This window comes from Rhodococcus sp. NyZ502 (genome assembly GCF_041464245.1).
In the GTDB taxonomy this organism is placed as follows: Bacteria; Actinomycetota; Actinomycetes; order Mycobacteriales; family Mycobacteriaceae; genus Rhodococcus_F; species Rhodococcus_F qingshengii.
In genome coordinates, this window is the sequence record NZ_CP167155.1 from 2305973 (window position 1) to 2363202 (window position 57230).

55 protein-coding genes (2 of these 55 running past the window's edge) are annotated in these 57230 nt (G+C 63.9%); 32 read left to right on the plus strand and 23 right to left on the minus strand.

Going from position 1 to position 57230, the window contains the following annotated elements; all coding sequences use genetic code 11:
* From ACBG85_RS10775 to ACBG85_RS10785, 3 genes are all read left to right on the plus strand, one after another.
* Window positions 1-1103, plus strand: partial view of a ferredoxin reductase gene (locus ACBG85_RS10775; RefSeq protein ID WP_003940928.1) — the 3' portion only. 16 nt of this gene lie to the left of the window's left edge; only the last 1103 of its 1119 coding nucleotides appear in the window; its start codon lies beyond the left edge, outside the window; the stop codon is at window positions 1101-1103.
* 24 nt (window positions 1104-1127) lie between these two features.
* Complete coding sequence (locus tag ACBG85_RS10780) at window positions 1128-2390, plus strand: acyl-CoA desaturase (RefSeq protein WP_003940901.1); 1263 nt, start codon at window positions 1128-1130, stop codon at window positions 2388-2390.
* A 138-nt stretch (window positions 2391-2528) separates the two neighbouring features.
* Window positions 2529-3770, plus strand: coding sequence for a fatty acid desaturase (locus ACBG85_RS10785; RefSeq protein WP_003940700.1), 1242 nt, complete (start codon window positions 2529-2531; stop codon window positions 3768-3770).
* Window positions 3771-3868: 98 nt separating this feature from the next.
* Here ACBG85_RS10785 and rsgA read toward each other — a convergent pair whose 3' ends face one another.
* Both rsgA and aroA read right to left on the minus strand, forming a co-directional pair.
* Entirely contained in the window at window positions 3869-4906 is a 1038-nt protein-coding gene (gene rsgA, locus ACBG85_RS10790) for a ribosome small subunit-dependent GTPase A (RefSeq protein WP_007731200.1), read from the minus strand.
* Entirely contained in the window at window positions 4855-6168 is a 1314-nt protein-coding gene (gene aroA, locus ACBG85_RS10795; protein ID WP_372027456.1) for a 3-phosphoshikimate 1-carboxyvinyltransferase, read from the minus strand. Before aroA ends, rsgA begins: the two co-directional genes overlap by 52 nt.
* Before the next feature lie 49 nt (window positions 6169-6217).
* On the opposite strand from aroA, the gene ACBG85_RS10800 reads away from it, so the two are divergent.
* Window positions 6218-6970: an SOS response-associated peptidase gene (locus ACBG85_RS10800; RefSeq protein WP_037129051.1), complete on the plus strand. Its 753-nt coding sequence runs from the start codon at window positions 6218-6220 to the stop codon at window positions 6968-6970.
* 3 nt (window positions 6971-6973) lie between these two features.
* Here the strand turns inward: ACBG85_RS10800 and ACBG85_RS10805 are convergent, their stop codons facing one another.
* Window positions 6974-7687, minus strand: coding sequence for an SIMPL domain-containing protein (locus tag ACBG85_RS10805; protein WP_372027458.1), 714 nt, complete (start codon window positions 7685-7687; stop codon window positions 6974-6976).
* A gap of 24 nt (window positions 7688-7711) precedes the next feature.
* Window positions 7712-8206, minus strand: coding sequence for a Cys-tRNA(Pro) deacylase (gene ybaK, locus ACBG85_RS10810; protein WP_058039127.1), 495 nt, complete (start codon window positions 8204-8206; stop codon window positions 7712-7714).
* Window positions 8207-8413: 207 nt separating this feature from the next.
* Here ybaK and ACBG85_RS10815 point away from each other — a divergent pair, with 207 nt between their 5' ends.
* A complete protein-coding gene (locus ACBG85_RS10815) occupies window positions 8414-9112 on the plus strand; it encodes a sigma-70 family RNA polymerase sigma factor (RefSeq protein ID WP_042922166.1) in 699 nt (232 codons plus the stop codon).
* A complete protein-coding gene (rsrA, locus tag ACBG85_RS10820) occupies window positions 9109-9390 on the plus strand; it encodes a mycothiol system anti-sigma-R factor (RefSeq protein WP_003940722.1) in 282 nt (93 codons plus the stop codon). The genes ACBG85_RS10815 and rsrA overlap by 4 nt, the downstream gene beginning before the upstream one ends.
* Window positions 9391-9492: 102 nt before the next feature.
* On the opposite strand, the gene ACBG85_RS10825 is transcribed toward rsrA, so the two are convergent.
* Entirely contained in the window at window positions 9493-9567 is a 75-nt protein-coding gene (locus tag ACBG85_RS10825) for a 50S ribosomal protein bL37 (RefSeq protein WP_022597109.1), read from the minus strand.
* Window positions 9568-9703: 136 nt separating this feature from the next.
* Between ACBG85_RS10825 and ACBG85_RS10830 the strand changes: the two genes are divergently transcribed.
* The gene (locus ACBG85_RS10830; protein ID WP_007731208.1) at window positions 9704-9919 is read left to right on the plus strand and encodes a biotin/lipoyl-binding carrier protein; all 216 of its coding nucleotides are present in this window, start codon (window positions 9704-9706) and stop codon (window positions 9917-9919) included.
* Between the two features lie 8 nt (window positions 9920-9927).
* A complete protein-coding gene (locus ACBG85_RS10835; protein ID WP_003940890.1) occupies window positions 9928-11430 on the plus strand; it encodes a sensor histidine kinase in 1503 nt (500 codons plus the stop codon).
* A gap of 119 nt (window positions 11431-11549) precedes the next feature.
* On the opposite strand, the gene ACBG85_RS10840 is transcribed toward ACBG85_RS10835, so the two are convergent.
* Together ACBG85_RS10840 and ACBG85_RS10845 are read right to left on the minus strand one after the other, a co-directional pair.
* The gene (locus ACBG85_RS10840; protein ID WP_003940950.1) at window positions 11550-11804 is read right to left on the minus strand and encodes a WhiB family transcriptional regulator; all 255 of its coding nucleotides are present in this window, start codon (window positions 11802-11804) and stop codon (window positions 11550-11552) included.
* A 255-nt stretch (window positions 11805-12059) separates the two neighbouring features.
* Complete coding sequence (locus tag ACBG85_RS10845; protein WP_007731209.1) at window positions 12060-13016, minus strand: diacylglycerol kinase family protein; 957 nt, start codon at window positions 13014-13016, stop codon at window positions 12060-12062.
* A 41-nt stretch (window positions 13017-13057) separates the two neighbouring features.
* Between ACBG85_RS10845 and ACBG85_RS10850 the strand changes: the two genes are divergently transcribed.
* Complete coding sequence (locus tag ACBG85_RS10850; RefSeq protein WP_007731217.1) at window positions 13058-13528, plus strand: hypothetical protein; 471 nt, start codon at window positions 13058-13060, stop codon at window positions 13526-13528.
* Between the two features lie 42 nt (window positions 13529-13570).
* On the opposite strand, the gene ACBG85_RS10855 is transcribed toward ACBG85_RS10850, so the two are convergent.
* Both ACBG85_RS10855 and ACBG85_RS10860 read right to left on the minus strand, forming a co-directional pair.
* The gene (locus tag ACBG85_RS10855) at window positions 13571-14050 is read right to left on the minus strand and encodes a GNAT family N-acetyltransferase (RefSeq protein WP_003940724.1); all 480 of its coding nucleotides are present in this window, start codon (window positions 14048-14050) and stop codon (window positions 13571-13573) included.
* A gap of 17 nt (window positions 14051-14067) precedes the next feature.
* Window positions 14068-14691, minus strand: coding sequence for an acid phosphatase (locus ACBG85_RS10860; RefSeq protein WP_372027463.1), 624 nt, complete (start codon window positions 14689-14691; stop codon window positions 14068-14070).
* Between the two features lie 71 nt (window positions 14692-14762).
* Here ACBG85_RS10860 and ACBG85_RS10865 point away from each other — a divergent pair, with 71 nt between their 5' ends.
* Window positions 14763-15560: a ParA family protein gene (locus ACBG85_RS10865; protein ID WP_003940948.1), complete on the plus strand. Its 798-nt coding sequence runs from the start codon at window positions 14763-14765 to the stop codon at window positions 15558-15560.
* A 15-nt stretch (window positions 15561-15575) separates the two neighbouring features.
* Here ACBG85_RS10865 and ACBG85_RS10870 read toward each other — a convergent pair whose 3' ends face one another.
* The gene (locus ACBG85_RS10870; RefSeq protein WP_372027465.1) at window positions 15576-16778 is read right to left on the minus strand and encodes a hypothetical protein; all 1203 of its coding nucleotides are present in this window, start codon (window positions 16776-16778) and stop codon (window positions 15576-15578) included.
* Between the two features lie 9 nt (window positions 16779-16787).
* Window positions 16788-18392 carry a DEAD/DEAH box helicase gene (locus ACBG85_RS10875; protein ID WP_030534998.1) on the minus strand — a complete coding sequence of 535 codons (1605 nt, stop codon included), beginning with the start codon at window positions 18390-18392 and terminating at the stop codon, window positions 16788-16790.
* A 377-nt stretch (window positions 18393-18769) separates the two neighbouring features.
* Between ACBG85_RS10875 and ACBG85_RS10880 the strand changes: the two genes are divergently transcribed.
* On the plus strand, window positions 18770-19465 hold the full coding sequence (locus ACBG85_RS10880; RefSeq protein ID WP_029255047.1) for a ferritin-like fold-containing protein: 696 nt from the start codon (window positions 18770-18772) through the stop codon (window positions 19463-19465).
* A 107-nt stretch (window positions 19466-19572) separates the two neighbouring features.
* The gene (locus ACBG85_RS10885) at window positions 19573-19803 is read left to right on the plus strand and encodes a DUF3107 domain-containing protein (RefSeq protein WP_003942312.1); all 231 of its coding nucleotides are present in this window, start codon (window positions 19573-19575) and stop codon (window positions 19801-19803) included.
* 69 nt (window positions 19804-19872) lie between these two features.
* On the opposite strand, the gene ACBG85_RS10890 is transcribed toward ACBG85_RS10885, so the two are convergent.
* On the minus strand, window positions 19873-20544 hold the full coding sequence (locus ACBG85_RS10890) for a TetR/AcrR family transcriptional regulator (protein ID WP_003942309.1): 672 nt from the start codon (window positions 20542-20544) through the stop codon (window positions 19873-19875).
* A gap of 328 nt (window positions 20545-20872) precedes the next feature.
* Here ACBG85_RS10890 and ACBG85_RS10895 point away from each other — a divergent pair, with 328 nt between their 5' ends.
* From ACBG85_RS10895 to ACBG85_RS10905, 3 genes are read left to right on the plus strand one after another with little or no spacing between them, the layout of a single operon-like run.
* A complete protein-coding gene (locus tag ACBG85_RS10895) occupies window positions 20873-21919 on the plus strand; it encodes a DUF3152 domain-containing protein (RefSeq protein ID WP_372027839.1) in 1047 nt (348 codons plus the stop codon).
* A 47-nt stretch (window positions 21920-21966) separates the two neighbouring features.
* Entirely contained in the window at window positions 21967-23154 is a 1188-nt protein-coding gene (gene moeZ / locus ACBG85_RS10900; protein WP_003942292.1) for an adenylyltransferase/sulfurtransferase MoeZ, read from the plus strand.
* A gap of 45 nt (window positions 23155-23199) precedes the next feature.
* Window positions 23200-24054, plus strand: a complete 855-nt coding sequence (locus ACBG85_RS10905) for a TIGR02569 family protein (protein ID WP_007731227.1) — start codon at window positions 23200-23202, stop codon at window positions 24052-24054.
* On the opposite strand, the gene ACBG85_RS10910 is transcribed toward ACBG85_RS10905, so the two are convergent.
* Window positions 24051-24731 (minus strand): FadR/GntR family transcriptional regulator, encoded by a 681-nt coding sequence (locus tag ACBG85_RS10910; protein WP_003942319.1) that lies wholly within the window; start codon window positions 24729-24731, stop codon window positions 24051-24053. The genes ACBG85_RS10905 and ACBG85_RS10910 overlap by 4 nt on opposite strands.
* Window positions 24732-24824: 93 nt before the next feature.
* Between ACBG85_RS10910 and ACBG85_RS10915 the strand changes: the two genes are divergently transcribed.
* The 7 genes from ACBG85_RS10915 to ACBG85_RS10945 all read left to right on the plus strand — a co-directional run bounded on the left by ACBG85_RS10915 (window position 24825) and on the right by ACBG85_RS10945 (window position 33141).
* Window positions 24825-26087 (plus strand): MFS transporter, encoded by a 1263-nt coding sequence (locus ACBG85_RS10915; RefSeq protein ID WP_065455522.1) that lies wholly within the window; start codon window positions 24825-24827, stop codon window positions 26085-26087.
* A gap of 113 nt (window positions 26088-26200) precedes the next feature.
* Window positions 26201-27601, plus strand: coding sequence for a nitrate/nitrite transporter (locus tag ACBG85_RS10920; RefSeq protein ID WP_085989607.1), 1401 nt, complete (start codon window positions 26201-26203; stop codon window positions 27599-27601).
* Window positions 27602-27650: 49 nt separating this feature from the next.
* A complete protein-coding gene (nirB, locus tag ACBG85_RS10925; RefSeq protein WP_372027467.1) occupies window positions 27651-30152 on the plus strand; it encodes a nitrite reductase large subunit NirB in 2502 nt (833 codons plus the stop codon).
* 90 nt (window positions 30153-30242) lie between these two features.
* Window positions 30243-30656, plus strand: a complete 414-nt coding sequence (gene nirD / locus ACBG85_RS10930) for a nitrite reductase small subunit NirD (protein WP_003942316.1) — start codon at window positions 30243-30245, stop codon at window positions 30654-30656.
* Window positions 30653-31813: a uroporphyrinogen-III synthase gene (locus tag ACBG85_RS10935; protein WP_003942336.1), complete on the plus strand. Its 1161-nt coding sequence runs from the start codon at window positions 30653-30655 to the stop codon at window positions 31811-31813. The genes nirD and ACBG85_RS10935 overlap by 4 nt, the downstream gene beginning before the upstream one ends.
* The gene (locus ACBG85_RS10940) at window positions 31800-32549 is read left to right on the plus strand and encodes a sirohydrochlorin chelatase (protein ID WP_336872353.1); all 750 of its coding nucleotides are present in this window, start codon (window positions 31800-31802) and stop codon (window positions 32547-32549) included. The genes ACBG85_RS10935 and ACBG85_RS10940 overlap by 14 nt, the downstream gene beginning before the upstream one ends.
* Window positions 32494-33141: a maleylpyruvate isomerase family mycothiol-dependent enzyme gene (locus tag ACBG85_RS10945; RefSeq protein WP_007731241.1), complete on the plus strand. Its 648-nt coding sequence runs from the start codon at window positions 32494-32496 to the stop codon at window positions 33139-33141. Before ACBG85_RS10940 ends, ACBG85_RS10945 begins: the two co-directional genes overlap by 56 nt.
* A gap of 35 nt (window positions 33142-33176) precedes the next feature.
* Here ACBG85_RS10945 and ACBG85_RS10950 read toward each other — a convergent pair whose 3' ends face one another.
* Window positions 33177-33944: a hypothetical protein gene (locus ACBG85_RS10950; RefSeq protein WP_003942311.1), complete on the minus strand. Its 768-nt coding sequence runs from the start codon at window positions 33942-33944 to the stop codon at window positions 33177-33179.
* An 89-nt stretch (window positions 33945-34033) separates the two neighbouring features.
* On the opposite strand from ACBG85_RS10950, the gene ACBG85_RS10955 reads away from it, so the two are divergent.
* Window positions 34034-34612, plus strand: a complete 579-nt coding sequence (locus ACBG85_RS10955) for a hypothetical protein (protein WP_042922177.1) — start codon at window positions 34034-34036, stop codon at window positions 34610-34612.
* On the plus strand, window positions 34609-34953 hold the full coding sequence (locus tag ACBG85_RS10960) for a hypothetical protein (RefSeq protein ID WP_003942308.1): 345 nt from the start codon (window positions 34609-34611) through the stop codon (window positions 34951-34953). Before ACBG85_RS10955 ends, ACBG85_RS10960 begins: the two co-directional genes overlap by 4 nt.
* Before the next feature lie 5 nt (window positions 34954-34958).
* Here ACBG85_RS10960 and ACBG85_RS10965 read toward each other — a convergent pair whose 3' ends face one another.
* Genes ACBG85_RS10965 through ACBG85_RS10975 form a run of 3 tightly spaced genes read right to left on the minus strand, consistent with a single transcriptional unit; the run spans window position 34959 to window position 37850 of the window.
* Window positions 34959-36704 carry an NTP transferase domain-containing protein gene (locus ACBG85_RS10965; protein ID WP_372027470.1) on the minus strand — a complete coding sequence of 582 codons (1746 nt, stop codon included), beginning with the start codon at window positions 36702-36704 and terminating at the stop codon, window positions 34959-34961.
* A gap of 50 nt (window positions 36705-36754) precedes the next feature.
* Window positions 36755-37051 carry an MGMT family protein gene (locus ACBG85_RS10970; protein ID WP_003942322.1) on the minus strand — a complete coding sequence of 99 codons (297 nt, stop codon included), beginning with the start codon at window positions 37049-37051 and terminating at the stop codon, window positions 36755-36757.
* A gap of 10 nt (window positions 37052-37061) precedes the next feature.
* On the minus strand, window positions 37062-37850 hold the full coding sequence (locus ACBG85_RS10975; protein ID WP_063316624.1) for an alpha/beta hydrolase: 789 nt from the start codon (window positions 37848-37850) through the stop codon (window positions 37062-37064).
* A 52-nt stretch (window positions 37851-37902) separates the two neighbouring features.
* Between ACBG85_RS10975 and ACBG85_RS10980 the strand changes: the two genes are divergently transcribed.
* Both ACBG85_RS10980 and ACBG85_RS10985 read left to right on the plus strand, forming a co-directional pair.
* Entirely contained in the window at window positions 37903-41265 is a 3363-nt protein-coding gene (locus ACBG85_RS10980; RefSeq protein WP_372027472.1) for an ATP-dependent helicase, read from the plus strand.
* Window positions 41266-44658 (plus strand): ATP-dependent helicase, encoded by a 3393-nt coding sequence (locus ACBG85_RS10985; protein ID WP_372027474.1) that lies wholly within the window; start codon window positions 41266-41268, stop codon window positions 44656-44658. It begins immediately after the preceding gene.
* On the opposite strand, the gene ACBG85_RS10990 is transcribed toward ACBG85_RS10985, so the two are convergent.
* Entirely contained in the window at window positions 44655-45056 is a 402-nt protein-coding gene (locus ACBG85_RS10990) for a hypothetical protein (RefSeq protein WP_003942341.1), read from the minus strand. The two genes, ACBG85_RS10985 and ACBG85_RS10990, sit on opposite strands and share 4 nt — an antisense overlap.
* A gap of 156 nt (window positions 45057-45212) precedes the next feature.
* Between ACBG85_RS10990 and ACBG85_RS10995 the strand changes: the two genes are divergently transcribed.
* Window positions 45213-46280 carry a TrkA family potassium uptake protein gene (locus tag ACBG85_RS10995; RefSeq protein WP_003942296.1) on the plus strand — a complete coding sequence of 356 codons (1068 nt, stop codon included), beginning with the start codon at window positions 45213-45215 and terminating at the stop codon, window positions 46278-46280.
* A gap of 38 nt (window positions 46281-46318) precedes the next feature.
* A complete protein-coding gene (gene nudC, locus ACBG85_RS11000) occupies window positions 46319-47218 on the plus strand; it encodes an NAD(+) diphosphatase (protein ID WP_372027476.1) in 900 nt (299 codons plus the stop codon).
* 14 nt (window positions 47219-47232) lie between these two features.
* Here the strand turns inward: nudC and ACBG85_RS11005 are convergent, their stop codons facing one another.
* On the minus strand, window positions 47233-47490 hold the full coding sequence (locus ACBG85_RS11005; RefSeq protein ID WP_003942350.1) for a mycoredoxin: 258 nt from the start codon (window positions 47488-47490) through the stop codon (window positions 47233-47235).
* A gap of 103 nt (window positions 47491-47593) precedes the next feature.
* Here ACBG85_RS11005 and ACBG85_RS11010 point away from each other — a divergent pair, with 103 nt between their 5' ends.
* Together ACBG85_RS11010 and ACBG85_RS11015 are read left to right on the plus strand one after the other, a co-directional pair.
* A complete protein-coding gene (locus ACBG85_RS11010) occupies window positions 47594-49732 on the plus strand; it encodes an ATP-dependent DNA helicase UvrD2 (RefSeq protein WP_003942300.1) in 2139 nt (712 codons plus the stop codon).
* Window positions 49733-50245: 513 nt separating this feature from the next.
* On the plus strand, window positions 50246-50569 hold the full coding sequence (locus tag ACBG85_RS11015; protein WP_003942321.1) for a WhiB family transcriptional regulator: 324 nt from the start codon (window positions 50246-50248) through the stop codon (window positions 50567-50569).
* A 26-nt stretch (window positions 50570-50595) separates the two neighbouring features.
* Here the strand turns inward: ACBG85_RS11015 and ACBG85_RS11020 are convergent, their stop codons facing one another.
* The 3 genes from ACBG85_RS11020 to ACBG85_RS11030 all read right to left on the minus strand — a co-directional run bounded on the left by ACBG85_RS11020 (window position 50596) and on the right by ACBG85_RS11030 (window position 54357).
* Complete coding sequence (locus ACBG85_RS11020) at window positions 50596-51939, minus strand: AarF/ABC1/UbiB kinase family protein (protein ID WP_172403528.1); 1344 nt, start codon at window positions 51937-51939, stop codon at window positions 50596-50598.
* Window positions 51940-51943: 4 nt separating this feature from the next.
* A complete protein-coding gene (locus ACBG85_RS11025) occupies window positions 51944-52858 on the minus strand; it encodes a hypothetical protein (protein ID WP_372027478.1) in 915 nt (304 codons plus the stop codon).
* A 98-nt stretch (window positions 52859-52956) separates the two neighbouring features.
* Window positions 52957-54357, minus strand: a complete 1401-nt coding sequence (locus ACBG85_RS11030) for a zinc-dependent metalloprotease (protein WP_003942352.1) — start codon at window positions 54355-54357, stop codon at window positions 52957-52959.
* A 123-nt stretch (window positions 54358-54480) separates the two neighbouring features.
* Here ACBG85_RS11030 and ACBG85_RS11035 point away from each other — a divergent pair, with 123 nt between their 5' ends.
* Window positions 54481-55503, plus strand: a complete 1023-nt coding sequence (locus ACBG85_RS11035) for a PDZ domain-containing protein (RefSeq protein WP_037130086.1) — start codon at window positions 54481-54483, stop codon at window positions 55501-55503.
* 26 nt (window positions 55504-55529) lie between these two features.
* On the opposite strand, the gene ACBG85_RS11040 is transcribed toward ACBG85_RS11035, so the two are convergent.
* Window positions 55530-56132 (minus strand): PPA1309 family protein, encoded by a 603-nt coding sequence (locus ACBG85_RS11040; RefSeq protein ID WP_003942343.1) that lies wholly within the window; start codon window positions 56130-56132, stop codon window positions 55530-55532.
* Window positions 56133-56306: 174 nt separating this feature from the next.
* Here ACBG85_RS11040 and ACBG85_RS11045 point away from each other — a divergent pair, with 174 nt between their 5' ends.
* Window positions 56307-57230, plus strand: partial view of a UPF0182 family protein gene (locus ACBG85_RS11045; RefSeq protein WP_372027842.1) — the 5' portion only. Its footprint extends 1992 nt past the window's final position; the window shows 924 of its 2916 coding nt (coding positions 1-924); its start codon is at window positions 56307-56309; its stop codon lies beyond the right edge, outside the window.

A 57230-nucleotide genomic window follows, 5' to 3' on the forward strand; every position in this document is an offset into this window, starting at 1 on the left:
GGATCGAGGCACCGGCAGCGTCGGTAGTTCCGGCAGCGCGGTCGAAGCTCAATCTGCTTCGCGGTGCGGCGGCTCGGCTGACCACACCATTGCTTCCCGACGACTATCTGCACCTCGCGAATCCGTTGTGGTCCGCCCGCGAGCTGCGCGGCCAGATCGTCGAAGTCCGGCCCGAGACCACGGACTCGGCGACCATCGTCATCAAGCCGGGTTGGGGATTCGACTTCAACTACCAGCCAGGGCAGTACATCGGCATCGGTCTGCATATCGACGGCCGTTGGCATTGGCGGTCGTACTCACTTACCTCGCCTCCCAACTGGGAGAACAAGCGCATTTCCATCGCGGTCAAGGCCATGCCCGAGGGCTTTCTCTCGAGCCACCTCGTCAGCGGGGCCGTGCCGTCGGGAACCATCGTTCGACTGGCCACGCCTTCGGGCAACTTCGCGTTGCCGGATCCGCCACCGGAGAAGATCCTGTTCATCACTGCCGGCAGTGGCATCACTCCGGTCATGGGCATGTTGCGGACGATGAACCGGCGCGGTCAATTGCCCGACGTCATGCACATCCACTCGGCTCCGACGGAATCCGACGTGATGTTCGCCGACGAACTCACAGCACTGCACGCCGAGCACGAGGACTTCGTGAGCCACGTTCAACTCACGCGACGTGACGGAAAGTTCAAACTCAGTTCTCTCGACACGGTCTGCCCCGACTGGCGCGAGCGCCACACCTGGGCGTGCGGACCCCTCCCGTTGCTCGATGAGCTCGAAGACGTCTGGAAGGCGGAAGGCATCGAGGATCGACTCCACATGGAGCGGTTCGCCGTATCGCGCATCGACGCTTCGGCCGACGGTGGCACGGTCACGTTCGAGAAGTCGGGTAAGACGATCACCGTCGACGGTGCGACGACGCTTCTGGAGGCAGGCGAGCAGTCCGGTGCCTTGATGCCGTTCGGTTGCCGCATGGGCATCTGCCAGACGTGTGTCGTACCTCTCGTTGCCGGCCACGCGATCGATCTACGCTCGGGGAAACAGCACGCGGAGGGCGAGCGCATCCAGACGTGCATCTCCGCCGCCGCCGGCGACTGTACGCTGGACGCATAGCTTCTAGGCACACGGAGGACCACGGTGGCCATCACCGATATCAAAGAGTTTTCGCACCTCACCGAGGCCGATGTCGAAGCTCTCGGACGTGAACTCGATCAGATTCGACTCGACATCGAAGACTCTCGTGGGATCCGGGACGCCCGCTACATTCGTCGCGTCATTCGCGTCCAGCGGGCGTTGGAGCTCGGCGGGCGTATCGCATTGTTCGGCAGTCGGTACCGACCGGCATGGTTGGTCGGCACGACCCTGCTGAGCCTGTCGAAGATCATCGAGAACATGGAGCTCGGGCATAACGTCATGCACGGGCAATGGGACTGGATGAACGATCCCGAGATTCACTCCGTCTCGTGGGAGTGGGATCAGACCGGTCCTTCCGAGCATTGGAAGCGCGCCCACAACTACCAGCACCACACGTACACCAACGTCGTCGGTATGGACGAGGATCTCGGTTTCGGGATTCTGCGTATGACTCGTGACGAGCCGTGGAAGCCGATCAACCTCTTCCAGCCGATCGCCAACGTGATCTTGGCGGCCACGTTCGAGTGGGGCATCGCGCTGCACGACCTCACGGCGGCAGCCGAGTTGGAGGGCGCGGAAAAGGGGCAGCTGAACTCGCAGGCGAACAAAGACTTCGCGCGCAAGATCTTTCGTCAGGTGGGCAAGGACTTCATCTTGTTCCCGGCGCTGACGGGGCCGGCGTGGAAGTCGACCATGTCGGCCAATGCGACCGCGAACCTCGTGCGCAACCTGTGGGCGTACGTCGTCATCTTCTGTGGCCACTTCCCGGACGGTGCCGAGAAGTTCACTGTTGCCGAATTCGAGCAGGAGACTCGTCACGAGTGGTACCTGCGCCAGATGCTCGGTAGTGCAAACTTCAATTCCGGCAAGCTCATGGGACTCATGAGCGGCAATCTGAGCTACCAGATCGAGCACCACGTGTTTCCTGATCTGCCGAGTAACCGCTATCCCGAAATCGCTGTGAAGATGCGTGCATTGTGCGAGAAGTTCGATCTCCCGTACACCACCGGCTCGCTCTTCAAGCAGTATCTTCTGGCTCTGCGCACCATCCACAAGTTGGCTTTGCCGGACAAGTGGCTGACCGCAACCTCGGACAATGCTCCGGAAACGTCTTCGGAACTGCGGTTCCGCGACTCGGGATTCCGGGACGCAGCCATGGCGATGGTCGAGGACCTTCGTACCGATCCGATCACCGGTAAGCGTCTCGGTTTGCTGACCGCACTCAAGTCGCAGGCCCGTTCCCGCATGCCGAAGCGCCGGAAGTGATATAGGTTACATCGGGAAAAACCTAACCTACGGTGCCGTAAGTTACGCTACAGTAGGTGCAGTTGATCTGAACGATTCGAATCGATGATCGTTCTGCACTTACTACTTTGCGCCTAACTCACTGCTAGGAGGCTTTCCATGGCGATTGCAGATGTCAAGGAATACGCACATCTCACGGACGCCGACATCGAAGCGCTCGGCCGCGAACTCGACGCGATTCGTCGCGACATCGAGGAGTCGCGCGGCGAGAAGGATGCGCGATACGTGCGCAACGTCATTCGTCTGCAGCGTTCGCTCGAAATCGGCGGCCGCGCAGTGCTTTTCGCCAGCCGTCGTCGTCCGGCGTGGCTCGCCGGAGTTGGCCTGCTGACGCTCTCGAAGATCATCGAGAACATGGAACTCGGGCACAACGTGATGCACGGGCAGTGGGACTGGATGAACGACCCGGAGATCCACTCCACCTCGTGGGAGTGGGACGTCACCGGCCCGTCTGCGCACTGGAAGCAGACCCACAACTACCTGCATCACAAGTACACCAACGTCCTCGGAATGGACGACGACGTCGGATACGGACTCCTCCGCGTCACCCGCGATCAGCGCTGGAAGCCCTTCAACGCCGGCAACCTGGTCTACAACACGCTGCTCGCGCTGTTCTTCGAGTACGGCATCGCCGCTCAGCACCTCGAGCTCGGCAAGGTGGCCAAGGGCCGCGCCGACAAGGAAGAGACGCAGCGCAAGCTCCGTGAGGTCGGCGAGAAGATCGGCAAGCAGGTCCTGCGCGACTACGTCATCTACCCGGCCATCACCGGCCCGGCGTGGAAGAGCACATTGTCGGCCAACTTCACCGCCAACACTCTGCGGAACGTGTGGACCAACGCGGTCATCTTCTGCGGCCACTTCCCGGACGGTGCCGAGAAGTTCACCAAGGAAGACATCGACAAGGAAACGCAGGCTCAGTGGTACCTGCGTCAGATGCTCGGCAGCGCCAACATCGAGGGCAGCGCGCTCATGGACTTCATGACGGGCAACCTGAGCTACCAGATCGAGCACCACCTGTTCCCCGATCTGCCCAGCAACCGCTACAAGGACATCGCGGTCACGGTGCGTCAGCTCGCGGACAAGTACGACTTGCCGTACACGACCGGCCCGCTTGCCGTGCAGTACGCCAAGTCCTGGCGAACCATCGCCAAGCTGTCGCTGCCCAACAAGTACCTCAAGGACACCGTCGACAATGCGCCCGAGACGGCGTCGGAGCGGATGTTCGACGGCGAACTGACCTCGACTGTCGATCCCGTGACCGGGCGTCGCAGTGGCCTCAAGAGCGCCATCGCACGTAAGCGCAAGAGCGGAAAGCTGCGCAGCCTCCTCGGCCTGCGCTGATCGTCGACTGCGCTGACCGTAGACAGCAAGCGGCCCGACACCATTCGATGGTGTCGGGCCGCTTTGCTGTTCTCGCCCGGAACGTCGCTCGGGGGCGCTCAGTACTGATCGTTGGACTTGATCGCTTCCAGCAGTTGTCGCACAGCGACGACGCGTCGAGCTGATTTGCCCTCCAACAGGTCGAGCTTGCATTCGGGATCTGCCGGCGGTCCGAGGTGCGTGCATCCGCGCGGGCAATCCTCGATCGCCGCAGCGAGATCCGAGAACGCCGCCACTACGTTCTCGGGCGAGATGTGCGCCAGACCGAACGAACGGATGCCCGGGGTGTCGATCACCCAGCCGCCACCGGCGAGAGGGAGTGCCACCGATTGCGTCGACGTGTGCCGGCCCTTCCCGACTCCGGATACGATGCCGACCGCTCGATTGGCATCGGGGACAAGGCGATTGACCAGTGTCGACTTTCCGACGCCGGAATGTCCGATCAGGGCGGTCAACTTGTGCTCGAGGATCTGCGTCAGTTCGTCCAGGGGATCGTCGCGACCGGCGACGACCACTTGGATGTCGAGGTCGGCGAACGTGCTCGCGAATTCCTCCGGCGGTTCGAGGTCGCTCTTGGTCAGGCAGACGATCGGCGTCAGGCCACCCACGTAGGCGGCGACCAGTGCGCGCTCGACGAAGCCGGTGCGCGGTGGGGGATCGGCGAGTGCCACGACGATGAGAAGCTGCTCCGCGTTCGCGACGACGATACGTTCGAAGGGATCGGTGTCGTCGGCGGTCCGTCGCAGAACCGTCGAACGCTCGGAGACCCGGACGATGCGCGCCAGGGTGTCGGTTTTGCCCGACAGATCGCCGACTATGTCCACCTGATCGCCGACGACGATGGGGGTTCGGCCAAGTTCGCGGGCGCGCATCGTGACGATCAGCCGGTCGGGATCGCCGCCGAGGACGCAACCCCAACGGCCACGATCCTTCGACACCACCATCCCCGATTCGGCCGAGAGATGTTCGGGCCGAGTCTTCGTACGGGGGCGGGATCCGCGCCCGGGGCGTACCCGGACGTCGGACTCGTCGTACTGCCGCGGACTCAGAAGCTTGCCTTCGGTGTCGCCGGCGAACTCTCGAGCATGTCGATCCACATGTTCTCGAAGCCGGGCAGTGTCTTGGCGGTGGTTCCGACATCGTCGACCTCGACACCGTCGACGACCAGGCCGATGATGGCGCCGGCTGTTGCCATGCGGTGGTCGGCATACGAGAGCCATTGTCCGCCATGGAGTTCCGCGGGAACGATCGTCAGGCCGTCATCGGTTTCGGTGACGGAGCCGCCGAGTTTGTTGAGCTCGTCGGCGAGGGCGGCGAGACGGTCTGTCTCGTGCCCGCGCAGGTGCGCGATTCCTCGTAGATGCGAGGTGCCCTCGGCGAGAGCGGCCAGGGCCGCCACGGTGGGGGTCAGCTCTCCCACGTCGTGGAGGTCGATGTCGATGCCGCGCAGTTTCTCCGGGCCGCGGACAGTCAGGACACCATCGGCGAGAGTGACGTCGGCCCCCATCGAGGCGAGGATCCCGCGGATCGCGTCGCCGGGTTGCGTCGTCGACGACGGCCACATCGGGACGCTGACGGTTCCGCCGGTCACTGCGGCAGCGGCCAGGAACGGTGTGGCGTTGGAGAGATCGGGTTCGATCGCCCAGTCCACGGCGCGCACCGGCCCCGGTGCCACACGCCAGGTGTCCGCGTCACCGCCCGTGGCTGGCGTCGTCACGGAAACTCCGGCCTCGCGGAGCATCTCGACGGTCATGTCGATGTGTGGCATGGACGGGACGGGCTTGCCGTCGTGATGGACGGTGACACCCTCTTCGAACGCAGCAGCCGAGAGCAGGAGACCGGAGACGAACTGCGACGAACCGGATGCATCGATGGTGACCGTCCCGCCGCGTAGGGATCCGGTTCCGGTGACGGTGAACGGGAGTGCGTCACCCTCGATCCGAGCGCCGAGACCGCGCAGTGCTTCCAAGATGGTGCCGAGCGGTCGTGTGCGTGCTTGCTCGTCGCCGTCGAAGTGGACGATGCCGTCGGCCATCGCGGCGAGTGGCGGCAGGAAGCGCATCACGGTGCCGGCCAGGCCGCAGTCGACCTCGCCGCCGCGCAGGGGTCCAGGGGTGACGCGAAGCGTGGTCGCATCACCGGCTTCCTCGACGCCGATGCCGAGGTCACGCAGAGCTGCGATCATCAGGTCGGCGTCACGGCTGCGGAGTGCACCGGTGATCGTGGACGGGCCATCCGCAAGTGCGGCCAGAATCAGAGCTCGATTGGTGATGGACTTGGATCCGGGCAGCGTCACCACTGCATCGACGGGTGCTTGGGCCCTCGGGGCGCTCCACAGACTCAGACTCACATGGTCCATCTTCTCTCATCGGTGGGGGAATGGTCGAAACCGTGCCACCCTGGGTGTCATGTGCGGAAGGTATGCGACCACAGCGGACCCGGCCACCCTGGCGGTGGAACTCGATGCGCTCGACGAGACCGACCACTCGGCGCCCGTCGAAGCCGATTACAACGTGGCCCCCACGACCGAGGTGTTGACCGTCGTCGAACGCCACGATCGGGAGAACCCCGACAGCGATCCGACCAAGAGGATTCGGCGGATGCGGTGGGGATTGGTGCCGTCGTGGACCAAGGAACTGGGCAAAGGTCCGGTCCTGTTCAACGCCCGCGCCGACTCGCTGGCGGAGAAGCCGGCGTTTCGGACCGCCTTCAAGTTCAAGCGTTGCCTGGTCCCCATGGACGGGTGGTACGAGTGGCAGACCGAGGCCACCGGCGGGAAAAAGGCAGCGAAGATTCCTTACTACATGCACCCCGACGACGGATCACGGCTGTTCATGGCGGGCGTGTGGTCTGCCTGGCGGGACCCGAGGGTCGAGAACGCGAGCCCCGTCCTGAGCTGCTCGATCGTCACGGTCGACTCTCTCGGTCACCTCGAGCAGGTTCACGACCGCATGCCCCTCGCCCTGCCTCGTGACCGCTGGGAGGCGTGGCTCGATCCCGACAACACCGTCGATTCGGCTCTGCTCGAACCGGTAACGGACCTCTTCGAGCGGATCGACGTCGATCGAGTCCGGCCGCTGGTCAACAGTGTCAAGAACAACGGACACGAGTTGATCGAGCCGGACGTCGACCGTGCCGGCGAGCAGATCAGCCTGCTCTAGTGGTCAGCCGAGAGCCCAGGTGACGGTCACTTCGAACGAGACCTGCTGGGTTCCCGGGGCGAGAACCATGTCGGACATCGAGGCGTCGGGAGCGCGCATGGTCTGACCGCCACTCGTGTCGTGTGCCTCGGTGATGGTCACGACGTTCTCGAGCGACGTACCGGACAGATCCGCGTACTGCTCGGCACGGTTCTTCGCGTCCTCGAAGGCCCGGGTGCGAGCGTCGGCCAGAAGCTGAGAATCGTCGTCGATGGCGAAGGCGACGTTACCGAGCCGTGCCGCGTTTCCGCCCGCCGCGATGCCGGCGTCCAGGACAGAAGAGGCCTTGTCGAGATCGCGGACGACGATTCGAACCGAGTTGGTTGCCCGGTAGCCGGTCACGTTGCCGCCGATGAACGGTCCGCCGCTGGCGTCGTACTGCGGCTGGACGGACAGATCGCTTGTCTGCACGTCCTCGGGGGCCACACCGGCGGCGACTATCGCGTCGATCATCTGACGGGCCTTGTCATTCGCCTCCGAGACTGCTCCCGATACATCCGGGGCAACCACCTCGATGCCGATGTCGGCATTGAGGATGTCCGGCGCCCCGCGGACCTGCCCTGATCCGACTACCGTGACTTCCTTGGCGGCATTGTCCGAACTCCCGCAGGCCGTCAGCGAGACGGTGAGAGCTGCCGTCGCAGCGGTCAGTGCAAGAGTTTTCAGGTGTGGTCGCATGGTGAGACCGTAGCGACCGGATACTCAGCCCGCCGTGATTTGCGCCGTGACCGCGCCACTGAGCTGCGCGAGGTCCGTCGGAGCCAGCTCGATTTCGAGGCCGCGTCGGCCGGCGCTGCAGAGAACGCGGTCCCAGTCGAGCGCCGACGCATCGATCACGGTCGGCAGTTTCTTGCGCTGGCCGAGCGGTGAGATACCGCCGAAGACGTAGCCGCTCGAGCGCTCGGCTTCGGCGCGATCGGCCATGACGGCTTTGCTCGCACCGAGGGCAGCGGCTGCAGCCTTGAGGGAGAGCTTGTCCGGGACCGGCAGAACCGCGACGGCGAGCTTGCCGGTGTCGAGTTTGACGACCAAGGTCTTGAAGATCTGGGCAGCCACGACACCTGTCGACTCTGCCAGTGCAGTGACCGCCTCGTCGCCGAAAGATTCGGCGCGAGGATCGTGGTCGTAGCTGTGGACGCGGTGCGGTGTCTTCGACTTGTCGAGAAGTACGGTCGCAGGGGTCGCTGTTCCGGCCATGAGGAACACCCTATGTGGATCGCCGACAGGTGCATCCGACCAGGCCGGGAACAGAGTCGCTGACTCCCGTGTTGGTACCAGTTGATGAAACTTGTCCCGAGAAGCGAAGGAGCGACCGTGCTGGCTGTGTGTGAGCCACCACCGGCCCGTGGGTCGGATCTTCAGTTGGCGGTAACCTTGATCCCTACGGCTAGTGAAGGGATCAGAGTGCTGGAACACGACCGGCCCAAGGACGAACCGTCAGGGGTAGCTGAACCTATCGACGGCGCAGTGTCCGAAACGCCCGAAACTGCGGATGAGTTGATTGCCCGGTTCGAGCGCGACGCGCTCCCGCTGCTCGACCAGTTGTACGGCGCTGCCCTGCGCATGACGCGGAATCCGGCTGATGCCGAGGATCTCGTGCAGGAGACGTACGTCAAGGCGTACACCGCTTTCCGTTCGTTCCGTGCCGGTACCAACCTGAAAGCCTGGCTGTACCGGATTCTCACGAACACCTACATCAACTCGTACCGAAAGAAGCAGCGCCAACCCGCGCAGTATCCGACGGACGAGATCACCGACTGGCAGTTGGCCGCCACCGCCGAGCACACCTCGACGGGGCTGCGATCGGCCGAGGTGGAGGCGCTCGACGCGTTGCCTGACGACGACATCAAGGCGGCGCTGCAGTCGCTTCCCGAGGAATTCCGTATGGCCGTGTACTACGCCGATGTCGAAGGATTCCCGTACAAGGAGATCGCGGAGATCATGGGCACACCCATCGGAACGGTGATGTCGCGACTGCACCGTGGTCGCAAGCAATTGCGTGGTCTTTTGGCCGATGTCGCAAAAGACCGGGGATTCAATCGGGACGGCGCGGTCGACACAGCCACAGTCGCAGCCACCGAGACGGAAGGTGTCACACGATGAGTGAGCAGGACGAATTCGAAAGGCTCGACTGCTCGGCAGTCATCGCAGACGTCTGGTTGATGCTCGACGGTGAATGCGACGATTCGAGTCGTGCTCGCCTGCAGCGTCATATCGACGATTGTGGATCGTGCCTCGAGGCCTACGGGATCGAAGAGAAGGTCAAGAGCCTGATCAACCGTAAGTGCGGTGGAGACCACGCGCCGGAAAGCCTGCGTCAGAGGCTCACCGTCGAGTTGCGTCGGACCATCGTCATAACGACTACCGAAACCGACAGCTAGCCCGTCAGCGAAGATCTGAGCGGCAGCAGTCGGAAGGCAGTAACGCCGAGGGGCGGGGAAGCAATGCTTCCCCGCCCCTCGGACGTTTTGTTGCGCTACATGTCAGGCGTTTGGACGCTTGCCATGGTTAGCGGCGTTGCCCTTACGGCTGCGCTTCTTACGACCACGCTTACCCATGATTGGTCTCCCTTCTGTTTCTTTCGCGTCATTGTTTCACGCCGATGCCGGTGTGGTTCCATTGGCAGGTCGATCGAGTGATCCGTCGACGTATTTTCGTGGTCAGAGTGCAGTTCCGACAGAAGTGAGGTTCACGATGGCAGAAGACGTGCGCGCCGAGATGGTTTCGACGGTCTACCAGGTCGTCGTGAGCGAGGGAGACGTCGTTGCGGACGGCGACACCCTGGTCATCCTCGAATCCATGAAGATGGAGATTCCCGTCCTGGCCGAGGTTCCGGGAACGGTGACGACGGTGGGCGTCAAGGTCGGCGACGTGATTCAGCAAGGCGATCTGATCGCCGTGATCTCCTAAGCCGGACGATGTCCACTCTCAGTGACCTCCTCGCCGAACACACCGATCTTCCCGGTGCGGCGGTCGACCATCTCCAGCGCGTCGTGGGGGAGTGGCAACTGCTCGCCGACCTCTCCTTTGCCGACGTTCTCTTGTGGGTGGGCACCGAATCGGAGAAGAACCGATCCGAGGGGACGGTCATCTGCGTCGCGCATTGCCGGCCGACAACGGCATCGACGGCTTTTCCGGAGGATGCGGTCGGAACGGTCGTTTCCGAGTCCGAGCACCCGCAGGTTCTTCGCGCTCTCGTGGAGGGCCGCGTCGTGCGCGGGGAAGACGAGACGTGGCGTGAAGGAATGCCGCCGCGTCGGGAAGCCGTTCCGGTGCGTCTGGACGGGCGAGTCATCGCTGTTCTGAGCCGCGACACCAACCTGTCGCACCAGCGAGCGCAGAGTCCGCTCGAACTCGCGTATCTCGATTGCGCCGAAGACCTGTGTCAGATGATCAGCGACGGAACCTTCCCGATCCGAGAATCGCGCTCCGACACGAACTCGAGCCCACGTGCGGGCGACGGCTTCATCCGTCTCGATACCGAAGGCACAGTCGTCTATGCCAGCCCGAACGCGCTCTCGGCCTATCACCGGATGGGTCTGAGTTCGGATCTGGTGGGTCAAGACCTCGCAGCGCTGACCCGTTCGTTGGTCACCGACCCGTTCGAGTCTCAGGAAGCTGCGGGATACATCCGAGATACGTTGGCGGACAAGCCCGGTCGCCGTATGGAGATCGAGGCGCGCGGGGCGACCGTTCTGCTGCGGGCCCTGGTTCTCAAGCCTGGCGGCCGGCATGTCGGTGCTGCGGTCGTCGTCCGCGACGTCACCGAGGTCAAGCGTCGTGATCGCGCTCTGCTGAGCAAGGACGCAACCATCCGCGAGATTCACCATCGAGTGAAGAACAATCTGCAAACCGTCGCGGCGCTTCTGCGTCTACAGGCCAGGCGAACCGGCAACGACGAAGCGCGACAAGCGTTGACAGAGTCGGTGAGACGCGTGACGTCCATCGCCCTCGTTCACGACACCTTGTCGATGTCGGTGGACGAAGAGGTGGATCTCGACGAGGTGATCGACCGGTTGGTTCCCATGCTCTCCGATGTCGCGGGAGTAGGTGTGCCGGTGACGATTCGGCGTGAGGGCAGTTTCGGAGTGTTCTCCGCCGAGCGCGCCACCCCGCTGGTCATGGTGCTGACGGAGTTGGTGCAGAACGCGATCGAGCACGCTTTCGATCCGGGTGTGACCGGCACGGTCACACTCAGTGCCGAGCGTTCTGCACGCTGGTTGGACGTGATCATCCACGACAACGGGCGCGGCCTGCCGGAGAACTTCGACCTCGAGAAATCCGATCGCCTCGGACTCCAGATCGTGCGGACTCTGCTGGGAGCCGAGCTCGGTGGCTCGCTCGGACTGCACCCGGGAAGCGGAGGCGGTACCGACGCGGTTCTGCGTGTGCCGCTCGGTAGACGTTCTGCGCGTTACTGATTCGAGCAGCGTTAGCGATTCGAGCAGACAAAAAGCCCGGCACCATGTGGTGCCGGGCTGTCGTCTTCGACTGTGCAGAGGGGCTGTTCTCCGCCGCGAGTCGAACGTCTCGGTTCTACCTAGACGGAAGTGCGTGCACGGGTACGTGCGTTACGGCGCTTGAGTGCGCGACGCTCGTCTTCGCTCATTCCGCCCCAGACGCCTGCATCCTGGCCGGACTCGAGAGCCCACGACAGGCACTCGGCGGTGACGGGGCAGCGGTTGCAGACAACCTTGGCATCAGCGATCTGAGCGAGGGCCGGTCCGCTGTTTCCCACGGGGAAGAACAGTTCGGGATCCTCGTCGCGACAGATTGCGTTGTGGCGCCAGTCCATCTTTTTTCGCTCCTTAATTGGGTGTGTATTCACACCATTTGGTACCAATGAGTTTGTGTGTGCGTCATCAATGTTTCCGCACTGTTACTTGTGAATGCTTTCACGAACTCGCGGTATGTCAATAGGTTTGAACGGGTTCGTGGGCCAACTCACTAATTTGTGACACACCTGACGGCCACCTGGGCGTCACCGGCATTTTACCCGATTTCGACCTTTTGGCACCAGAGTTTTTGCAGGTCAAACGTGTTGCCTGACTCACGTCGTAATCGGTGCGAACACTTCCAGTGCATCCGGGACCGAGGTGAATTCGACCTTTTCACGAAGTCCGATGTAGTCGCCGTCCATCTGAAGTCCGATCGGTCGCGACGATTCGATGGTGATTGTCGGGACGTCGTCGGTGCGTAAGAGGACCTTCGATTTCGGCTCCGCGCCGCGTGCGAGTAGTTGCCGCACAACCCGCAGGGACGGCAGAACTTTGGTGCTCGTCATGGCGAAGATGCCGAGTCCACTGTCGAAGGTCGTTCCCGGATTGGTGTGGACGGGACGCTCTTCCAGATATGTCCACGGGCTCGAGTTCGAGACGAATGCGTAGTGGACTCCGGAGACGGGATCCTGATCGGGAAGGTGGACGGTCAGCGCTGGTTCGGCTCGCTTGGCACGGAAGAACGCCGCGATCGCGGTTCGGACATACCGGGCGGGTGTGGCGGCGTCACCGTTCTTACGGCTGGCGTCGACGGCCTCGCACACATCGGCGTCGAGGCCCATTCCGGCGTTGAACGTGAACCAACGGTTGTCGCAGTGTGCGAGCCCGATTCGGCGCCTGGTCCGTTCGGAGAGGAGGTCGACGAGTTGGTTCGTGGCGTCGATCGGGTCGGCGGCAATACCGAGTGAGCGCGCGAAAACGTTTGCCGAGCCGCCTGGGACGACAGCGATCGTCGGGATCGGACCGACCGGAACCGATTTCATCGACGCGGGATGCGGTGACCCGAGCAGTCCGTTGACCACTTCGTTGACCGTTCCGTCGCCACCGTGGACGATCACCGAGCCGAAGCCGTCTTCGTGGGCTTCGCGCGCCAGTTCGGCAGCATGACCCCGATGTGTGGTGTGCGCCACAGTAAGTCGCACCCGACTCTCGAGGGCGTGTGCCAACAGGTCACGACCGGCAGCGGTGGTGGAGGTGGCATTGGGGTTGACGATCAGCAGTGCGCGCACGGGGCATGAGCCTATCCGGTGTCGTGTTCTAGGCTGGCCTCGTGCCGAATACCGCCAGTCCGAACGCCCTGCCCAAGACAGTCACATGGGCGGGTGCCCTCGTGACGCTTCAAGGGCTGGTTGCCGCCGGGTTCGCGATCGTCGCAGTGATTCGCGGTGCAACCGGCCACGATCAGAGCGTCACCAACGGATACGGATTTGCCGCCTGGGTCGCGATCCTCGGCGGCGCGGTGTTGGCTGCCGGTATCGCTTTGCTGACGGGCCGCCGGTGGGGCCGGGCAATCGCCGTCGTCGCACAGTTGCTGCTCCTGCCGGTCGCCTGGTCGCTCCTGACCGATTCGCATCAGGTGCCGCTCGGCATCGTTCTGGGTGTCGTCGTTCTCGGCGCTCTGGGCTGCCTGTTCTCGGCTCCGACGTCTCGATGGATGGCAGCGGAGTACGGAGCGTACGCAGACGAGGTGTCGCCGGAAGAGGGACGCCCGGACGAGACCGACGAGCCGCGGGACAAGTAGGACGGAACGCCTACGCTGCTTCAGACCTACTCAGCTTCCGCTCTACTCAGCTTCGGCGGCGAGAGCTCCGAGGTGAGTACCGGTCAGGCGATACGTGGTCCACTCCGTCTTCGCGTCGGCGCCGAGTGACTCGTAGAACTTGATCGAGGGGGTGTTCCAGTTGAGCACCGACCAGGACAGCCGGGTGTAGTCGTTGTCGGTGCACTCCTTGGCGAGTGCGGCCAGAAGAGCCTTCCCGTGGCCTGATCCGCGCTGACTGGGCTTGACGTAGAGGTCTTCTAGGTAGATGCCGTGAGCGCCGTCCCACGTCGAGAAATTGCGAAACCACAATGCCATGCCGACGACGTCGTCGGCCGAATTCACAGCGACGTGCGCGAAGGCCGTCGCGGCCGGCCCGAACAACGCCTCGCCGATCTGTTCCGCCTTCACGGTGCACTCGTCGAGGGCCTTCTGGTAGTCGGCCAACTCGTAGATCATGTCGGTGATCGGCTGGACGTCTGCGGGCGTGGCGCGTCGGATCATAAGGAGAATCGTAGGCCTCAAGCCTCGACGAGCGGCGGCACGTTGTGATGGACGAGGTGGGTGGCGCCGTGCTCGTGACCGAGAACCGAGTATGCGCCGGGGGACAAGGCGAAACGCTTTCCTTCCGTCACCGGGAGCTCGAGCCAGCGGGCGATGAGTGCGCGTGAGAAGTGGCCGTGCCCGATCAGGATCACGTCGCGTTCGGGTAGTTGCGAACGCACCATCGACAGCACCATGTCGGTGCGGGCGTGGATCTGATCGGCCTGCTCGCCGCCGGGGCACGGGTGCGTCCAGACGGTCCAATCGGGCACCGTAGCGCGGATCTCGGGCGTCGTGAGGCCTTCGTAATCGCCGTAGTCCCATTCGGACAGTGCATCCCAGGTTCGCTCTTCCGGCAGGCCGGCGAGATCGCCCGTCAACTGTGCGCGCAGCCGCGGACTCGTCAGAATCATGGGGTTCCGGAGGTCGAGGGTTCGCAAGCGATTTCCGGTCGCGGTTGCCTGCATCTCGCCGAGCGGAGTCAGCGGAACCTCGGTCCGGCCCGTGTGTTTCCCGGTGCGTGCCCACTCGGTTTCACCGTGTCGCATGAGTACGACGCGAGCACCGAGGGGGATCGACGAGGGGGCGGACTGGGACGTCATGTCGACCATCATTGCAGGCTGCCTCGCGTGTGTAGCTCGCCTCCTGGCGCGAAGTGCGCAAGGATCTACGTGTGACGACGGTTCTCGCAGTGGCGAATCAAAAGGGCGGCGTGGCTAAAACCACCACCGTCGCTTCTCTCGGTGCGGCTTTGTCCGCGCTCGGACAACGAGTTCTGGTGGTGGATCTCGACCCGCAGGGCTGCCTGACGTTCTCGCTCGGACACAACCCGGATCGCCTCGAGCGTTCGGTCAACGAGGTCCTGGCGGGTGATCTCGACGCGGTCGACGCCGTGCTGAAGACGGACGACGGTATGGATCTCCTGCCGGCCACGATCGATCTCGCGGGCGCCGAAGCGCTGCTCCTGATGCGACCCGGTCGAGAGTTCGCGCTCAAGCGGGCGCTGTCTCCGCTCCTGGGCTCTTACGACGTCATCATCATCGACTGCCCACCGTCGTTGGGTGTGCTCACACTCAACGGATTGACTGCGGCGCAGTCGGTTCTGGTTCCACTGCAATGCGAAACCCTCGCACACCGCGGCGTCGGACAGCTGCTGCGTACGGTTCGTGAAGTCCAAGCCATCACCAACCCGGATCTTGTTCTGCTCGGCGCACTTCCGACTCTGTACGACGCTCGAACCACGCACAGTCGCGACGTGCTCGCCGACGTCAGCGACCGCTACTCCCTGGCCGTTCTGGCGCCTCCGATCCCACGCACCGTCAAGTTCGCCGAGGCGTCCGCGTCGGGTGCGACGGTCCTCGCCGGACGAAAGAACAAGGGCGCGGATGCCTATCGGGAACTCGCCGACAATCTCGTAAAGCATTGGGCTGGAAATGAAGTCGTGACTTTCGCGCCGGAACTGGCGCTCTGAGGAAGGCGAGAGCTTCTAGCGCAGCGCGAACAAGGTATCGCCGCGCTGTTCCAGAATCGTCTCGCCCGCACTGGCGAGCACGATCGGCGTCGTCGTCTCACCGCGGTCGACTGCGATCATGCGCTGCACCGCTCCGTCCGACGGACTGACGGCTGCAATGCCGCCCGGAACCGGGATGAGCATCTGACCGGCAACCATGCTTCCGGGTCCTGACGTTCCGTTGACGATCCACGTCGGAGCCAGATCGCTCAGGCGCAGGTTGACGGTCTGAGAGCCGGTCCACCACGTGATCGAAGCCTTGTCGGCGTGGGTGCGGGCGCCTTCGGTCACCGTTCCCTCGATCGGATAGTCGACGATCGGATTGCCGGTTCCGTCGAAAATGGTGATGCGAGAAACGGTTCCGTTGGCTGCGGGGAGATAGACCGCCGTCTTTTCGCCGGCCACGGCAAGCAGGCGGGCGCCCTCGGAGTCGAGGAGAATCGCGGATCCGTACTCTTCGGGTTCCTGGGCGTCCTTGGGTGCGGGATTCATCACCGTCAACCTGTTGGAGGCTTCACCGGGGCAGCGTTCGAGTACCGAGACTCGGTTGGCGCTCGACGCAGCGTCGAGCAGCGTGCATCCGGTGCGGGGTTGCTTGTTGGGGTTGACCTTCGCGTCGACCCGGCCGTACTCGAGGGTTCGGACGAGGTCCGAGCGCCACAGCTCCATTCGCTCACTGCCGCGCGAAATCAGGTAGGTGCCGTCCGCTGAAAGGCTGACCGCGGAATCGGCGTCGCTGTTGCGCTGGTCCTTTCGGGCGCCGGTGTCGGCGACCAGTGACGTGACCTGAGAGCAACCGCGATCATCCTGATAGACGCTGACGACGCGATCCCACGAACCGATCGCGCCGCACAGCGGAATGTTGCGCGCGTATCGCCACACTTCTTCGCCCGTTGTCGGATCGCGGCCGATCACCTCGGTGCCGTCGGCGGTGACGACGGCATTTCCGACGGTGATCGGTGCCGTCGAGTCGGCACTCGGAGATTCCCACGTCTGTTTCAGGATGTCGGGTAACAACACCGACGTCGACAGAGGTGGGAGTGGAGATTCAGCGGTGACCGAGGTGGTTCCGCGCGCATCACTGCGCAACCACACAACGGTCACCGCCACGATTACGGCCAGCGCGATTGCCAGCGCACCGATCACATCTGAGCGAGTACGCCTTTCGGGAGCCAGCACATCGGCAGCTTACTCTGCGGCGCCTGCCGTCGCGGAAGCCGCGGGGCGACGACGCCGACGGCGACGCGGCTTGGCCGCTCCGTCTTCGTCCGAGTTCTCGGCAGCGGTTGCCGCGGGTGCCGAAGGGGGAGCTGTGGTGGCGCCGGCGGTGGTGGACGTCGCGGCGTCGGTCGAAGCGCCGGCGCGGGTGCGGCGACGGGTCCGGTTGCGGCGGGGAGCGGCCTTCTCTTCGTTGCCGTCCGAGTCGGTCGACTTCGGCGCGTCCGCTTTGTCCGTTGCTGCTTTGTCCGTTGCTGCCTTCTCAGGGGCGGCCTTGGCCTTGCGAACAGTGCCCTTGGCATCGGCCGGAATGGACAACTCTTCGTAGAGGTGCGGCGAGCTGGAGTAGGTCTCGACCGGGTCGGGGATTCCGAGGCTCAGTGCCTTGTCGATGAGCTGCCAGCGAGGGATGTCGTCCCAGTCGACCAGCGTGACGGCGATGCCGGTGCGTCCGGCGCGGCCGGTACGACCGATGCGGTGGACGTAGGTCTTCTCGTCCTCGGGGCACTGGTAGTTGATGACGTGGGTGACGTCGTCGATGTCGATACCGCGGGCAGCGACGTCGGTGGCGACCAGAACGTCGACCTTGCCGTTACGGAAGCCCTTCAGCGCCTTTTCACGGGCGATCTGGCCGAGGTCACCGTGGACGGCACCGACGGAGAAGCCGCGTTCCGCGAGATCGTCGGCCACCTTCTGGGCTGTGCGCTTGGTGCGGGTGAAGATCATCGTCGCGCCGCGGCCTTCGGCCTGCAGGACGCGGGCGACCATCTCGGCCTTGTCGAGCGCGTGTGCACGGTAGATGTGCTGGCTGGTGCGATCGTGCACCGCGGAGGATTCGGCCTCTTCGGCGCGGATGTGCGTCGGCTGCGTCAGGAAGGTGCGAGCCAGGGTGATGATCGGGCCGGGCATCGTCGCGGAGAAGAGCATCGTCTGACGCTTGTCGGGGACCATGCCCATGAGGCGTTCGATGTCGGGGAGGAATCCCAGGTCGAGCATTTCGTCGGCCTCGTCGAGGACGAGAACGCCCACCTTGCCCAGGATCAGGTGCGACTGGTTGGCGAGGTCGAGCAGGCGACCCGGGGTGCCGACGACAACGTCGACGCCCTTCTGGAGTGCCGAGATCTGCGCCTCGTACGGACGGCCGCCGTAGATGGGCAGAACCTGGAGACCGCGGTCGCCGACCCGGAGGTACTTGCTGGCGTTCTCGAGGTCGCGGGCGACCTGGATGCACAGCTCGCGGGTGGGAACGATGATCAGAGCGCGGGGCGTGCCGTCGAGAACAGCTGTGCCGTTCTCGGCGGTGACGATGCGATGCAGGAGCGGGACGCCGAAACCGAAGGTCTTGCCCATTCCGGTGCGGGCCTGACCGATGAGGTCGTCACCGGCGAGAGCCAACGGAAGGGTGAGTTCCTGGATGGCGAAGGTGCGCTCGATGCCGATCTCGTTCAGTGCGCGGACGATTTCGTCGCGGACACCGAGTTCGGCGAAGCTCGGGGGTACATGGGTGTCGTCGAGCTGGACGGAAACGGTGTTCTCGGTTGCTTCGTCTTCGTGGTCGACAGTGATCTTGCTCAGGGGACTAGCCTTTCCTCGTGGCGGTACGCACGCACAAGGTAAGGGGCCAGGCCGTAAGTCGGCCGATGTCGATGCCCTCTTTTTCTTCGGTCATGCCTACGCCTCAGCACTGAATTCCACTCGGACGAATTCGAACCGTCCGGAGATCTCGGCGAAGCGGGCGACAACCGTCGATGCAGGTGCGCGCACATTATCGGTGGGGTTCGTGTGAATACAGCCGTCCCGGCTAACCAAATGGCCCGGGGGAACTGGCGAACTCCCAAGACCATTGTAGCTGCACGTTGTCCGTCCCTCGCGATGACATGTCGAAGATCACCGAATCGGACATGCGGTCCTTGCCGGTCGCGTCGGCCGTCGAAGCACTACAGTTCGTAGTCATGGGCGCACACGATCTTGATGCTTCGACGGACGCTGGAACCGGAGGCCGAGTCGCTTCCGATCACCCTGGCGTGATCGATTTGTTTGCCGTTCTCGCGTATGGCGAGATTTCGGCGTTCTACCGCTTGGCGGAGGACGCACAAATGGCACCGGACCTGCGAGGCAAGGTGGCGTTCGCCAGCATGGCCGCCGCCGAGATGGACCACTTCGAGACTCTGGAAACGGCGTTGACGGAACGTGGCCACGAGATCTTCGCCGTCATGGACCCGTTCGTTCGAGCTCTCGACAACTACCACGCGTCGACGACACCGTCGACGTGGCTGGAATCGCTCGTGAAGGCGTACGTCGGCGACGGAATCGCTGCCGACTTCTATCGCGAGATCGGGCACTCCCTCCCGGCGGATGTCGCGGAAATCGTCGAGGACGTGCTGTCCCAGACGGGCCACTCGGAGTTCGTGGTGCTCGAGGTGAAGGCAGCAGTGGAGGCCAGTACTCGCGCAAAGGACCGGTTGATGCTGTGGGGACGCCGTCTTCTGGGCGAAGCAATCACGCAGGCACAGTTCGTGCTGGCGCAGCGTGAAGATCTCACCGATCTGGTGATCTCCGCCTCCGGCGACCTCAACGGAGTTGTCGCGTTGTTCGACGGCATGCAGGCAAAGCATGCCGAGCGGATGGCGATTCTCGGACTCGTCTAGGTGCCTGTTCGCTCTGGGCACAGCGTGCAGAGGAGCGTGGGCTGTCGTTGCTGCATTAGCCTTGCGTCGACAACGGATGTAATTCACGAACAGTTCGGAGGTTGACCGTGGAGGTCAAGATCGGTGTAATCGACAGCCCGCGTGAGCTCATCGTCAACAGCGAACAGACCCCTGACGAGGTCGAGACACTGGTCGCGGCTGTCCTCGGTGGCCGCGAGCCGGTTCTGGCTCTCGTCGACGACAAGGGCCGCAAGTTCCTGGTGCAGGCTTCTCGTGTGGCGTACGTGGAGATCGGTCCGTCCGATATCCGCAAGGTCGGATTCGCGCCTACCGTCTGACGCGTAGCTGTAACAGCAGAATGGGCGGGCAGTCGTGAGACTGCCCGCCCATTCTCGTTCGGGTTCCGGTTACTTCGTTTCGGCTTGCAGCGGCACGTGTGAGAGACCGCCCCACGCGAGGGTCACGGTGATTTCCACGGCTTCTTCCTTCGGGATCGGCCGCGCGGCCTCGAGCCAGTACCGCGCAGTGAACTGGCTGGCACCGACAAGACCGACCGCAAGGATGCGCGCGCGGTACGGATCGAGTCCGGAATCCTGACTCACCAGGTCGAACACAGCGTCGACGCAGGCTTCGGTGGCTTGTTCGACGCGTGTCTGGACCTGAGGTTCGCCCATGATGTCGGACTCGAACACCAGGCGGAAGCCCTGGGAGTCGTTGTCGACGAAGTCGAAGAACGCCTGGACCGCGGCGCGGACACGCTGTTTGTTGTCCGTCGTCGATCGCAGGGCCTGGCGTACACCCGAGATGAGGCTGTCGACGTAACTCTGCAGGACTGCGACGTACAGTTCGAGTTTGCCTGGGAAATGTTGGTACAGAACTGGCTTGCTGACACCGGCACATTCGGCGATCTCGTCCATGCCGGCCGAGTGGTACCCGTTCGCAACGAATACCTCACTTGCAGCTGCGAGGAGCTGGAGGCGGCGCGCATCGCGGGGGAGGCGGGTGCTGCGACGTGTTCCGGCAGGCTTGCCAGCCGTTGTACCGCGATCGGAGTCAGTCCGATCCGCGAGTTCTGTCATGTCGCTTCCAATCTGAGCAAAAGTAATTCGGTCGGCGCGCGGATCCGCGAGTCGCGTGTGCGTACCCGCCAGTATCCTCCGTCACACCGGTCGTAGCCGAATGAACGATACCGTGTGTCGCCCGGGCGAGTCGCGCGTGCCTCGGTGAGCGAGACCAGCGGTCTTTCTCGTTACAGGACGGGCTGCCATGACACGCCAGGACCAGCAAGTTTCGGTCAGCCCGGGCGAGCGACTTGCCGTGTGTGAGATTCTGGACGACGTGACTGACCCAGGGGGACCGCGCATGCGTGGACGAACTACGCAGAACCCTGAACGTGAGGAACGTCGAATGCGTAGCGGAATTGGAGCGCCTCGCGACGAACGTCGGCCGGAGGTGCCGGATGATCGTGCCTACGGCGAACGCGACTATCGCGGCATTTCCTCCCATCAGCCTTTGCGCGCCCAATGGGATCCGACCAAACGAGAAGTGGGCCGAACCCCGCGTAATCCGCGACCGGACCGGGCAGCGCGAAAGCAGAGCAAGCTCGGGCGCTTCGTCTCGACCTACGGTTGGCGGGCCTACGCGATTCCGGTTCTCGTGGTGCTCACCATTCTTGTGATCGTCGATGCGGTACGGCCGGACGCCACAGACTCCGCGAGCAAGACGTCGGCCACCGCCGACCTCGCGCACAGCACCGACGGAACCGATGTCATCGGTGCCCCACCGGCCGGAGACGGAACTTTTGCCTCGTCGATACCGTCCGGTGCCCTTCCCGACGGTGGTCCGTTCACCGTCGCGGGGGGTGGAACGTGGCACGTCGTACCAGGTACGACGGGCAAGGTCGGACAGGGAACCGAACGCGAGTTCACGTACACGGTCGAGATCGAGGACGGCGTCGACACGACCGGCTTCGGCGGAGACGAATCGTACGGACGCATGGTCGACCAGACACTGGCCAATCCGAAGAGTTGGACCAACGATCCCAAGGTCGCGTTCCGGCGCGTCGACGCCGGCGAGCCGGACTTCCGGATCTCCTTGACCTCACAGATGACGATCCGCGAAGGCTGTGGATACGAAATCGAACTCGAAGGATCCTGCTACAACCCGAGCATGGACCGAGTCCTGCTCAACGAACCGCGATGGGTGCGAGGCGCCATTTCGTTCCAGGGCGACATCGGCTCGTATCGGCAGTATCAGATCAATCACGAGGTCGGCCATGCCATCGGATACGCCGCTCATCAGCCGTGCGAGACCGAAGGCGGACTCGCACCGATCATGATGCAGCAGACCTTCGGAACCGCGAACAACGACATCGCTAGGCTTGATCCCGAGGGCGTCGTTCCGATGAACGGACTCACGTGCCGCTTCAATCCGTGGCCGTACCCCCGAGCGTGACCGGATCGAGAATCCCTGATCTCGTCTTGAACTAGGAGTGTTTCGCGGTGTCTGCAACACCCGTCGTATTGCCACCACTGGTGGAGCCGGCAGCCGAGTTGAGCCGGGAGGAAGTTGCCCGATACAGCCGGCACCTGATCATCCCGAACGTAGGCATGACCGGTCAGAAGCGGCTCAAGAATGCACGAGTCCTGTTCATCGGCGCCGGTGGATTGGGTTCACCGGCACTGCTCTACCTCGCGGCCGCAGGAGTGGGCACCATCGGGATCGTCGAGTTCGACGAGGTCGACATGTCGAACCTGCAGCGTCAGGTGATTCACGGACGCTCCGACGTCGGACGCCCGAAGGCGCTCAGCGCGAAGGAGTCGATTCTCGAAATCAACGAGCACGTCGACGTCCGGTTGCACGAGTTCCGCCTGGACAACTCCAACGCGGTCGAACTGTTCTCCGAGTACGACCTGATCCTGGACGGTACGGACAACTTCGCGACGCGGTACCTCGTCAACGATGCTGCCGTCATCGCGGGAAAGCCGTACGTGTGGGGCTCGATCTACCGCTTCGAAGGGCAGGTCTCGGTCTTCTGGGAAGACGCCCCGGACGGCGCGGGACTGAACTATCGCGATCTTTACCCGGAGGCGCCGCCGCCAGGCATGGTCCCCTCGTGCGCCGAGGGTGGTGTGCTCGGAGTCCTGCCCGCGACCGTCGGTTCGATCATGGCGACCGAGGCGGTCAAGCTCATCACGGGGATCGGCGAACCGCTTCTCGGACGCCTGATGATCTACGACGCACTTGCGATGACGTTCCGGACGATCCGCCTTCAGCGTGATCCGACCCGCGTGCCGGTCACCGCCTTGATCGACTACGACGCGTTCTGCGGTGTCGTGTCCGAAGAGGCGAGTGCCGCTGCTGTCGGTTCGACGATCACGGCGCCCGAACTGGAGGCCATGATCGGCGAGGGACGGTCGATCGAGCTGGTCGACGTACGAGAACCGGTTGAATGGGACATCATGCATCTGCCGGGGGCCGTGCTGATCCCGAAGGACCGCATCCTGTCCGGTGAAGCTCTGGCGACGTTGCCGCAGAACAAGCAGATAGTGCTGTACTGCAAAACCGGCATTCGTTCCGCCGAGGCATTGGCATTTCTCAAGAACGCCGGTTTCTCCGACGCGGTCCACGTTCAAGGCGGCGCGATCGCCTGGGCGAACCAGGTGGATGCGAGTCTGCCGGTCTACTAGGCGCGCCTCGCGGGAGGCGGCGCCGCGCACCGGTAGCGTTGGGGTGTGAGCACAGGCCAACCTCCCCAGCACGTGTGCTCCACCTTCGGCCTCCGTGAAGTCGATCCCATCCCACTCGGTGCGGATTGGGACGGCGGGTGGCTGTGTGGAGACGTCGTCCTTTCAGCAGTCGCGGATCATGCCCGCGCAGCGTGGTCGGCGAAGGTGCGAGAGAACCTCGAAGTCGACGGCGTTCGGCTGGCTCGACCGGTGCGTTCGACCGACGGTCGTTACGTCGTCTCGGGCTGGCGTGCCGACACCTTCATCGTCGGATCGCCGGAACCACGTCACGACGAAGTGGTCTCGATGTCCTGCCGACTGCATGCGGCGACGGCCTCGCTCGAGCGCCCGCGCTTCCTTGCGCAACCGCCCGTGCCGCCGTGGGCCGAGGTCGACGTATTCGTCGCCGCTGATCGCGCGGCATGGGAAACGGTTCCGCTGAGGATCGCGAAGGGCGTCGAGCAACTCGAGACGCCCACTCCTGACGGTCGCAAGAGTCTGGAACTGATCGCCGGGCTCGCTACTTTGCGTAAGCCGGTGCAGAGCCCGGACCAGCTCGTGCACGGCGATCTGTTCGGGACAGTGCTGTTCTCGGGCAGTATGGCGCCCGGAATCACCGACATCACGCCGTATTGGCGGCCGGCTGCGTGGGCCGCCGCCGTCGCTGTGGTCGACGCGATCTCGTGGGGCGGTGCCGACGAGGCACTGGTCGGCCGGTGGGAAGATCTCCCCGAGTGGCCGCAGATGCTTCTACGTGCGGTGATGTTCCGCTTGGCGGTTCATGTTCTGCATCCTCGCTCGACGGCGGACGCGTTCCCGGGGTTGGCCCGTACGTCCGACATCGTGCGCTTGCTGCTCTAGATCGGGGCGCCGGTACCGAAGTCCGAGACCAGGCCCTCGAACAGCTCGCGTGCGGCGTTCGAGGCGGCCACGGTGTTCCCGTCGACGACAGCGTTGACGAGGTTCGCGTGCTGCGAGTGGAATCCTTCGCCGGTTGCATCGATGTGCTGTTGGATCGTGGTCTCGATGACCGGGAGCAGGGAGTCGTAGAACTCCAGGTAGACCTCGTTGTGGCTGGCCGCGACGATTGCTCGGTGCAGGGCGACGTCCGCGGTGGTGGCAGCGTCGACGTCCTGACCCTCCCATGACGCGGTGCGAAGCTCGAGTAGCCGCGTCAGTTCGGCGATGTCGTCTTCGGTTCGCCGTGCGGCGGCGAGGGTGGCTGCAGTGATGTCGAGTGCGCGCCGAAGTTCGAGTACATCCCGCTGGTGGGCACCGGCAAAGTAGTTGCCGAGAGTGCCACCGAGGTCGGAGACAGCAACGACGTAGGTGCCCGATCCCTGACGACGTTCCAGCATTCCGGCGTGTACGAGCGCCTGGACCGCCTCGCGCACGGTATTGCGACCGGTCCCGGTCAGCTCCGACAGTTCCGGTTCGGTGGGGATTTTGGAACCGATCGGCCAGGTTCCGCTCCGGATCTCGTTGCGGAGTTGTTCGGTGACCTGCGAGATGAGACTTGCGCGTCGAACGGGTTGCACGTGGTTGTTTCCTCGGGTCCGGGTAAGTGGTGTGAATGTGACGTTAGATTACCGCGCTTGTGCGAGTTCGTCCGGTCATCCTATGATTTCCCGGTGACTGCTCAACTGGAGAGAACCGAAACCCGCTCGTTGGTACAAGGCCGTGTGCTCGTCTTCGCAGCGATTGCGATGTCTGCGCTCGTACTTCGACTTGCGGTGACCTCGTTCTCGCCTTTGGCGGCCGAGATTCGCGACGAGATCGGCTTCTCCGCCTCGATCGTCGGTGTCTTCGGCATGGTTCCGACCGCAATGTTCGCCATCTTCGGTCTCATCACTCCCGCCATCGCGAAACGTATCGGGCTCGAGCGAACGGCCCTCGTCGCGATGCTCATGGCCGGCGTCGGAATGTTGTTGCGCGCCATGATGTCTCAGACATGGTCGTTGCTGGCCCTCTCGGCTCTGGCACTGGCAGGCATGGGAATCGGCAATGTCGTGATCCCACCGTTGGTCAAGCGGTACTTCTCGGATCGCCTCGCCACCATGAGTTCGGTCTACATCGTGGCCGTGCAGATCGGCACCATCGTTCCGGCGTTCGTCGCAGTCCCGGTTGCCGACGCCTTCGGGTGGCGGTTCTCGATCGGCTGGTGGTCCGCCTTCGGCTTCGCCGCAGCAGTGCCGTGGTTGATCACCCTCGCTCGCTCGCGCAAGGCTCGCGCGAACGAAGCCGGGTCCGTCGAGAATGCATCGGATTCGGTTGCGGCAGTGGCAGAACAGCCACGCGGTCAGGTCTGGCGTTCTCCCGTGGCCTGGGGGATGGCCGGCATGTTCGGCATGACCTCACTGATCACGTATTCGATGTTCACGTGGATTCCCTCGATCCTTCGTGACGCCGGAGCCAGTGATGCCTTCGGCGGAACGATGGTCGGAATGTTCTCGGTGATCGGGCTCGTCGCAGCTTTCGGTGCACCGACGCTGTGCGCCCGCATGGCCAATCCCTTCCCTGTCGTGATCGCGTGTGCCGTCTGCTACCTGGTCGGCATGGGCGGGCTGTACTTTGCCCCGATGGCGGCGCCGGTCGTGTGGGTTGTCGTCCTGGGCCTCGGTCCGAGCACGTTCCCGATGTCGCTCACACTGATCAACCTGCGTACTCGTTCGCACATCGGTTCCTCGGCACTGTCCGGCTTCACCCAGGGCATCGGCTACTCCGTTGCCTGCCTCGGTCCGCTCCTGTTCGGCGTTTTTCACGACGTGTCCGGTGGATACGCTGCGCCGTTCGGCCTGCTCGTCGTCGCTGTGATCGTGGTGCTCCTGGGCGCCTACCAGGCATGCAAGCCTCGGATGCTCGAGGATTCCTGGCACGCACCTGCGAAAAACTAGCTCACACCCGGTCTTGTTACCGGGTGAGGATCAATTGACTTCGCGGTCATCGCACGCAGCACCGGCGCAATAACCGTTTTCTACCTTTGGGTCTCCAACATATTCAGGAGGCCCTGGTGAGTCATTACATCGAGCATTGGGATGCAGAGGACGTCGACGCCTGGGAATCCGGCGGCAAGGACATCGCGAAGCGGAACCTGATCTGGTCAGTGGTAGCCGAACACGTCGGCTTCTCGATCTGGTCGATCTGGTCCGTGATGGTGTTGTTCATGCCGACGGATATCTACGGCATCGACGCGGCCGGAAAGTTCTTCCTCGTCGCAGTGCCCACACTTGTCGGGTCGGTCCTCCGTATTCCCTACACGGTTGCCACCGCACGGTTCGGCGGTCGTAACTGGACCGTCATGAGTGCGCTGTTCCTCTTCGTGCCAACACTTCTCACGCTCTACCTGATGATGAACCCGGGTGCGTCGTACACCACGTTCATGTTGGTAGCGGCCACTGCAGGTATCGGCGGCGGCAACTTCGCGTCGTCGATGACCAACATCAATGCCTTCTACCCGCAACGCCTCAAGGGGTGGGCGCTCGGTCTCAATGCCGGCGGCGGCAACATCGGTGTGCCGATGATTCAGCTGATCGGTCTGCTGGTGATCGCCACCGTCGGTAACCGCGCTCCGTGGATCGTCTGCGCCGTCTATCTCGTGTTCATTGCGGCCGCTGCCGTCGGTGCCGCGCTGTTCATGGACAACCTGGGCAACCAGAAGTCGGACCTGCGCTCGATGGCCAAGGCACTCAAGTTCTCCGAGTCGTGGGTGATCAGCTTCCTGTACATCGGTACGTTCGGTTCCTTCATCGGATTCAGCTTCGCCTTCGGTCAGGTTCTGCAGATCAACTTCCTCGCCGGCGGTGCCACTCCGGCCGCGGCCGCGCTGCATGCAGCACAGATCGCCTTCATCGGCCCTCTCCTCGGTTCGATCGCTCGCCCCCTCGGCGGCAAACTGGCCGACCGGATCGGCGGCGGCAAGATCACGATGTGGACGTTTGTCGCCATGGCATTCGCGGCATCGATACTCGTGACGGCCGGAACGATGGACGACAACACCGCCGGCGTCGCCAGCGCCGGAATCATGGTGACATTCGTTCTCGGATTCATCGCTCTGTTCCTGCTCTCCGGCATCGGAAACGGATCCGTTTACAAGATGATCCCGGCGATCTTCGAGGCGAAGGCTCAGAGCTTCGACCACATGGATCGAAGCGAGAAGGCGACGTGGTCGCGCAGTATCTCCGGCGCTCTCATCGGATTTGCCGGTGCGGTAGGCGGTTTGGGCGGCGTCGGCATCAACCTGGTGCTGCGCGCGTCGTACAGCAGCCCCGCGAAGTCGGCGACCATGGCCTTCTGGGTGTTCCTGGCCTTCTACATCGCCTGCATCGCAGTCACCTGGTTCGTCTTCCTGCGCAAGCCGTCGACGCTGACCACAGACGTCGACGAGGCGAAGGTCGCAGTCACGGCGTGAGCGGTCCGCAGAATCTCAGAACTATCTCGTACCTCAGGAAGTAGGCGTCATGAGCAAGTCGGTTGTTGTCATCGGACACGGAATGGTCGGACACCGATTCGTCGAGGCACTGCGTTCGCGCGACGAAGCGAACAACTGGTCGGTGACCGTACTCTGCGACGAGCAGTACGCAGCGTACGACCGAGTCGGGCTGTCCTCGTACGTCGGAGCGTGGGACCCCAAGGAACTGGCACTGGCCGGCAACGATTACGTCGGCGACAGCCTGGTCGACCTCCGTGTGGGGGAGGGCGCGCTCGCGATCGACAAAGATGCTCGCACGGTCACGACGACAACCGGCGAGACGATCTCCTACGACGCTCTGGTGATGGCGACCGGTTCGTATCCGTTCGTGCCTCCCGTACCGGGGCACGACGGCGACGGATGTTTTGTCTACCGCACCCTCGACGACCTCGACGGTATCCGGGCCGCCGCCGAGAAGGCTGGTCCTGGCGCTGTCGGCGTCGTGGTGGGCGGAGGTTTGCTTGGACTCGAGGCCGCAAATGCTCTCTCGCTCATGGGGATGACGGCACACGTCGTCGAGCACAATGCGCGATTGATGCCGATGCAGGTCGACGAGGGTGGCGGCGCACTGCTCGCTCGCCTCGTCACCGAACTCGGGCTCACTGTCCACACCGGTGTCGGGACGGCGGGAATTTCGCAGGCCGACAACGGAATCGTGGTCGAACTCTCCGACGGCTCCACCATCGACGCCGCGCTGCTCGTCTTCTCCGCCGGAGTACGTCCGCGTGATCAGCTGGCCCGCGACGCCGGGATCGCAGTGGGGGAGCGCGGTGGCATCCTGACCGACCTCGGCTGCGTGACTTCGGACGAGAACGTCTACGCAGTCGGCGAATGTGCTGCGGTGGAAGGCCGTTGCTACGGTCTGGTCGCTCCCGGTTACACGACGGCCGAGATCGTGGCCGATCGTCTGCTCGGCGGCGCCGCGGATTTCCCGGGCGCGGACATGTCCACCAAGCTCAAGCTCATGGGCGTCGACGTCGCCAGTTTCGGTGACGCGATGGCGACCTCACCGGGCGCCCTCGAAGTCGTCCTCAGCGACGCGTCCAAGGGGACGTACGCAAAGCTCGTGGTCTCCGACGACGCGAAGATCCTGCTCGGCGGCATTCTTGTCGGTGACGCATCGGCCTACGCGTCGCTGCGCCCGCTGGTCGGTCGCGAACTACCCGGTGACCCGGCGACATTGATCTCGCCTGCGGGGGAGAAGCCGGGTGCAGGCTCGCTGCCCGACGACGCCGAGGTGTGCTCGTGCAACGCCGTGACGAAGGGAGCCATCTGCGGTGCAATCGCAGCCGGCGCATGCGACATCGCTTCGGTGAAGGCGTGCACCAGCGCCGGAACCACTTGTGGCGGTTGCCTTCCCACCGTGAAGCAGCTGCTGGCCGATTCCGGCGTCGTGGTGTCGAAGGCACTGTGCGAACATTTCGCGCAGTCGCGGGCCGAGTTGTTCCAGATCGTCCAGTCGACGCAGACCAGAACCTTCTCGGCGCTGATCGCCAAGTACGGCAAGGGCGCCGGTTGCGACATCTGCAAGCCCGTAGTCGCTTCGATTCTGGCATCGACGGACTCCGATCACATCCTGCACCGCCAGCAGGCGTCGTTGCAGGACACCAACGATCACTTCCTCGCGAACATCCAGAAGAACGGTACGTACTCCGTGGTACCTCGGATGCCTGGCGGCGAGGTCACGGGTGAGCAACTCATCGTCATCGGAGAAGTGGCGCGAGACTTCGGCTTGTACACGAAGGTGACCGGCGGTCAGCGCATCGACTTGTTCGGTGCCCGCGTCGAACAGTTGCCCGCGATCTGGAAGCGCCTCGTCGACGCCGGGATGGAATCGGGTCAGGCGTACGGCAAGTCCCTCCGGACGGTCAAGAGTTGCGTCGGTTCGAGTTGGTGCCGCTACGGTGTCCAGGATTCGGTGGGTATGGCCGTCGACCTCGAGAATCGCTACCGCGGTCTGCGTTCGCCGCACAAGATCAAGTTCGGCGTCTCGGGTTGCGCCCGTGAATGTGCCGAAGCGCGAGGCAAGGACGTCGGCGTCATCGCGACGGAGAACGGTTGGAATCTGTATGTGGGCGGTAACGGCGGACAGTCGCCCAAACACGCTCAGTTGCTTGCCGGAGGCCTCGACGACGCGACCTTGGTCAAGTACATCGACCGCTACCTCATGTTCTACATCCGTACTGCCGATCGCCTCCAGCGCACGGCGCCGTGGGTCGAATCACTCGAAGGCGGACTCGATCACCTCAAGGCCGTGATTTGTGAAGACAGCCTGGGTATCGGCGAGGAACTCGAGGCACTGATGGCCAAGCACGTCGAGGGTTACCAGGACGAATGGGCCGGTGTGCTGGGTGATCCGGAGAAATTGTCGAGGTTCGTCTCGTTCGTCAACGCACCGGAAGAAGCCGACCCGACGGTTGTGTTCGACGAGACCGGAGTGCGCAAGGTTCCGGTCCTGATGGGCATGCCGAGCATCCCCACGCGCCGGTAATAGTCGCGTAACCCGTGGGAAACACGGGATCCGTAGAAACGTAGACAAGAACCCGCGCGACGTTGTCGCCGGATCGACAGGAGGACTTCGATGAGTGTCATCGATGCGCAGATCGCCAAGCTGGATTCGGATCGACTCGAATGGACGTCGGCCTGCCCGCTGAGCCATCTGATCCCTGGACGCGGAGTTGCCGTGCTTCTTCGCGGCGGCGAGCAGGTGGCGCTGTTCCTACTCGAGGACGGCACACTCCGGGCTGTCAGCAACTTCGATCCGTACGGCCGCGCCGCGGTGATGTCTCGCGGACTCGTCGGCGACCGGGACGGTGAGCCGATCGTGGTCTCGCCACTGCTCAAGCAGGCGTTCTCGCTGGTCGACGGCCGGGCGCTGGACGACTCGTCGGTTGCGCTGCCGGTGTACGGCGTTCGCGTGTGGGCTGGAGTCGTTCAGGTACACAGCTTGCAGATGCAGGGTGTTCGCTCGACTGTCGCCGATGCAGTCTCGTGAGTGACGACATGCCGTTGGCTGGATTCACGGTAGGTATCACTGCTTCGCGCCGCGCCGAGGAGTTCGCGACCTTGCTGACTCGTCGGGGAGCGGATGTCGTTCACGCTCCGGCGATTCGAATCATTCCGTTGGCCGACGACCGTGAGCTCGAAAGGGTGACACAGCAGATCATCTCGGATCCTCCCGAGGTGGTTGTCGCCACCACCGGGATCGGATTCCGGGGTTGGCTGGAAGCAGCCGACGGGTGGGGTGAGGCGGAAAATCTCGGATCCGCGTTGGGCTCGGCTCGTCTGCTCGCGCGAGGACCGAAGGCCAAGGGAGCAATCCGCGCGGCCGACCTTCGTGAGGAGTGGTCACCGGCATCCGAGTCTTCCGCCGAGGTGCTCGAACATCTTCTGGCAGAAGGTGTCTCGGGAAAGCGGATCGCCGTTCAACTGCATGGTGCGACCACCGAGTGGGAGCCGATTCCCGACTTCTGTCAGGTGTTGCGCGAGGCCGGCGCCGAGGTCATCGCGGTGCCCGTCTATCGATGGGAACCGCCGGAGGATCCGACGCTGCTCGACCGGATGATCGACGCCATAGCGTCAGCCGGAATCGACGCCGTCAGTTTCACCAGTGCACCGGCCGTAGCCTCGATGTTGATGCGCGCCGACAAGACCGGGGATCTCGGAGACATTCTCGACGCGATGCGGGGTCCGGTGGCGGCCATGTGCGTCGGCCCGGTCACCTCGGCGCCGCTCGAAGCGTTGAATGTACCGACCACAGCCCCGGCGCGGGCACGTCTGGGCGCGCTCGCGCGACACATCGTCGACGAACTCCCGCAGCGAGCCAACAAGATTCAAGCCGGCGAACACGAAATCAGCATTCGCGGCGGTTGCGTAGTCGTGGACGGTGAAGTGAAGCAATTGCCGCCGGCTGCGATGTCGTTGATCCGCACTCTCGGTGCGAGTCCCGGTCGAGTCGTCTCCCGCGACGAACTGCTGGCTTCTCTTCCCGGAGGCGGCGGCGACACCCACGCCGTCGAGACCGCCGTCGCCCGATTGCGCGCGTGCCTCGGCGCGCCCAAAGCCGTTCAGACGGTGGTCAAGCGGGGCTATCGACTTGCCCTCGACCCCGGCGACTACGTACAGAATCCAGGTGACTATGCAACGCGATGACGATGTCCTCGTCCTGGTAGCTCATGGCACGCGTAGTGCACGTGGCGTGGAAATGGTTGCCGCACTGGCCGACGCCGTCGGCACGCGCGTCGGACGCACGCGCGTTGCCTTTGTCGATGTGCTCGGTCCGTCACCTTCGGAAGTCCTCCGGGACACTCCGGGGCGAGCGATTCTCGTACCGGCGTTCCTGGCGTCCGGCTACCACGTTCACACCGATGTTCGACGCGAAGTGACGCTCAGTGAGCACTCGGCTGTGAGTGTGACGCCCGCACTCGGACCCGATCCGGCGCTTGCGCGCGTGCTGCTCCGACGCTTGACCGAGGCGGGGTGGAATCCGGGTGACGCGATAGTGCTTGCTGCCGCCGGGTCCTCCGATGCGCGGGCGCTGCGAGACGTCGAGCGTGCTGCGCTGATGCTTGCCGAAGCGGCGGGGACTCGTGTCGACATCGGGTACATCGCGACCGGGGAGCCGAAGGTAGCCGATGTTGTTGCAGCAGCACGCGTTCGCGGCGCGAAGCGAGTTTTTGTCGCCTCGTACCTCCTCGCGCACGGGCTGTTCCACGAAAGGTTGCACGCTGCAGGAGCCGATGGTGTGACCGAACCGCTCGGCGTCGATCCGGGAGTGGTGGACCTTGTCGTGAATCGGTATGAGAGTGCGCGAAGGGAACTAGTATCGCTGCATGACGTCTCACTCCGTAACGCCGACGTATGCCGACCTGGTCGCAGCAGTTCGTGAATCCGACGTCAAGGCACAGGCTCTCATCGGTGCACTGACCGAAGAGCAGGCGCGGGAGCCCTCCGGGCTCCCCGGGTGGAGTCGGGGACACGTCGTGACGCACATGTCGCGCAACGCCGACGCGCTGGGCAGATTTGTTGCCGGCGTGCAGGGCGGCGAATCGGGGGAGATGTATCCAGGGGGGCCGGATGCGCGCAATGCTGCAATCGAAGAGGGCGCAGATCGCCCGGCTGAATTGTTGGCCCTCGACTACCGCTTCTCGGGAACGAGGCTGGTCGACGCGTTGTGCGAGATCCCGACAGATCGACTGGACACACCGGTGCCGTGGCGCAAACCTGTGACGGCATTCGATCTACCGATCCTGCGCTGGAACGAGATCGAGATTCACCTGATGGACCTCGACATCGGTTACACCTGCCACGACTGGCCTGCCGAGTTCGTGGAATTCACTCTCGCCAGTCAGTTGGGCGCACTCGAGACGGCGGTCCCGGGTGTACGAGTGCCGTCACTGTCCGACGCGGAGACCTTGGCCTGGTTGGTCGGGAGGCCGACGAGGGTGGGGCTGCCGACTCTCCCTGCCTGGCCGTTCTGAGATGCAGCCGTTCTGAGATGCAGCCGTTCTGAGAGTTAGAACAGGGTGGGGGCGCTCACGTCGTTGCGTGCTTGGGCCAATCGCGCACTCCACCTTTTCACCAACCACATCTCGACGATCTCGGGTTGGGTGCCGGCGGCATAGGCCCAGCTGTCGAGAAGTTCGCAGTACCGGCGGTAGCGACGCGTCGTGAAGCCGGTGACGGAAGGATCCTCGAGCCAGCCCTCGTGGATGAGCGTCGAGACTCCGTACTGGTCGATCATCTGAGCGCGTCGGCCTTCGTCCTGTACGCCCACTGCCCACATGAAAGCGGCCATCAGCGATACCCCGACACCGGGGGTGAGTGGCCACCCGGACCAGGTGTCGCGCCGGACGACGGGCATCGACTTGTTTTTCGAGCAGTGATCGAGAATGGCTGTGATCTGGGTCAGCGGATCCTCGTCCTCGCGGTGATGGGGATTGAAGACGTTGGGGAACCGCCGTGTGAACCGTCGGCTCTCGTGCGAGCCCTGCCAGGCCGCGCAGAGAAACAGTAGTCCGAGGCCGTCGTGCTGGGCGACAACGAGATCGCTCGACGGGCGAAGGTCGTTGCGTTGAACGATGGCTCGGCCTTCGGTGATCACTTTGCCGTCGAGATCACGCCCGCGCAGGCTGATGGTGTGGCCGGCGTCCTTCAGGTGGGCGTTCCACCAATCCAGGTCGACGGTGGCTTCGTCGTCGAGGACGTGCAGTGGAAAGGTGCGGGAGCGGCACCACTCGACCAATGCGTCCGGCGGTTCGAATCCTTCGTCGACACGATTCATGGCGCGATGATCCCACGAGTCGCCGACAGTAATTCGTGCGACGCGCAGTCCACCGGGATGGAACCGGACACTCGCGGTACGCTCCGCTCATGAAATTCGCGTCCTCGCAGGTGCGGTCGGCGCTGTGGACGGTAGCCATCGCTTTGGCGGCCACGAGTCTGAGCGGATGTATCGGTGCCGTCGATCGGATGGATTTCGACAATCAGATGCGCGAACGTGGCGGTGGGATGACGTCGGAGTTGGTGCGAGGCGGGTTCGACAGCCTCGCACATAGATACGGCGTCGACGCGGTATCGGTGACCAGCATCGACATCAGCCCGATCGAGACGCTCGGAGTCACCGTTCGAGACCCCGGGAAGCCGACCCAGCTCGACAGATTCTCTTTCGACGGAGTCATTCTCGGCGAGCCGAGCCCCGTGCAAGTCAGTGTCACCGACGATCTCGATGCACGATCGTTCACGCTGGATCAAGTGCCGGCATTGACGAACCTCGAGAAGTTGGTCGACGACGCGCTGGAGAACAGCGGTGTCGACGACGGCGAAGTCACCGGGATCTCGGTCAGTCGCACCGAGGCGATTCGCGCATCCGTGATGGTGGAATCTCCACGCTCGCGGGCGCTGGTGGTCTTCGAGCCTGACGGAACTCCCTTCCTGGTGCACCCGCTGTGAGCCGCCGTATCGCTCCGTTGCTGATCTCCGTAGTGGTGATCGTGGTCGTGGGAATCTTTGCTGCACTACTGTCTTCGGTGATCTGGCCAGGACAGGTCGCTCATTTGGCGCCGATTTTCTGTGAAGCTCCCACATCGAGCGCGATGGTCGTCTCGGATACCTTTTCCGACGGCGACGGTACGTCCACCAATTTCACGCTGTACTGCGTCGGACCGCGCGGTCAGACCGTTGATGCCGGGTGGCTGCTGCCGTTCTTGGTGCTGTGGGGCGTGTATTCGCTGGTGCTTGCGACAGTGGTCGGCGTGGTCGGGGTCAACCGGCGTAGGCGCCCAAACGACTGACCCGATCAGCGTGGGAGGACAACCACTTCGGCGACGGCATCGTCTTCCGCGTGTGGCGGAACGAGTGCAAACGCGGAGCGCCCGATCAACCCCGCCAGGTGTGCGGTACGTACAGACGGTTCGGCGCGCCAGCGACCGTCGGCGGATTGTGTGACCGGCAGTAGGCGTACCGCATCGGAAGTCACCGCAGCGGCGTTCTCGATGATGCCGAGCAGTCGCGGTGGTGTGTCGCTTCCCGTCAAGGCGGCCACGACGGTGGGCAGCATCGTCAACAGGGTGGTCACTGCGGCGTACGGGTTGCCGGGGAGGCCGAGAACCACCCGACCACTGGGCAGGACAGCCGTTATCTGAGATCCGCCCGGGCGCGAGGCGACTCGCCCGACAATCGTGCGAGCGCCGAGTCGATCGAGCGCACTGCGCATTTCGTCGGCAGCGCCGCCGCCCGTGGCACCAATGACAACAAGCAGGTCCTGTTCAGTCGCATCCGCCAGTACACGCTCGAAACTGTCGGCCGTGTCCCTCAGGTGCGAATCCGCCACGCACCGTACGCCGTTGCTTTCCAGTAGGTAGGGGAGAATCCCACCGACGGAGTCGCGGGTCTGACCTTCACGCAGTGGACCGGTCCGCCGGATCTCGTCGCCGGTGACTATCACGCGTGCCCGTACCGGACCACGGACGAGGGCGTCGAACACTTCACCGCTGGCAGCTGCGGAGACCACCGCCGGAGTCACCGCGGTACCAGTCGGGGCGATCGTGAATCCGGTGGTCCAATCTTCCCCTCGTGGTCGAGCGTCGTTGCGGTGCGGCGCATCCGGCAGTCTCCGTACCATCCGAGATGGCTCGTCGACGGACAGATGCTCGTCACGAATCACCGAGGTGGCGCCGAGGGGCAGGTGTGCTCCCGTGGCAATGCGAATCGCTTCGCCTTCACCGAGTTCGAGTTGCCCGTCGGCGCCCGCGATACGGATCTCGGTGCGGATTCGCCAGGGACCCTCGCCGGAGACGGCGTACCCGTCCATCGCCGAGACATCAGATCGAGGAAGATCACCCAGGGCGACGAGAGGCTGCGCGAGCGTTGCTCCGAGACTGTCGGCGAGGGCGGCCCGGTGTGGTGACAATGCTGTCAGTGAGTTCCTGACGGCGGCGCGGGCTTGCTCGATCGTCAGGCGCGGATGGTTTCGCGCGCGGTCGATGTCCGCCGGTGTGTCGCAGTCAGTGGTGCCAGTGACACGCAGCGTCGAGAACGGTTCGGTGACAATCGCTTTCATAGGTTGATTCTCCAACCCCGAACTCTCCCGCAATGTGGACAGGCGTTGCCGGAGCTCGCGAAATGTCCACGCGGAGAGCAGGAATTGGGTTCGGTTGTTATCGTCCACGGCACACGTCACCGGACTGTCCGTCGACGTGGCAGCTATCAAAGCGTCAACTGATACGGCCTCGATGTGCGGCAGATCGGACGCCAGGACCACCACCACGGCGTCGTCGGGTAACCGGGTCGCAGACAATCCGGCCCAGATCGCCTCGACAGGGCCGGCTCCGGCCGGAGTTTCCTGAGTTTGAGTGATGCCAGGATCAAGTTCAGGGCGATGTGGACCGACCACGACGACGGCGTCCAGATGCGCCGTCGCTGAAAGCGCGATGTCGAGGAGCCTGCGGCCGTGAACGAGCAGGCCGGGTTTGTCGACACCACCCATTCGGGTCGCGCGACCACCCGCCAGAATGAGGGCGGCGGTCGGCGGCGTGACGGTCATACCTCCATGCTGCCCCATCGCCCGCGTCACGACGACCGGTGACACGTGAATCAGAAGTGATACCGAGCTTTCTTCAGGTCGATCCGACCGTCCTTGATCGGCACGCCTTCGAGTTCGAGCTTGGCGATCTGACGATGAGCCAGGTGCGCCGACGGTTTGCCGGAGGCGCCGAGAACCCGATGCCACGGCAGGTCGGCAGAGTCCGTTCGCATGATCCAACCGACCGTGCGAGCACTGGAAAGTCCTGCAGCATCAGCGATATCGCCGTACGTCGCCACGAAACCGGCCGGAATCGACGCGATGAGGCGCCGTACCTCTTCGATCTGCTCTTCGGTGGTGGCTGCCATGTCTGTTCCTTCAGAGCATGCTGCGAACGAGGGCGGCGACTTCGTCGGCCCGTACGTGCGGGACCATGTGGTCACAGTCGAATTCGACACCGGTCAGATTTTCACCGAGGTGCTCGGTGAGTGCTGCCCGGAGCTCGGCGGTGACGTACGGCGGTTGGACCTTCATCGCCTGAACCAGCACGGTGGGCATCGACGACGGAGGCAGCACGATCGGGCGAGCGAGTTCGCCCCACCCGGTCACGATCGCGGGCGTGGACAGGCGCCAGTTGACGCGTCCGTTGCCCAGTTCGATCAGGTGTTCAGCCATCTCGACGTCGAGGTCCTGGGTGGGAACCTCACCCCACGAGCCGTGAATCTTCTCGGAGTATGCCTCTGCCGCATCGGTGTAATCCGGTGAGCCGATTGTGAGTTCGGCCACTTCCTGCATGAAAGTCGGATCCAACCCGATCGCCGGGTCGAGCAGGACGAGCCCACGAACGCGTTCCGGTGCGGTGGCCGCGAGGTGCAGCGCCAGCATTCCGCCGAAAGAATGCGCGACGATCACCACCGGTCCGGTGGCATGTTCGTCGAGCGTCTCCAGCAGGCTCGCCACGTGGGATTCGATGTTCCACGGAGGAGCCCAGGTGGAACGCCCGTGACCACGTAGATCCGGCGAGATCCAGCGCGCTTCGGGCAGTTGGTTCTCGGCCATCGACTGCCAACGTCGGCCGTGACCGGTCAGACCGTGCAGCGAAAGGATCTCCGGTGCCCCGACGGGTCCGTAGAGATACGTATGGAGTGCAGACACGAGGTCAATCATGCCGGAAGCAGGCGATGTGTGAGTTGTCGGTGCGCTCTGGTGGAATGCCTGGGTGAGTGAGACGGCAACACGCAGCAAGGTCACCATCCCGCGGGCGCGGTTGGTGCACCGAACTGCGCCGTCTCCGATACCCCGAACATGGGACGAAGGGACGGCCCGGCTGTTCGCGCCGCCGTCCGAGGATCCTTTCCAACTCGCGTTCGGCCCTGTTTCATTCGGCTCGGGGGCCGCCTGGAGTCCCTGGCAGGTACTCGGCAGCCCCGGAACGGGCAAGACGTCCCTTCTCGTGGATCTGGCAGTGCAGAAGATCTCCGGTGGCGAAGATCCTGAATCGGTCCTGGTGCTCACCCAGTCGCGCCGGGCAGCGACGCAGGTCCGCGAGCAGATCACGGCCGGGTTGCTCGGGTACGAACAAGAACGCGGACCGCAGGCAACTCGTGAGCCGTTGGTCCGCACCGTTCACTCGTACGCCTTTGCCGTACTCCGGCTTCAAGCCGCAGCGCACGGCAACGCGCCGCCACGCCTGATCACCGGCGCCGAGCAGGACTCGGTGCTCCGAGAGATGTTGCGCGGCGACATCGAAGACGGTGCGCTCCGGTGGCCGGAGCGCCTGCGACCCGCATTGGGTTTGAACGGCTTTGCCGTCGAACTTCGAGATCTGATGCTGCGAGCGAACGAGCGCGGACTCGGTCCCGAAGATCTGGTCAAGCTCGGCAAGAAGCGTGGCCGTCCGGAGTGGGTGGCGGCCGGGCGGTTCGCCGAGGCCTACGAGCAAGGCGTGCTGCTACGCGGCAGTGTCGGTGTCGAGGCTCCGGAGGCGACGGCGCCGGCACTCGACGCGGCCGAGTTGATCGGTGCGGCATTGACCGCGTTCGCCACCGATCCCGAATTGCTTCGCTCCGAGCGCGCTCGGATCCGGCACCTACTCGTCGACGACGCACAACATCTGGATCCGCAGGCGGCGCAGCTGGTTCGGCTGATCGGAACCGCAACTGCGGGCACGGTCATCGCCGGTGATCCCGATCAGTCGGTCTTCGGGTTCCGCGGTGCGGATTCGGCGTTCCTACTCGGACTCGCCGAGCGCGGAGACGAGCGCCAGATCGTCCTGCCCACCACGTTTCGCAACAACGCCGACGTCGCGTCGATCGCGGCCAAGATCGCTGCGCGGCTGCCCGGCAACCTTGCTCATCGCATCGCGGTTCCATCCGATCTCACCGATGAGGACCCGGGGCGGGCGTCGGTGCGGGTTCTCGGTACGACGGCCAAAGAAGCGGCAGTCGTCGCAGATACCTTGCGCCGGGCGCATCTGCTGGACGGGATTGCTTGGTCCGAGATGGCCGTCATCGTGCGGTCGGTGCCGCGTACTCTCGCCCCTCTCCGGCGAGCCCTGCTCGCGGCCGGGGTACCCGTCACGACCGCTGCCACCGAATTGCCGCTGGCCAGGCAACACGGAGTGTCCGGCCTGCTGCTGGTCCTTCGGGCGCTCGGCGGCGATCAGTTCACCGGCGACGACGCGCTTGCCCTGATAGCCGGTCCCATCGGCGGCGCCGAGCCGGTCACCCTGCGCCGGTTGCGTCGTGGCCTGCGCCGGGTCGAGTTGGCATCGGGAAGTGATCGGGACTCCTCGGAGTTGTTGCGGCTCATTCTGATCGACGAGGATCGTGCGCAGTCCAAGCGCCTCATGGGCAAGTTGACAGACGTCGAAGCTGCGGCACTCAATCGCGTGCTGTCGGTCCTTCGCAAGGCCCGAGTGCCTCTCGAGCGAGGTCTCGGGGTCGAAGAAGTTCTGTGGGCAGCATGGCAGGCGACGGGGCTGGAACGACGCTGGGCGGCTGCGTCGGCGCGCGGCGGACCTATCGGCTCACAGGCCGATCGAGACCTCGACGCAGTCGTCGCACTTTTCGACGCGGCCGCCAACTACGTCGACCGGTTGCCGCGTTCGCAACTCGCCGGTTTCGTCGACTACTTGACCAGCCAGGAGATACCGACCGACTCGCGGAGCCGGTCGGTCATCACTCCCGACGCCGTCACCGTGGTCAGCGCTCACGCCGCGGCGGGTCGCGAATGGGCGGTCGTGGCGGTGGCGGGTGTGCAGGAGGGGCTCTGGCCGAGTTTGCGGGCACGCGGATCGCTACTGCGTACCGAAGCGCTGATCGACCTGGTCAACGGAGTCTCCGACGGCAGTGACTCGGCTGCCGAACGACTCTCGCGAACCGCACCGCTTCTGGCCGAAGAACGCAGGTTGTTCCTGGTTGCCTGTAGCCGTGCTCGTCGCCGTCTGCTGATCACCGCAGTCGAATCGGCTTCGGGGGACACCGACTTGGTGCCTTCGCGGTTCGTGGACGAATTGATCCGTGGTGACGCGTACTCGGACGATCCGTCCTCCGATCTCGACGTCGTTGCACCCGAGACCGGGGATACCCGGGTTCTGTCGCTGCCTGCACTGGTCGCACAGCTTCGCAGCGTCGTGTGTGATCCCGACATCGCGCATTTCGACGCCGAGAAGCATTCCCGGGCCGCTCGCCAGTTGGCACGTCTGGCTGCTGCCGGGGTACGCGGCGCGCACCCGGATCAGTGGTACGGCACAGCCGAGCCGAGTACCGCTGCTCCCATGTGGCAGCCCGAGGACGGACCGGTTTCACTATCGCCGTCCACCATCGAGCTTCTCGAAACATGCCCTCTCCGATGGGTGTTCGAGCGTCATGGCGGCAGCGACGGAGACAACACTCATGCGATCGCCGGTACGCTGGTCCATACCTTGGTGCAGGCATTGGCCGGCCGGATTCCACCGGATCAGGTCGAGAAGGCACTCGAAAATGCCTGGGAATCCATCGATCTGGGATCGCAGTGGTACTCGCGCCGCGAACTCAATCGAACTCGGGAGATGCTGGCGACGTTCACCGCCTGGATGAACGCAACTCGCGGTGAACTGACCGAAGTCGGCGTCGAGGTCGCGGTCGAGGGGGTCCTCGAACCACGTGAGGAGGGAGCGCCTGCGGTCAAGCTTCGTGGCCGGATCGACCGGCTCGAGCGCGACACCGAAGGCCGTCCGGTGGTTGTCGACGTCAAGACTGCGCGAAACCCTGTCAGCAACGAGGCCGCGCAATCTCACGCGCAGTTGGCGGCGTACCAGGTCGCAGCGGCCGAAGGTGCGATTGCCGGCGAACCGGCCACACAACCCGGCGGTGCACGCCTGGTATTCGTGGCCAAGTCCAACAAGAAAGACGGTGCGGCGCAGCGAGTTCAGCCGCCGCTGACGGCCGAAGCCGTCGAGATGTGGCGAGACGTCATCCATAACGCAGCGGCAGCGACCCAAGGGCCGCAGTATCTGGCCAGGGTCAACGACGGATGTAGACATTGCCCGGTGCGCTCGAGTTGCCCGGCACACGACGAGGGACGACAGGTGAGTAACTAAGTGGCTGCCGCGACGCAGAAGGCACGCCGACCGAAGATCGATCCTGTCGACCTGGCGGTCGCGCTCGGTCAACACCCGCCGACGCCGGAACAGGCGGCAGTCATCGCCGCACCGCTCGGTCCGACATTGGTCGTCGCCGGTGCCGGTGCCGGTAAGACCGAGACGATGGCTGCTCGCGTCGTGTGGCTGGTGGCCAACGGCTTCGTCGATCCCGAGGCCGTTCTCGGATTGACCTTCACGCGCAAAGCGGCACAACAGCTCACGTCGCGAATCCGCAAGCGCTTGGCGCGACTGGCGGGTTCGGACGTTTTGCGGGCACTCGACCCGACCGGCGGAGTGCGTTCCCGGATTCTGGCCGGGGAACCCGAAGTCAGTACCTACCATGCTTACGCGGGACGGTTGCTGTCCGAGCACGGACTGCTGTTGCCGATCGAACCCTCGGCGACGCTGTTGTCCGAGACCGAACTGTGGCAGGTTGCGCACCGCGTCGTGAGCGGCTGGGACAGTGATCTGGACACCGACAAGAATCCGGGGTCCATCACCGAAACCGTTCTGGCCCTTGCCGGTCAGTTGGCGGAGCACCTGGTCGACCCCGAGCAGTTGCTCGAGGCTCACACCGAGTTGGACAAGCTGATTCATACTCTGCCCGCCGGTCCGAAACAGCGGGGTGGGCCGAGCAAAGAGCTGTTGAATTACCTTGATGTGCAACACAAACGCATCGAGCTACTGCCCCTCGTTGCCCGGCTGGGTGAGACGCTGCGGCGTGAAGGCGCATTGGATTTCGGCAGCCAGATGTCGCTGTCGGCCCGTGTCGCCTCCGAACATCCCGAGGTCGGGCAAACCGAGCGTGAGCGCTTTCGGGTAGTTCTTCTCGACGAGTACCAGGACACCGGTCACGCTCAGCGAGTGTTGTTGTCCTCGTTGTTCGGTGGGGGAGCCGACGGCCGGTTGGCGCTGACAGCCGTCGGCGATCCGATGCAGTCGATCTACGGTTGGCGAGGCGCGTCGGCGGCCAACCTGCCACGGTTTGCAACCGACTTCCCGCTTGCCAACGGAAAGCCGGCTCCGACACTCGAACTGCTCACCAGTTGGCGTAACCCGCCGGAGGCTCTCGAATTGGCAAACCTGTCGTCCGCACCGTTGCGCCGACGCGGTGTGGCCGTCAGCACACTTCGTGCGCGGCCGGGAGCCGTCGCCGGAGACGTTCGACTGGCGCTGCTGGGAGACGTCGAACAGGAACGTCAGTGGGTTGCGGAGAAGATCGCCGAAGAGTACGAGGCGGCACGTGCCGAAGACCGCCCGACGCCCACGGCAGCGGTGTTGATCCGCCGCAACGCCGATGCTGCCCCGCTGGCCGAGGCTTTGCGGTCCAAGGGTCTGCCAGTCGAAGTGGTCGGACTCGGTGGGCTCCTGCACACACCCGAGGTGGCGGACGTGATCGCCATGCTCCGAGTGGTCGCCGATCCGCTGGCGGGTAGCGCCGCCGTTCGGCTGCTCACCGGAGCGAGATGGCAGATCGGCGCGAAGGACCTCGCCGCACTCTCGCAACGCTCTCGCGAACTTGCCATCTCCGCCGGATACGGAACAGCGGGTGCGGTCACCGACGCCGAGGCGCTCACCTCGGCAGTTCAGGACGCGCTGCCGGGGGAGAACGCCGAGCAAGCAGGATTGGTCGATTCGATCTCCGATCCAGGCCCGGCAGAACGCTATTCAGCTCTCGGGTACACACGCATCAACGCGATAGCGGCAGAATTGGCGTCGTTGCGCGAACGTATCGGCCAGCCGCTCACCGAACTGGTGGCGGAGGTCGAGCGGGTGCTCGGTATCGGAATCGAGGCAGGCGCGCGAACCCGAGTCGGTGTCGTCGGGACCGCGGGCCGCGAGCATCTCGACGCATTTGCCGACGTCGTCGCCAATTACGCGACGCGTCCAACAGCCAATCTGCCCGGGATGCTCGCATTCTTCGCGGCCGCCGAACAGATCGAAAAGGGCCTCACTCCGGGCGAAGTGGAGGTGGCGCCGGATCGCGTGCAGATCTTGACCGTGCACTCGGCGAAGGGGCTCGAATGGGAAGTAGTGGCGATCCCGCATGTCAGCGACGGGGTGTTCCCCTCGTCCACCGCGTCCGGATCGTGGCTCGGGGCGCTCGCCGAACTGCCACCGTCGTTGCGTGGTGACCGGGCGGTCGACGCGGATTCGGCCGACGGAGTTCCGGTGCTCGACCTCGAGGAGCTGTACAACCGCAAGGACCTCGAGAACGCGATCACGGCGCACAAGAAGGCCTTGTCCAACCGTCGACTGGACGAGGACCGGCGACTGTTCTACGTCGCGCTGACCAGAACCGAACGGGCGCTGTTCATCTCGGCGCATCACTGGGCGGAATCCGGTTCGGAACCGAAGGGGCCTTCGGAGTTCCTGGACGAGCTGCATCAGATGGTCACGGCCGAAAACGATGCCGGTGAAGAAGACTCACGCGGTGCGATCGGCGTCGTGGAGGAATGGGCGCCTGCACCGGAACCCGACACCGAGAACCCGTTGGCCTCCACACCCCGTACGGCGCAGTGGCCGCCCGACCCGCTGGGTGCGCGTCGCGGCGCGGTCGAGGCCGGAGCCGCGAGCGTCCTGTCCGCACTTGCATCGCTGCCGCAAGACAGCAAAGAGACGGAAGAACCGGAGGACGATCCGGAGAACTGGGCCTCGGACGTCGACGTTCTCCTGGCCGAGCGCGAAGCCCGGGCAAACGCGCGTGCCGAAGTGATTCTCCCGGCGCAGCTTTCGGTGACTCAGCTCGTCGACCTCAAGGCAGATCCGGATGAACTCGCGGCACGGCTGCGTAGACCACTGCCGTACCCACCGAACCCGCTCGCTCGGCGCGGCACGGCTTTTCACGCCTGGATCGAGCGAAGGTTCGGTGCGACCCGACTGTTGGATCTCGACGAACTACCCGGCGCCGCGGATACCGGCGCGGGTCCCGAGACCGATCTGGTGAAACTTCAGGATGCGTTCCTGCGGTCCCCGTGGGCCAATCGCAGCCCGATCGAAGTGGAAGTTCCTTTCGAAACATCCATTGCCGGAACGGTTCTGCGGGGTCGCATCGACGCTGTGTTCGCCGATCCCGACGGCGGATGGACGGTGATCGACTGGAAGACCGGTGCCGAACCGTCGGCCGCCAACGAGGACGCTGTTGTGATGCAGTTGGCCGCGTATCGGGTGGCCTGGGCCGAATTGATGTCAGCCAGAGCCCGTTCGGCGGGGCGCAACGAACAGTTTCCGGCCGACAAGGTCCGGGCGGCGTTTCACTACGTTCGATCGGGTCGCACCATCGCACCCGAGAACCTGCCGGACGGTGGGGCTCTCGCTCGCCTCATCCGAACGGCAGGCGCGCAAGATTAGCTTGCGTTTCGACGAGCCTTGAGTGCTTCGGTCACCAGCGGAACCTGCAGGGGAAGACGTGCGATCGAACCGATCTTCTGCGGTGTGGACGTCTTCGGGCTTCGGCACCAGTCGATCGCCATCTGGATGTTGGCGGGGAACACGGCGACAAAGAGCGCGGCGGCAAGGCCCGCGCCGAGCTTGCGGGTCTTCGGCACGGCCAAGGCAGCGCCGATCGCCAGTTCCGCGACGCCGGACACCTGGGTGTAGGTGCGGGCCTGTCCGGGAAGCTGGCGGGGAACGGTGCTGTCGAAGAAGGAAGGCGCCACGAAATGCATGGTGCCGGCGCCGAGAAGGAGGGCCGACAAACGAAGAGCGGCCGCTTGGCTGGGAGTGGACGTCGAACCGGTGAAAGGCATTTGCCCAGCCTGCCTCACGGTGGACCTTCTTGCCACTACCGGCGCCACGACCCGCGCGCTATTCGGCGCCCGAGTTCCGAAGTCGATCTTCGAGGGTTACGCTGCCTGCCGATGTCCGTGTAGGTATTTCGTAAGTTCGAGTGAGAGAGTCGATGTATGGCCGGTAAGCTCCGGGCGCGTTTGACCAGGTCGGAAGCATTGACCGATCAGCCTGACTTCGCCCTTGTCGGGGTGCTGCGCATTCCTCAGCTACAGACAAGTCCGGCGCGGGCCATCTACAAGCGAGTTCTCATCGCGTTGGGTGCTCTCGGCGCCGCCGTGTTGATCGTGTACATCGATCGCGCGGGATACCGGGACGCACAGGACAACGAGCTGTCGCTGCTCGACTGCATTTACTATGCGACGGTTTCGCTCTCGACCACCGGCTACGGCGATATCACTCCGTTCACGCCGTCGGCGCGGCTGGTCAACGTCCTGTTGATCACGCCACTTCGGATCTTCTTCTTGATCGTGTTGGTCGGAACAACACTTTCAGCTCTGACCGAGAGTTCGCGTCAGGCGTTCAAAATTCAGCGTTGGAGGCAGCACGTGCGTAATCACACCGTCGTCGTCGGATACGGGACCAAGGGGCGGACGGCAATCGAAGCAATGCTCGGTGACGGTGTACCGGCGTCGGAGATCGTGGTCGTGGACACCGATCAGACCGTCCTCGATTCGGCGGCGAGCAAAGGCCTGGTGACGGTATTCGGTTCGGCGACGAAATCGGACGTACTTCGGTTGGCAGGTGCGCAGAATGCGTCGTCGATCATCGTGGCAACCAACCGTGACGACACCGCAGTGCTCGTGACGCTGACAGCCCGCGAAATCGCGCCGAAAGCCAAGATCGCCGCAGCCATCCGTGAAGCCGACAACGCGCATCTTCTGCGTCAGTCCGGCGCAGACTCCGTCGTCGTGTCCTCGGAGACGGCGGGTCGACTCCTCGGCATCGCGACCACGACGCCGACCGTCGTGGAGATGATCGAAGACCTGCTGACTCCGGAGGCCGGATTCGCGATTGCCGAGCGTGCCGTCGAGCGTGACGAGGTCGGTGGCTCTCCGCGTCATCTCTCCGACATCGTGCTCGGGGTCGTTCGTGACGGCCGTCTGGTTCGCGTCGGTTCGCCCGAGGTGGACGCCGTCGAGGAGAACGATCGACTGCTCTACATTCGCCGCGTCACGAACTGAGTGTTACCGAGCTTCGTGCGCGCAGTAATGTCGTGAGCGTGAACGACTTCCAGCTGACCGAAACACCTCTGCTCTCACGCTCGAGCGTCGGCCGCGCCGAGGAATTGCGGTCGGACGCCGCTGCACTGACGACGGGTTGGGCGGACGCACTGCTCCTCCATGTGAATTCACGGGGTCAGGTCAAGGTGTCGCCGGAAGGTCAATTGGTCTTCGCCGAGGCAACCGAGTTGGGGCCCGAACCGGTGCGCGGCGCGGTCTTCCTGGGAATTCGGGAGAATCGCCACGTCTGGGCGGTGCGGGTGTCGCTGCTGGCGGGCACTTTGTCTGAATTGCGGATGCTCGGCGGAACACTCGACGACGCGGACGCCGGTTTGTTGACCAGTGCCGTCGCGATTCTCAACTGGCACGACAGTGCCGGATTCAGCGCTATCGACGGCGCACCGAGTGAACCCACGATGTCCGGCTGGTCACGCATTTCCACGTCCACCGGCCACGAGGAGTTTCCCCGAACGGATCCGGCGGTCATCTGCCTGGTGCACGACGGCGGCGATCGAGTTCTACTCGCGCGTCAGCCGACCTGGCCGCAGCGCCGTTTCTCGATTCTCGCGGGATTCGTTGAGGCCGGGGAGTCACTCGAAACGTGTGTTGTCCGCGAGATCAAGGAAGAAGTCGGTATCGACGTGCACAGCGTTCGATACCTCGGGAGCCAGCCTTGGCCGTTCCCTCGCTCGGTGATGTTGGGCTTCGCCGCAATCGGCGACCCCGCCGCTCCGCTGCTGTTCGCGGACGGCGAGATCGCCGAGGGCACCTGGTTCACGAAGGACGAGGTGCGCGCCGCTCTCGAACTCGGCGACTGGGGTTCGGAAGCGGACGCGCCACTGCTGCTGCCCGGGTCGATCTCCATCGCTCGCGGAATGCTCGAGAGCTGGGTCAAGTAGCAGCCGGAGAAGGTCTACAGACCCAGAGCCTGCTTGACCTGGTTGAGCGACGGGTTGGTCGCAACGCTGCCGTCGCCGTACTTCACGGTCGGAACGACGTGATTGCCACCGTTGACGCTGCCGACGAAATCGGCTGCTGCCGGATCGTTCTCGATGTCGATCTCGGTGTACTCGATCCCCGACGCGTTGAGCTGCGTCTTGAGGCGACGGCAGTAGCCGCACCACGTGGTCGAGTAGATGGTCAGGGCAGGCGCATTTTCGGTAGAAGTCACGGCCGATATAACACCACGACCGAGAGCGTTGTTCCGTATCGGCCCGTGTTCTCTTGCCCACATACCGTCGGGCGCGGCGAATGGAGTGTCGGAACGTCCTGCCATGATGGTCCCCATGCCTGCGGACACCGGACTGGATCCAGAACAATCGGCCGCCGTGCTCGCGCCACGCGGCCCGGTATGTGTCCTCGCGGGCGCTGGAACAGGCAAAACCCGCACCATCACGCGCCGGATCGCTCATCTGGTTGCCGACGGTCACGTGTCGGCCGGTCAGGTGCTTGCCGTGACGTTCACCGCTCGTGCGGCCGGGGAAATGCGTGGACGTCTCCGTGAGCTGGGCGTCGGCGGGAGTGGGCCGCAGGTGCAGGCTCGAACTTTTCACGCTGCTGCTCTCCGTCAACTGAAGTACTTCTGGCCGCAGGTTGTCGGCGACACGCCGTGGCGTCTGCTGGACCGAAAGTTCGCCGTTGTCAGCAGTGCCGCAGCCCGGGTGGGATTGTCCACCAGCACGGAAAGCGTCCGCGACCTCGCCAGTGAAATCGAGTGGTCGAAGGCGTCGCTGATCGCGCCGGAGGATTACCCACGCGCGATCGCCAAGATTCGCCGTGAGGCACCGGTCGATGCCACCAAGGTGGCCCAGGTGTATGCCGCATACGAAGAGCTGAAAGCACGCGGCCAGGACGGCATGCTGCTTGATTTCGACGATCTCCTACTGCACACGGCGGCAGCTCTCGAAGAGCATTCGACAGTCGCCGACGAGTTCCGCGAGCGGTATCGCTGCTTCGTCGTGGACGAGTATCAGGACGTCACCCCACTGCAGCAGCGTGTGCTCGACGCCTGGCTGGGCGACCGAGACGATCTGACCGTGGTGGGCGATGCGAATCAGACCATCTACTCCTTCACCGGAGCCACCCCCAACTATCTGTTGGACTTCTCCCGGAAATTCCCCGAAGCGACCGTCGTTCGGCTCGAACGGGATTACCGCTCCACCCCTGAGGTCGTGTCGTTGGCGAACCGCGTGATCGGTGCGGCGCGCGGGCGGATCGCCGGGACGCGTCTGCAACTGATCGGGCAGCGCGCGCCGGGGCCTGAGCCGGAGTTCATGGAGTTCGACGACGAGCCGGCCGAGGCGCTCGGCGTTGCGCGGGCGATCAAACGGCTGATCGCGGCAGGCACTCCTGCTGCCGAGATCGCTGTTCTGTACCGGATCAATGCTCAGTCGGAGGCGCACGAGCAGGCCCTGACGAAGCTGGGCATTCCGTTCCAGGTGCGCGGTGGAGAGGGCTTCTTCACTCGCACCGAGGTACGTCAGGCGGTGGCAGCGCTGCGTCAGGCAGCTGGACGCGACGACCTCCCCGAAGGTGCAGACAACGGCGAAGCGCTGGTCTCACTCGTCCGCGCTGTGCTCGCGCCGCTCGGCCTGACCAACGAAGAGCCTTCGGGTACTCAGGCACGCGAGCGCTGGGCGTCGCTCTCGGCTCTCGTGGCGCTCACCGAAGAACAACTTGTCCACGAACCTGAACTGACGCTCACCGGGCTTCTACAGGAGCTCACGGCCCGAGCCGAGGCGCGGCACCCACCGACCGTGCAAGGTGTGACGCTGGCCTCCCTCCACGCGGCCAAGGGGCTCGAATGGGATGCGGTGTTCCTGGTCGGCCTCAACGACGGCACCCTGCCTATCCAACACGTTCTCGGCGACGCCAATTCGGGCGCCGACGACGTCGCGGTGGAGGAGGAGCGTCGGCTTCTCTACGTGGGGGTTACTCGCGCTCGCGAGCATCTGCAGCTGTCGTGGGCATTGGCCCGCAATGAGGGTGGACGCAAGTCCCGTCGCCGGTCGAGATTTCTCAACGGACTAATCCCGGAGGACTCGCCGGCCTCGCGCGTCGCCGCGCCGTCGTCGGGAAACAAGAAGCGTCCGCGCTGCCGCGTATGCGGCAAACCGTTGATCGGGACGTCGGCGACCATGCTCGGGCGCTGCGAAAAATGCCCGTCCAATGTCGACCTGGAATTGCTCGAGCACCTCAAGGCCTGGCGTCTGGACAAGTCCCGAGAACTCAAAGTTCCGGCCTATGTCGTCTTCAGTGACAACACATTGATGGCTATTGCCGAACAACGACCACAAGACAATCGTGGACTGGTTTCGATCCCTGGAATCGGGCCGAAGAAACTCGACAACTTCGGGGAAGACGTACTAGCTGTCATTCGCGGCGAACTGCGTGCGGCAACACTCGATATCTGACAACACATCCGAATCGACAACGGTGAGTTACATAACCGCAGGTCAAAAATAGGTTGTGCAGATTCGGCAGATTCTCTACTCTGGTTTTCAGTGTTACGGGGCAACCTGTGCGCAGAAACTATCCGGACCGACACGAAATGGAGGTGGCAAAAAAATGACGAACTTGATCTCGTATGAAGCGTGCGCAAGCGCAAAGTTCGCTGTTGCCGCCCCCATGCTGCCGCGTGCAGCGGGATGGGCGCAGCATGCGTTCCGCCTGCGCCCTCAAGCAGCAGCAAAGAAAGCAGCTGTCGAGTCCGTGTTCTTAAGCCATCGAGGTATTTCTCGGTAGGACACATCCGTTCACTTACGGCCACGGACCCGCAGCCCCTGCGGACCGTGGCCTTTGTGTTGGATACCCCTCTTTATCCGGTTTCCGACTCGGCTCAGGTTCGCACCCATCGAACCCATATCGTGCGACACAGTTTCGCATCCGAGCATTAGGAGACCGAGTTGTCTGCCCAGACAATCCGCGTGGAATCCGAAAACTCCACCACTGCAGTAACTTCCACCGACGTCACTTCGGCTGCAGTCACGTTCATCGAGGTCGCGTCCACCCGCCGCGACCTGCCGTGCCGGGCATCCAACCCCGATCTCTGGTTCGCCGAAGCTCCGGCCGAACTCGAGCAGGCCAAGGCACTGTGCGCGCAGTGCCCCATCCGTTCCCGTTGTCTCAGTGCGGCTCTCGACCGCGCCGAGCCATGGGGGGTGTGGGGAGGCGAGATCCTCGATCAGGGGGCCGTCATAGCGCGCAAGAGACCGAGAGGGCGCCCACGCAAGCAACTCGTGTGCGCGTGAGAGCCCTATTCGGCGGAGCCGGTGTCTTAGTCGGCGGAGCCGGTGTCATCCAGAACCGGCTCCGCGAACCCTGGCAACCAACGAGTCAGGATTTCCATGTACGGGGCATATGCGTCCAACTGGGCGCATATGCCGACCGAACCGAGAAGAACACGGAAGATCATCAAATACTCGGCCGGAAGGTTGAGTGCACGGGCCGTTCGGAACTGCGCACTGTTGAAGTCAGTGGCGGTTCCGGCGGCCTTTTGCAGCCATGCCCGAGTGAAGTGAAATGACTCGGTCTGGATCGGGTCGGTGAAGGGTCGCAGGTAATCCGCGATCTCCTTGTCGGTCACCGTGCGTCCGGGGATCACGAAACCGTTGGCGCGCAACAACTCCGTCAACTCGTCGAATTGTTCCTCGACAGCCAAGCGCACCATAGTGCCGAGAACCCGTGGCAGTCCGTTCGGGAACGGCGCAGCAGCACCGAAGTCGATGACGCCGAGTCGGCCGTCCTCGAGAAGCATGAAATTGCCGGGGTGCGGGTCACAGTGGAGCAATCCGACACGGGCCGGAGACGCGAAGTGGAATTCGGCGAGTAGTGCACCGGCCGCGTTGCGCTGCTCCGGCGTTCCACTCTCGATGATTCTGGTCAACGGGGTTGCCGTCATCCATTCGGTCACGACCACTTTCGGCGCGCTCGCCACGACGTGCGGGATCACGAATTGGGGATCTCCGTCGAACTCTTTGGCAAAAGCTCGCTGATTGTTCGCCTCGATCCGATAGTCGAGTTCTTCCTCCGTGCGCGCGGTAAACTCCTCGATCACGGGCCGTACGTCGACACCGGGCATGACCGAACCGAAGAGACCGGCAAATCTGCCCAGGGTCTTGAGATCGGCGCGTAGAGCTTCGTCGGCGCCGGGGTACTGAACTTTCACGGCTACGTCGCGGCCGTCCGCCCAGACGGCTCGGTGAACCTGCCCGATGCTTGCCGACGCGGTCGGTTCGTCGTCGAACGACTGGAATCGGTCGCGCCACTTGGTTCCGAGTTGCTGGTCGAGCATCTTGTGTACTTGCTTGGTCGGCAGCGGCGGGGCGGCGGCCTGGAGCTTGTTCAGCGACTCGCGGTACGGCTCGGCGAATTCCTCCGGAATTGCCGCCTCCATGACGCTGAGCGCTTGGCCCAGCTTCATCGCGCCGCCCTTGAGTTCGCCCAGCACCGCGAACAGTTGCTCGGCGGCCTTCGCGCTCAACTGCGCGTCGATCTCGCCTTTGTCGCCGCCGGCGAGCTTGCGTCCGAAGCCCATGGCGGCGCGACCGGCCATCCCCAGGGGGATGCTCGCGAGTTTGGCAGTACGGGCAGAACTCTTGCGTGGGATCTCGGACACCACACCATCATGTCTGACTGGGGCGTCCTTTGCCCGAAACAGGTGCCAGGTATTGGCAACTGCAGGATATTTGCCGAGGCCAGCGCCTGGTTGTGATCCGATACGGACGGAGCGCGATCTCGAGCGTCGACGACAGACTGGCCGCATGCGTCGCCGCTGTCTCGGATAATGCGGAGTCGATCTCGGCCAGGGCCAGCGCGACACTTGCATGGATCATCGCCGATTCCGCGTGGCCGGCGCTGCCGAGTAGCTGCGCGGACAGATGAAGCCAATGAGGGTCGAGTTCGGATCGGAGGATGTCGGCGCACCGCAGGCAACTCGACTGACCAGGCAGGACAAGAGGACCGACCACACCGTTGCCGTCGCGGATGCGGACGGAAAGGTGGGGGAGTCCACAGCGAACGAGATCGCTGACCAGACGAGGATCAGTCACGACGTCGTCGGCCAGGACCACCAGTTGTTCGTTCCACGTGCGCACGACGTCGGTGTTGCGATACCCGCGCGAGCGACGCGTGCTGACCCCGCCGGTGACCAGTGCGCGCTCGATGGCATCAGAGAGCGGACCGACACCGTGAATCCGGACCGTCGCGGTGCTTCTGCGGGCAGTGTGGGCGAAACCGGAATCGGCGAGTCGCTCGAGCAACTCCTCCGTCACGGATGTGGGAATCCCGAGCCTCGACGCTTCCCAGAGGATGTTTGCGCGGGATCTCGAGCCGTCCATTTTGCGCAGGATCGACTTCACCGCGCGATCGTCGACCCCGACAGGCAGAGTCAGTAGGACGGCACGTCCGGGGGTCCATCCCAGCTGCAGTCGACCATCCGGGCGCGACAGAACAGCGATCCGCGGGTCCCATCGAGGTCCCGCGGATCGCTGTGAAGTGCTGTCTTGTCTGGTGTCGTCGTGTGTGTGACCGGTCATCATTCGATGCTGGCACGACGGGCCCTCGGCGAGTCCCCGTCAGCGGCAGTTATCCACAGGCGGTCATCGCGGCTGATCTGCGAAAATCGGTCGAGAAGGGATTACTTCTCTTCGTCGTCCTCGCGGGTCTTGTCCATCGCTTCCTCGGCCGCACGCTCTTTTGCCACGACGGCTTCGAGCTGGGCTATCGGGTCGTCGAAATTACCGGCTTCGCCGGCGCCGAGGACACGGGCGACAAATCCGTCCGGTGCGTCGAGATCGCTCGAATCGGGCATCAGGTCGGGATGCGACCAGACGCCGTCGCGAACGTCCATACCGGCTTCCGCAGTGAGCTTCTGCCACAAACCAGCCGCTTCACGGACCTTGCGAGGACGAAGTTCGAGTCCGACCAGCGTCGCAAAGGTCTGCTCGGCGGGGCCGCCGGTAGCGCGGCGACGCCGCAACGTCTCACTCATCGCGGCAACACCAGGCAGTCGCTCGCCGAGTGCGGCGGTGACGACCGTCTCCACCCAGCCCTCGACCAGCGCAAGCAGAGTCTCGAGACGTTCGAGAGCGGCTTTCTGCTCCGGTGTGTTCTGCGGCTCGAACGTGCCCTGCTGCATCAGCGCTTCGAGCTTGCTCGGATCGGTGAGAGCGGATGGATCGAGGTCCTTGGCGAATTCTTCCATCGCCGAGAAGTCCATGGTGATTCCGCGGGCGTATTCCTCCACTGTCGCGAGAACACGCTGGCGCAGCCACGGAACGTGACTGTAAAGGCGCTGATGAGCGGCTTCCCGCGCGGCGAGGAAGACCAGAACTTCCTGATGCGGCTGTTCGAGACCCTCACTGAAAGCCTGAACCGCAGCCGGGAGAAGGGCCGCGGTGCCTTCGGGGCCGAGGGGCAGGCCGATGTCAGTGGAGGAGAGCACCTCGGTGGACAGTTGGCCGAGTGCCTGGCCCAATTGCGAGCCGAACGCGAGTCCGCCCATCTGGCCGAGCATGCCCAGCATCGGGCCAGCCATCTGCTGTGCTTCGGCCGGAAGACCCTGGACCCACATGCCCGCTACCTTCTCGGCCACCGGATCACAGAGTCGCTTCCAGGTGTCGATCGTGTTGTCGAGCCAGTCGTTCGGAGTCCACGCAAGAGTGCGGCTCGCTCCGGCAGGGAGCGTTGTCGCGGCGTCCAGCCACATCTCGGCCAGGTGCGCGGCGTCGGCGATCGCCTTGACGTTGCCCTCGGTGATCGGTGTGACCGATCCGATCTGTTGGCGTGCCAGCTTCTTGGCGATGTCGTAGTTGACCGGGCCGGACGTACCGCCCTGGCCCATCGACGAGCCCATTCCGCTCAGCATCTGCCCGAACTGGGTGAGCATCTGGCCGAGCTGAGCCGGATCGAATCCCTCACCGCCCGCGCCGAACCCGAACGGCATGTCACCACCCCCGAACGGATTGCCACCCGCCGCGTTCTTGTCGCGATCGGGATCGTCGTCGGAGTTGGAGAAGCCGAACGGCATATTGCTCATACCTCAACGGTACAAGGCTCGAGCGGTCGGAGTCGCCCTCCGAGTCACGCTGACGGCGAACACGCACGGCGCTCAGGCGGTGCGATCGGTGCTCCGGAGCCTTCGCGCTTTACTCTGGATCAGGTGAATCGACGGATAGTGACGCTCTTGGCCGCACTCGCACCCATCGTCGTGTTGGGAGTCGTCGGAACAATGGTCACTGTTCCTTATGTCGCACTCGGTCCGGGCCCCACCTTCAACACGCTCGGCGACGTCGACGGTAAGCCCGTCGTGGACATCCAGGGGACCGAGGTCGATCCCACCGACGGCAACCTCAACATGACAACGGTGTCGGTTCGCGACGGCCTCAACATCTTCGAAGCGTTCGGACTGTGGGCGAGTGGCAGCAACGGACTCGTCCCTCGCTCGGAGATCTATCCGCCCGAGAAGTCGAAGGAAGAGATTCAGCAGGCCAACACCGCCGACTTCCAGCAGTCCGAGGACAGTGCCGAGTTGGCGGCACTGCACTTTCTCGGCAAGCCGGTGGCACTGACTGTTTCGAAGGTGACCCCGGACGGTCCCGCTGCGGGTGCCCTGCAAGAAGGCGACGTCCTGGTCAAGATCGGCGACACTCCGGTAACCACCATCACCGGCGTTCAGGACACGGTCGGTGCGATCGCGCCCGGCACCGCGATCGACGTCACCGTCCTTCGTGAGGGTGTGGAGACCGTTGTGCCGGTCACCGTCGGGGCGCGGCCCAACAAGCCCGAATCGGGTTACCTCGGCGTCACACCCAGCGAGGTCCCGGACGTTCCCTTCACCGTGCAGTTCAATCTCGCCGACATCGGCGGTCCTTCTGCCGGACTGATGTTCACACTGGCCTTGGTCGACAAGCTGACTCCGGGGGAGCTCAACGGCGGAAAGTTCGTAGCCGGAACGGGCACCATCGACTCCGACGGCGAGGTCGGTCCGATCGGCGGCATCAGGTACAAGTTGATCGCCGCGTCCGAAGCCGGTGCTGAGACCTTCCTCGTGCCGGCCCAGAACTGTGACGAGGCGAAACAGAATGCGCCGGACGGGCTTCGACTCGTCAAGGTCGACAACCTGCCCGGCGCAGTGGACTCACTCGAAAGCCTCAACACGGGTGGCGACGCACCCCGCTGCTGAAAGCTGCCTGGCCGCCGACGACTCTGTCAGTCTTCTTCGACCTCGTCGAGCGTCGCGTACAGGGCGTGCACGAGGTGAGGTGCAAGACCGTCGTAGGTGAGCAGTTCCAAGTCACCGTACGGATCCGCATCCTCGTCGGGACGCATCTGTAGGAGCGACAGCGAGGGACCGTCACGGAGCACGCCGACGAACAGTCGAGCCTCGCGTCGATCGGGATGCGCGTCGGCCGTCAGTCGAGCGACTTCGTCCGCCGCGTGCTGATCGGTCAACACCGGCGCCGTGGCGTGGTCGAGATCCGATTCCGCCTCGGGCGGCAGGACGACGATCTCCTGCACCAGGATGCAACCCTGCACGGACTCGGGCCAATGCGTCGTTGCCAGGAACTCGTCGAGTGCCCGTGAACCGCCGATGATGTCCTCGGGAAGCGATTCCTGTTCGATCGGTGTGTATTCGGCGCCCTCGGCGAGTTGGTCGAGCAGTCCGGGTTCGGCCGCGGCGAGCATCTCGGTGGGTACCAACGCGTACAGCTTCGGCGGCTGATCCCAGCCTTCGGCGTCGATGTGGTCGACAACTTCATGAACGCACCGGGCGAGGGCACTCGGTGATCTGCTCATATTCTCTTCACTCACGCCTTCATCCTCCCACCTTCTGTCCGGCTCCCCGCTCTCCGTGTTGTCAACCCGTGACCGTTGTTACGTAGAGTGGTCGGAAACGGCCAAGTCCACTCGGGCGTGGCCGCAGTGATCGATGCAATCGGTTGCGACGCCACGGCGTCGCCAAATCTTGGAGCGTGGCACGTGGGCATGCGGCCCCCCGCAGGTTTACCCTCTCTGTCCAGACGCAGTCGAATCTTGTTGGTGGTGGCTGTCGTAGTGGCGGCCTTGCTGCTCGTGGGGCCGCGACTGATCGGCATGTACACGGACTGGTTGTGGTTCGGCGAAGTCGGCTTCCGCGGTGTCTTCACCAAGGTTCTGCTGACGCGATTCGTGCTCTTCCTGGTCGTCGGAATTGTCGTCGGCGCCATCGTGTGGCTCGCGATGCTTCTCGCGTACCGCGCACGCCCGGTGTTCGTCCCGGTCTCCGGGCCCAATGATCCGATCGCGCGCTACCGCACCACCGTTATGTCGCGTCTTCGTCTGTTCGGCGTGATCATTCCGGTAGCGATCGGCATCCTGTCCGGTCTCATCGCGCAGGCCAACTGGGTCACTATCCAGTTGTTCCTCAACGGCCAGGCATTCGGTATCACCGATCCGCAGTTCAACATGGACGTCAGCTTCTACACGTTCGATCTGCCGTTCTACCGTTTCGTTCTCAACTGGTTGTTCGTCTCGATCCTGCTGGCTTTCGTGGCAAATCTGATCACCCACTACGTTTTCGGTGGAATCAAATTGGCCGGACGAGCGGGGACGTTCACCACGGCCGCTCGTATTCAGCTGGCTGTCATCGCCGGCACCTTTGTGCTTCTCAAGGCGGTGGCGTACTGGTTTGATCGGTACTCGTTGATGTCGAGTAGTCGTAAGGAACCGACGTTCACCGGCCCGGGCTTCACCGACATCAATGCGGTCCTGCCGGCGAAGCTCATTCTGTTGTCCATTGCGGTCATCTGCGCCTTGGCGTTCTTCGCCTCGATCTTCACGCGGGATCTTCGGATACCGGCCATGGCAGTCGCTCTACTGGTTCTTTCGTCGGTCCTCGTCGGTGCCGTCTACCCGATGATCGTCGAGCAG

Coding starts and splice junctions, on each gene's coding strand:
- ACBG85_RS10785 (WP_003940700.1), top strand. CDS start 2,529: ATGGCGATTGCAGATGTCAAGGAATACGCACATCTCACGGACGCCGAC.
- aroA (WP_372027456.1), bottom strand. CDS start 6,168: ATGGACCATGTGAGTCTGAGTCTGTGGAGCGCCCCGAGGGCCCAAGCA.
- ACBG85_RS10800 (WP_037129051.1), top strand. CDS start 6,218: ATGTGCGGAAGGTATGCGACCACAGCGGACCCGGCCACCCTGGCGGTG.
- ACBG85_RS10805 (WP_372027458.1), bottom strand. CDS start 7,687: ATGCGACCACACCTGAAAACTCTTGCACTGACCGCTGCGACGGCAGCT.
- ybaK (WP_058039127.1), bottom strand. CDS start 8,206: ATGGCCGGAACAGCGACCCCTGCGACCGTACTTCTCGACAAGTCGAAG.
- rsrA (WP_003940722.1), top strand. CDS start 9,109: ATGAGTGAGCAGGACGAATTCGAAAGGCTCGACTGCTCGGCAGTCATC.
- ACBG85_RS10830 (WP_007731208.1), top strand. CDS start 9,704: ATGGCAGAAGACGTGCGCGCCGAGATGGTTTCGACGGTCTACCAGGTC.
- ACBG85_RS10835 (WP_003940890.1), top strand. CDS start 9,928: ATGTCCACTCTCAGTGACCTCCTCGCCGAACACACCGATCTTCCCGGT.
- ACBG85_RS10840 (WP_003940950.1), bottom strand. CDS start 11,804: ATGGACTGGCGCCACAACGCAATCTGTCGCGACGAGGATCCCGAACTG.
- ACBG85_RS10855 (WP_003940724.1), bottom strand. CDS start 14,050: ATGATCCGACGCGCCACGCCCGCAGACGTCCAGCCGATCACCGACATG.
- ACBG85_RS10860 (WP_372027463.1), bottom strand. CDS start 14,691: ATGACGTCCCAGTCCGCCCCCTCGTCGATCCCCCTCGGTGCTCGCGTC.
- ACBG85_RS10880 (WP_029255047.1), top strand. CDS start 18,770: ATGGGCGCACACGATCTTGATGCTTCGACGGACGCTGGAACCGGAGGC.
- ACBG85_RS10890 (WP_003942309.1), bottom strand. CDS start 20,544: ATGACAGAACTCGCGGATCGGACTGACTCCGATCGCGGTACAACGGCT.
- ACBG85_RS10895 (WP_372027839.1), top strand. CDS start 20,873: ATGCGTAGCGGAATTGGAGCGCCTCGCGACGAACGTCGGCCGGAGGTG.
- nirB (WP_372027467.1), top strand. CDS start 27,651: ATGAGCAAGTCGGTTGTTGTCATCGGACACGGAATGGTCGGACACCGA.
- nirD (WP_003942316.1), top strand. CDS start 30,243: ATGAGTGTCATCGATGCGCAGATCGCCAAGCTGGATTCGGATCGACTC.
- ACBG85_RS10940 (WP_336872353.1), top strand. CDS start 31,800: ATGCAACGCGATGACGATGTCCTCGTCCTGGTAGCTCATGGCACGCGT.
- ACBG85_RS10945 (WP_007731241.1), top strand. CDS start 32,494: ATGACGTCTCACTCCGTAACGCCGACGTATGCCGACCTGGTCGCAGCA.
- ACBG85_RS10950 (WP_003942311.1), bottom strand. CDS start 33,944: ATGAATCGTGTCGACGAAGGATTCGAACCGCCGGACGCATTGGTCGAG.
- ACBG85_RS10955 (WP_042922177.1), top strand. CDS start 34,034: ATGAAATTCGCGTCCTCGCAGGTGCGGTCGGCGCTGTGGACGGTAGCC.
- ACBG85_RS10965 (WP_372027470.1), bottom strand. CDS start 36,704: ATGACCGTCACGCCGCCGACCGCCGCCCTCATTCTGGCGGGTGGTCGC.
- ACBG85_RS10970 (WP_003942322.1), bottom strand. CDS start 37,051: ATGGCAGCCACCACCGAAGAGCAGATCGAAGAGGTACGGCGCCTCATC.
- ACBG85_RS10975 (WP_063316624.1), bottom strand. CDS start 37,850: ATGATTGACCTCGTGTCTGCACTCCATACGTATCTCTACGGACCCGTC.
- ACBG85_RS10990 (WP_003942341.1), bottom strand. CDS start 45,056: ATGCCTTTCACCGGTTCGACGTCCACTCCCAGCCAAGCGGCCGCTCTT.
- ACBG85_RS10995 (WP_003942296.1), top strand. CDS start 45,213: ATGGCCGGTAAGCTCCGGGCGCGTTTGACCAGGTCGGAAGCATTGACC.
- ACBG85_RS11010 (WP_003942300.1), top strand. CDS start 47,594: ATGATGGTCCCCATGCCTGCGGACACCGGACTGGATCCAGAACAATCG.
- ACBG85_RS11025 (WP_372027478.1), bottom strand. CDS start 52,858: ATGATGACCGGTCACACACACGACGACACCAGACAAGACAGCACTTCA.
- ACBG85_RS11030 (WP_003942352.1), bottom strand. CDS start 54,357: ATGAGCAATATGCCGTTCGGCTTCTCCAACTCCGACGACGATCCCGAT.